Below are 57,671 nucleotides of genomic sequence, written 5' to 3' on the forward strand. Positions count from 1 at the left end.
TTACGAAAAACCCATGAGCAAAGCCCGCAGGTATCCAGAGCTGCTGCTGATTTTCGGCACTGAGCAAGCGACCCACCCACTGCCCAAACGTAGGAGAACTCCGACGAATATCGACTGCCACGTCAAACACAGCCCCGACAACGACCCGCACTAGCTTTCCTTGCGGTTGCTGAATTTGGTAATGCAATCCCCGTAGCACATTTTTTTGGGAGCGAGAATGGTTGTCCTGCACAAAGGTAGCTGTGGTTCCAGTTTTTTCGCTGAAGGTTTGGTGGTTGAAGCTTTCAAAAAAGAAGCCGCGATCGTCTCGAAAGATCCGAGGCTCAATTAGCAAGACATCTGGAATCTCAGTTGGCACAATATTCATGTCACTTCTCACACGGATTGCTCAGCTTTTATTAGCTGCTTGGGCAATATTTGCCTGGTTGCGTTCCCAGAATATCACTGTTGTGACAAGCTAGAAGTAGCAGAGGCTCCGTGCCAACTCCAGACCAAATCTATACCAATCAAGTTATTCAGTAGTTTTCCAAATCTAGCTTCAGCAATTCCAATCGCTTTAGCAAAGTTTGTGTAAACCTCTATGAATAATCTTGTGAGTGGTTCAATGGTTTGAGTGAACTTGGCTAAATTTATCTAGAATTTATAAAACAACAATTTTTGTTTTCAGTGCGTTCACGCATGTAACGCTAGAATTAAGCTGAAACTTACAGTATTAGTTTAAAACTTTTATCAAATTAGGGGTTCACTTTTAGCTAGAGCAGCCTCCTAACCTCAGTATCTAATGAGTCTAGATTGTGTTCTGTTAGTTTTTGCCTCCAGTCATTGCCTAGATTGAATTAGGTCAAGCTTCTTTGGTCTTTGGGTTTTGAATAGATGGTTGGGTGTAGGCAGTTGAAACGGGATCACCTAAGGCTTTTAGCTCCATCAGGGTAGTTGTTAGTAGCACGTGTTACCTGTTATCTACGGTTGGTCAAATATCCGGGCTATTGAAGTAAAGAGACCGAAATTTTAGTGGACAGGCTAAATACACATCAACATTTGAGTTGGCAGGTGGAGGGGTTACCGGGTGCAGCATCCTCACCAGAGTTGAAATCGCACGGGTCTCCAGACAATGCCGCTACGTCCCGCATTCAGCAACTAGAAACTGAGCTGTGGGTAGAACGCTTTTGCCGCCAACTCAGCGATCGCCTTGCAGATCACTTAGTCCACCACGCTCATGCCCAAGACCTGACCACGGCTTTACAGCCAGAAGCAGAAATTTTTCAAATTATTGTTAATGAACTCAGATCTGCCTTAGCTAACGGCATTGTCGCGATCGCTCTGCCTTACGAGACACCTGTGGCTGCATTAGCAACTCCAGCCTCTGCCCCAGAAGTAGCGTTGGCTTTCCGCATTGGTCATGTTGCGTCTCAGCAATTGCAACGATCCAACCCGTTAGTTTCTGCAATGGCGATCGCTACCAGCAAGCCTCTCAAATTCACTTTGGGGGAACTGCTCACCCTAAGCGATTTACAAAGCCTGCATCATCATACTCACCCCGCTGCTTGGCCAATTGCTGATGTGGCTGGAGCCGTTCTGGGTTGGTTGGTTGTGTTTGACGCGTTTGGTGAGGAGAGGCTAGCAAGTCTGCCAGATTGGGAGAGACAGTTAAGAGTTGACTTAATTGAGCGAGTCGGACGGCAATGCGCGATCGCAGTGCAGCAAGCTCGACAACTCAACGCCGCTTGCCCTCACTGTCAGAAGCTGGAAACCCGCAATCGCGAGTTAGAGCGTACCAACCAACTTAAAAGTGAGTTTTTAGCCAATACCAGCCACGAAATTCGAACGCCTCTGAGCTCAATCTTAGGTTTTACTCACTTGCTACGAGAGCAAGGTTATAACCCCAGCAGCTTACGCCATCGAGAATATCTCAACATTATTCTGACTAGTGGCCAGCATTTATTGGCCTTAATTAATGACATCTTAGATTTATCCAAAATCGAGGCCAATCAACTCGATTTGCAATGGGAAACGACTAAAGTTGAAGAGATTTGTCGCGGCGTCTTTAAATTAGTCAAAGAAAAAGCGAGTGACAAAGGCTTGGAGTTGCGCCTTGACCTCGATCCACATGCGACCACATTTGTGGCTGACCCGTTGCGGCTAAAGCAGATGTTATTTAACCTGCTCTCCAACGCCTTAAAATTCACAACTAAGGGCACGGTGGGTTTGCAGGTGCGGTTGGCTGGCATTTTTCTGCACTTTACCGTTTGGGATACTGGGACAGGAATTTCTCAGGAGCAGCAGCAACAACTGTTTCGGCCTTATTCACAGATTGCCAACGGTGTGGTGAGTCGAGATGAAGGAACGGGTTTGGGCTTAGCTCTAACCCAAAAGCTGGCTGAGCTGCATGGTGGTTGGGTGGAAGTGGAGTCGGAGCTACATCAGGGTGCTCGCTTCACCATTAAGCTGCCACTCACTCCACAACTCAATACTCAGCCCCAATTGGAGTCTCAATTGGAGTCTCAGTTGGAGTCTCAGTTGGCATGCCAGGAAGCTTTGTCATCGCCAGCTTCGGCAGCCAGCCCCACTGCTATTGCGGCTGAGAGTGATGCTACTTACAACCTGATCGAAGGTTCCACCCCTCCCCACTCAGGTGCGCGGTCTGGGGGTTACCCTAGTCAGCCTAGAGCGAATCGGGCCACCAGCAAGACCAGTCCGGTTGGCTCAGCCAGTCGCAGTGCTCAGCGATCGCGGCTACAGCGAACCGCCATGCAGGTTGCTAGCCCATCGGCTCAAGCTGCGATACGCCACGCCGAAGCCACCGCAACCGGGACTAAAATTGTCAATGCCAAAGCTGTCCGGACTCCGGCGCGTCCTAGAGCACTGAGTCCCTACCCTCGGCCTTATCACGTTCTCTTGGTAGAAGACCATCCTCCCAATGCCAAACTGCTGATTGCTTACTTAAGCAAGCTGGGCTATGAGGTCACCTGGGTCCAGAGTGCCGCCGAGATGTGGCAAGCCTTAACGATTTCGCTACCCGCCTTGATGCTGATGGATATCCATTTGCCTGAGGTGGATGGCCTCACCTTGACCCGCCAACTACGCTCTCGGCAGGAATACCAGCAGTTGCCAATTATTGCTCAAACCGCAATGGCGATGACAGGCGATCGCGAAGTCTGTATGGAGGCAGGCTTCACAGACTACATGACGAAACCCATCGACTTGAGCGTATTGGCGCAAATGGTGGCTAAGTACAGCGGTAGTGGTGCGGCTTCCGATCGCGTTTGGCCCCAAGAAGCTTAAGCCAGGTTAAAAACTCAGCCGAAATTCGCTACCCTAGGTGAGGTGATGATGCCAGAAATTCAGTGATTGTTATTGCTTAGGAATTGCCAGACCATGCCGCTACAAAAACTTGAGCAATTGAAGACTTTATTCGCCGAAATGGAGCGAGCCTTGATTGCTTATTCAGGCGGCATTGATAGCACTCTCGTGGCCAAAGTGGCGTGCGATGTCCTAGGCGATCGCGCCCTCGCAGTCACGGCAGAGTCTCCCTCTTTAATGCCAGAAGACTTAGAGGATGCGCGGATTCAAGCCGCTGAGATTGGCATCGCCCATGAGGTGGTTAACACCCATGAAATGGATAACCCCAACTATGCCTCTAATCCTGTCAATCGTTGCTACTTCTGCAAGAGTGAACTCCACGACACCTTAAAACCACTGGCTCTAGAGCGGGGCTACCCTTACGTCGTCGATGGCGTGAATGCCGACGATTTACAAGACTACCGTCCGGGCATCCAAGCAGCCAAAGAACGGGGAGCGCGATCGCCCCTAGCCGAAGTAGGGATTTCGAAGCTGGAAGTGCGGGAGTTGGCCAAACTCTTGGGTTTACCGTGGTGGAACAAACCCGCTCAACCCTGTCTCAGTTCTCGTTTTCCCTACGGCGAAGAAATTACGATCGCCAAACTACAGCGAGTGGGGCGATCGGAGCGTTACCTGCGCGACTTAGGACTCCAAAATCTCCGGGTACGATCTGAAGGCGATACGGCCCGCATTGAGCTACCACCAGAACAAATCAAAGAATTTGTCTTAACTAACGATCTTTCTACTCTCGTAGCCGCCTTTCAAAGTTACGGCTTCCTCTACGTCACCCTCGACTTAGAAGGGTTTCGCAGCGGTAAGCTCAATCAAGTCTTACAGCTTGCTAGCAGCAACTAGGCGATCGCCAGAAGTTTGGCCTACAGGGCATCTGAGAACTATTAAGGTTACCGTGCAGCTTCAAGTTGCAGATCTGCGAAGACTTGCTTCATGTCCAGCGCTAAAAAGCGATCGATTGATTGATACATCCAGTAGGCCGATAAGGAAGCCTCTTGTCCAATTTTTTGAAAGCCCAAAGCAGTAGCCAAGGATGAAAGATAAATCGGATGTACCACCACAACGTAGAGATCACATAAGTTAGGAAAATCCTGTCTCATCTTTGTCAGAGTGGTTTGCACATCTTTTAAAAACTGGCAGAGATAATCTCGACGCAGATATTCAGTATCAACAATCCAAAATCGCTCGAACACAGTCGTACAATTCACATCTCCCGGAGATGCCATCTGGAATGGGTCGCTCTTGGCCTTGGAAGTCAAGTAAAAGCTCTTGGCGGGTGGGATAAAGAAATTGACTTCAGACTCACTCATTACCGGGAATAAAATTGACATGCCTACAGGCTGGAGGTTATCGCAGCGTCGCAAAACTCGCATGCCCGTCGGATATTGTTGTGCCCAAGCCCGCAGGGTTTTAATGATTTTGGGTTGAGCGATCGCGGCATCCCTGACTAGCCAGCCATAGGTATGCGCCAGCAAGCTAGCCATCGCAATGGCATCCGTCCGGGGATTAAAGGCATCCGGCTGTACATCTGCAAGATTGAAGGAGCCAGATGGTTCAGTTAGCTCTGGAATGGCTCGAATGCTGACTAGGAGACCGTTGCCATCAAACTGCTTGTCAACCAGCCCTAAGGCAACGAGTTGGTTTAGCATCATGCCTGCTGCGCGATCGCTTCCTTGCGCTTTACCTGTGTAAAACAGTTGCGCCGCTTCCCGATGACTACAAGCAACTGGCTCCGCTAACGGCTGCAATTGGGTGATCGGAATCGGTGGCAGTTGAGTCATGGCTTGTTGCCGCTTGAGAACCAAGTAGGCCCATAACCGCACGAAACATTCCGCTCGCCGCCGAGTCAGGCCAATCCGCCCAGACAACAACACAATGTAGTGCTGCTGGCAGGCTGGGGCAAACCAGTGGTCTAGCTCATGGAGCTGCATGGAACACTCCCGTCGCTGCAATGCTGTAGCAACTCAAGGCGCTAAACGCTCAATCAACCATTGACCATTTCCTGCTTGGCGATAACGTAAGCGATCGTGGAGGCGACTGGGACGACCTTGCCAAAATTCGATCGCTGTCGGTATCACCCGGTAGCCCCCCCAATGAGGCGGTCGAGGAATTTCTTGGTCTTGGTATTGCTCGGTTAAGGCTTGCAAACGTTGGACTAACACTTCGCGATCGCGGATCACCTGGCTTTGATTGGAAGCCCAGGCTCCTAAACGACTGCCACGGGGACGACTCTGAAAGTAGGCATCGGCTTCTGACTCTGCCACTTTCTCCACGCGACCTTCAATGCGGACTTGGCGCTCTAGCTCGGCCCACCAAAACACCAAGACTGCCTGGGGATTTTCGCCTAGCTCTTGGCCTTTGCGGCTGTTGTAGTTGGTATAGAGCACAAAGCCTCGCGAATCAAAGCCTTTCAGCAGCACGATACGGGCCGAAGGCATTCCTGTTTTGGTTGCGGTCGCCAAGGTCATCGCGTTTGGTTCATGGAGCTGGGCCGCGATCGCTTGATCAAACCAAATTTGAAACTGCTGAAACGGATCAGGATGGGCTTCTGCTTCGGTGAGGGCTTGTAGGGCGTAGTCTTTACGCAGATCAGCGATCGAACTGTTCATGGACGGCATATCAGGTCAGAGGTCTAGGTGAGCGGAATTTATCACTATTCAGGGAGTTGTAAACAGGAGCCACGCCTTACACTTACGATTGGAGTTGCCTTCTAGGGCAGCCCCTTGTTTTAGTTAGCGTTGAGAGGGAGGACATAAGAGCTATGACGTTGCTATTAGCGGGAGATATTGGCGGCACTAAAACGATCCTGCGCTTAGTCGAAGCCCAAACTACATCACCTCAAGCCAGAGTCAATCTTAAAACACTCTACGAAGCCCGCTACTCTAGTCAGCACTTTCCTGACTTAGTGCCGATGGTGCAGCAGTTCTACAAGGAAGCCGCAGAAAAAGTAGGCTATGCTCTCACGCCCCAAGAAGCTTGCTTTGCGATCGCTGGGCCTGTGGTCAACAACACCTCCATTTTGACAAATTTAGGTTGGTCTCTCGATGGCAAGCGGCTAGAAGAAGAGCTAGCCCTCAAGCATGTACGGCTAATCAATGATTTTGTGGCGGTAGGGTATGGAGTCGTGGGCTTGGAGTCAGAAGACTTACTCACCTTGCAAGCAGGTAAACCAGATCCTAGTGCTCCCATCGGGGTAATTGGGGCAGGAACTGGCTTAGGTGAAGGATTTCTGATTCCTTGCAACAACGGCTATGAAGTGTTTGGCTCCGAAGGGGGGCACGCTGACTTTTCGCCTCGCTCCGAGCTAGAGTTTCAACTGCTAAAGTATTTACTGGATCGCAACAACATTCAACGGATTTCTGTAGAGCGCGTAGTTTCTGGTCAAGGCATTACTGCAATTTATCAGTTCTTGCGCGATCGCCAATTTACAAGCAGTGCTCAACCCATTGCAGCCGAGTCTCCGGTGGGGCAGATTGTACGGATTTGGGAGCAAGAAGCAGGCCGTAGCGAAAAAACAGTAGACCCCGCTGCTGCGATCGCCACTGCTGCCTTAGAAGAGACAGATCGGCTCTGTGAGCAAGCGATGCAAATCTTTGTGGAAGCTTATGGGGTTGAAGCAGGCAACTTAGCACTGAAACTCCTACCCTACGGGGGCCTTTATGTGGCGGGTGGCATTGCTAGCAAAATTTTGCCGTTAATGCAGACTGGTTTGTTTATCCAAGCGTTCGGCCAAAAGGGCAGAATTAGCCCATTGCTAGAGCGAGTCCCAGTGCATATTATCTTAAATCCTCAGGTTGGCTTAATTGGAGCTGCCCTCTGTGCTGCCCGACTAGAGGGTTAACTCTCTGATTGCCGATACTAGTTGCGGATCTTGGGTTGCGGATCTTGGGTTGCGGATTACTTGGTTGCGGATTTTGGGTGCCGATTTTGCTGGCCTATGGTGTGTTTACCTGCAACACAGATCCACAAGCAGTAGCACTATTAGTCAGGAAAGCGATTAGGAGGAAATAGATAGCTAATTGCAACCACACCTAAAGTCAGGGCGAGACTCACCAGAAGAATCGCTAATGAGAGGGGAGACATAGGGATTACCATTGTGCCAACAGCCTGACTTTAGCGATTTTGCTTGGCATCTTCGTGACCACAACATCACAAAGTTTTGTCATTGGATGTGGCTCACCTCAAGGAGTGGGTTATTCAAGCTAAGGGTAAGGAAAATCTAAAGGTACTACCCTTTCCCATTTGGCTCTCCACTTCAATTTCGCCACCTTGCAGCTCTACCAAGCGGCGGGAAATGGATAACCCAATTCCGGTACCACCAGAACTGCGATCGCGCGATGGGTCCGATCGCCAGAAGCGCTCAAAGACATGGGGTAGATCGGCTGGAGCAATGCCTACACCCGTATCTACTACTGCAATCCAGACTTTTCCTGCCTCACTCCAAGTTCGCACTGTAATCGATCCCTGCTCGGTATATTGCAGCGCATTCCCTAATAAATTGATCAAAATTTGTTCAACTCGTTCTGGATCGGCCAATGCCAGAGGGAGAGCAGCAGGACAGTCTAGATGTAACTTTGGCCCTTCTTCCAGCAGTTGGTCAGAAAACTTCTGAATTAATGCCGTCAACAAAGCAGGTAATTCCAACTTTTGGGCATGAATGGGCAGATATCCTGCTTCGGCTTGGGAGAGTTCTTGCAGGTCATTCACCAAGCGCCGTAACCGTCTGGTTTCCTTCGCCAAGCGTTGATAGATATCAACAGAAGGTTCAATTGTGCCATCTGCCAAGCCTTCTAAATACCCTTCAACTACAGTTAGAGGAGTGCGCAACTCATGGGTTAGATCGCTCACTAACTCCCGCCGCCGTTGTTCTACTCCTTGCAGATCGGCTGCCATGCGATTAAAACTTGCTGCCAGCCGATGCAACTCACGAATGTCGTTGGCAGGCATGCGCTCACTGAGGTTGCCAGAAGCAAATTTCTGGGTGATAGCTTCCATTTGAGTCAGGGGCTTGACAATGCGCCGCGCCACTAAATAGCTCAGCCCTCCCGCAGTAGAACCGCCGACCACGACTGACCAAAGCGCTCCGCGTCCCCAGGCATACTCAAATCCTTTAATCAGTTGGTAGCGCACATAACCTAACTTAAATCCACTTCCTTCTAACTTGGCTAAATGCAACACAAATAAGCGAGGTGAATAAAACTTGCCCACTGTGATGAGGGTACTCAGCCCTACCACCATGACGATGACGTGGGACAAAAACAATCGCCCTTGCAGCCCAATCTTACTCACAAATGCTCAATGTCCTGAATCTAATCGTTCGCGATCGCTAGTGCTATTTCACCAGTGCTATCTCTTAACCTATGACCCCAACCCTAGCTCGCTTACGTTAGCTCTAGGCTAACTTCAAACCCAGTTGTTTTGCTTAGTATCTTTTTGGATAGTATTGCACTTTTAAGTATGTACTTCCCATATCAATGCTAACTAGTTTAAAGTAGGAAGACATCCAAGAAATAGCCAATTTCATTTGGATTCCAGCAAGATTTCAGCTGAAAAATACTTCCCTGACGCAACACACTAGGAGTGTTTTCAGCGATCGCCTTTATTACGAGGTTTAAGCCATGACCCAAGGGACAGTGAGTAACCTAATTCATGATCGCAATGCCCGTGGTCGCACTAAAATCGGCTGGCTCGACAGCTATCACACCTTCTCCTTCGGCAACTTCTATGACCCCAGTCGGATGGGCTTCCGGACTTTACGGGTGATCAATGACGATCGCATCACTCCCGGCGCTGGATTTCCCGCCCATAGCCACCGGGATATGGAAATTCTTACCTACGTGCTAGAAGGAGCTTTAGAGCACAAAGATAGCTTGGGCAACGGTGCCATCATTAAACCAGGGGAAGCCCAGGTGATGAGTGCGGGCACAGGCATCACCCACAGCGAGTTCAACGCTTCCGGCACTGACCCTGCTCACTTCTTACAAATCTGGATTCTGCCAGATGAGACAGGGTTGAAACCTCGGTACGAGCAGCGTGACTTTCCTCTAGAGGAAAAGCAAGGTCAATGGCGCTTGATTGGTGCTAAAGATGGCCGTAACGGAGCCGTCACGATTCACCAAAACGTTGACCTGTACGTGTCTATCTTGGCCGCAGGCGATCGCCTCACCTATGCCCTTCAGCCAGAACGCTATGGCTGGTTACAAGTAGCGAAAGGTATGGTGACTTGGGGCGATCAACTCCTCCGAGAAGGAGATGGTGTCGCGATCGCCGCTGGAGAGCAGCTAGACCTCAGCAGCGATACAGGTGCAGAACTTTTGCTGTTTGACCTAGCCTAACTTCAAGCTTGTACTTGATCCTCAAATTTGTAGCCCACCCCGATCACCGTTTTTATGAACGTGGGATTTGCGGGGTCGGGCTCAATTTTTTTGCGGAGTCGCGCGACATGGGTATCTACCACCCGTTCATCACCAAAAAAGTTACTACCCCAAAGTTTGTCGATGAGTTGGGTGCGGTTCCAAGCTCGTCCTGGGTAACTCATAAACGTGGCTAACAGCTCAAACTCTAGGGTGGTTAGATCCAATGCTTCTGCGCGATCGCCCTCTGTCACACCCTCGCTAAACCGGGAAGCGGTGCGCTGCTCCAGATCAATCAGAAAATGCTGGGTGCGGTAAGTTTGACTTTGGCCCCCTTGTCGTAGCGTCCGCCGCAACAGCGCTCGTACCCGTGCTACCAATTCTCGTGGGCTAAAGGGCTTCACCAGGTAGTCATCGGCTCCAGTAGACAACCCGATAATGCGATCAATCTCTTCACCTTTAGCCGTCAGCATCAAGATGTAGGGATCTTTCGCCCCAGGACGTTGCCGAATCCGGGCGCAAACTTCTAAGCCATCTAGACCCGGAATCATCAGATCTAGGATGACCAAATCTGGCTTTTGCTCTGAAAACACTTGCAGCGCCGTGATGCCATCCCGACAAACTCGGCAGGAAAATCCTTCTTTTTCTAAATACAGTTGAATCAGCTGGGCAATTTCAGCCTCATCCTCAACAATTAAGATTTCCATTCGTTTTGCCGTTTTTCTACATTTTCTAAACTTTCTGCAACTGACGGTTAAGTTAGGCCGAAATCACCCACAAGCAGGATGTAGATTGTATGGATACGGTCGCGATCGCAACTTCTCCATTGGGCAACCTGGAACTGGAAGTTGCATTTACATTTTTCAATTAACAGGTGGAAGGGGTATCGCCCTATGGAAACCGCAGTGCATCAGGGTAACTTACAAGCGCTAGGACGGCAATTGCAGCAATATTTGCAATCCGAGTTAGCCCAGCCAGTGCCGATCCAGATTCAGTGTGCGCTCAAACAAGGCGTCCTCATGATTTTAGGCCAGCACTCCCCCGGTATTAACCCACCCACTCCCCAAGCCGTATTCACGCTTCTAGAGCAAGCCTTAGAATTTCTACAACCCGCCTTGTCTGAGTCCGAGTTTAAGGGCGCAGTGCGGCTGTATTTACGAGTTGCTGGGCAACAACAGCCTTACGCTAGCCATGCCTTGACCCTGGAACCCACAGCGCCCTCCAATCTAGGTGGTAATGTCGCCACACCTCCCACCAATCAACTGGACAACTCAGCGGATAGCAGCCATTACTTTGCATCTACCAATGCCCTGATCCACTCCACCGACATTTCTGATCCACCAGACTTGAGTGCAGTGGAGGATAACCCCTTCTCTTCGGCCCTCCAACCTCTGACTGAGTCTGGTGGTGAGTTAGTTCCAACTCGAAAATCTAGCAAGACAGACCAACGCACCACTTTACCTTTACTCGTTGCTGGAGCAGGGGTGGGGCTGTTTGCCCTGGCAGGAGCCATTTATGCCCTGACTCGTCCTTGTGTGATTGGTGGTTGTCCCGCGATCGCCACAGCTCAGCAGCTGAGTCAAGAGTCAGCCCAAATCCTCCAAGCGGCCAAATCTGGGCCAGAAGTTTTAAGTGCCCAACAGAAATTAGAAACCGCGACCCAATCTCTAGCGCCGATTCCTGCTTGGTCGAGCCGTCATGGGGAAGCCCAAACGCTGCTAAAGACTTATCAAGTGCAAGAGCAGACCCTCGCCCAAGTGGTATCCGCACAAGACCAGGCTGGTGCTGCTGCCCAAAGAAGTCAGAACCCGCCACATCCGTTAGCAGAGTGGAGCGAGATTCAAAAGCTGTGGCGAGGGGCGATCGCGCAATTAGAGGCAGTGCCTAAAACCAGCAGTGCTTATGCGATCGCGCAGAAGAAGCTGACTGAATACCGCGCTAACCTCGTCATGACCAACAAAAGGGTGGCGCTAGAGCAAAAAGCGAATGCCTCCTTAGCCAAGGCTAAATCAACCGCCCAGGTAGCAGAGGCTCGTCAGGGAATTGCCCAATCTTTGGCGAGTTGGCAACTGGCAGATGCAACTTGGCGCATGTCTACCAACACGCTACGGCAAGTTCCTCGCGGCACGATGGCCTATCAAGAAGCTCAAGCATTGCTCAGTGAGTATCAGCCGAAGATCCTGGCAGCTCGCGATCGCAAAACTAAGGAACAGTTGTCTGCTACGGCTTACCGCCAAGCTGTGACGTTTGCTCGCCAAGCCCAAAGTTATGAGCGGCAAAACCAATGGTCTCAAGCGGTCGCTAACTGGCGAGATGCCCTAGCCGTAGTGAAGCAAGTCCCCACAGAAACTCTGTTCTACAACCAAGCCCAGCCACTGATGAGCTCCTACGGCAACTCGTTAACCGAAGCGGAGAATAAACTGAGTTTGGCAAATATTTTGGAAGGGGCACGGGCTGATCTTCGCCGTACCTGTGCTGGCTCTCCCAACGTTTGCGACTTTTCGGTGAGTCTCGGCTTGATTAGAGTGCAGCTCAACCCTGACCACGTCAGAAAGCTTGTGCGAACCGCAATCACGGCAGAAGCCAATGGCGACATTGGTACTCAAGTCGATGTGCGAAACCACATCCAAACCTTGGAAGCGGCTCTAGAAGCCATCAGCGAAAACTCTAATATCGCGATCGAACTCTATGACGAAAACGGATCGCTGCTAGGGCGTTACGTGCCTTCTCTAGGTCAATAAAGTGGGAGCGATCGGCTCAATAGAGTAAGAGCGATCGCACTTTACTGACTTATAAATCAGGACGGTCTCCTGACGGCGATGTTTGCTGACTATAAATAAATTCTGAGGTGATACGAATTCTTCAGATAGCAGTTTGCTATAAACAAAGATTTAGCTGCTATCTGTTCAATGGTTAAAGGACTCTGTTGCTGAATCGTAACAAATCTATTAAGTCTTGGTTTTTGGAACAGCATAAACAGAATCATGGGCTGCTTGACCTAGTAACAGATAATTTTCCATTCCATTGCACTCTTCAGGCCATGTATTACTTCTAACGGAGCGAAGATTAATTCTTATATTGGCCTTCTGATCTGGGGGAGTTTGGTTGAATTTATGTAAGCTTAGTAATCCCTCATAAGAAGAGAGCTGATGAGTGATTAAAAAAGCAATTGGATAGAACTTAATCATGTTGAAGAAGCCAGGCTTTTGCAGGTTACTCCTGACTGCTGGCATGGCAAAATCTCGAAGTATTATGATTTCTTCATAAGGATATACCCAATAAAAAATATGAATGTCATCATGAATCGGTAATGATGAATCTGTTAGACATGGTCTTATAAGATTGTCTATAACCACTTCATCAGTTTTAGTTTTTGCTGCAAGAAGATGCCCTAATATAGAACGCATGATTGCATTTGGTTGGCACTCTACTTCGAAAGATTCTGGCAGAGCCAAACTACTTTCGAGAAAACTTTCGACTCTTTGAGAAAACTGGCCTAAAGCCCAGTCGTACCGATTACCCAACTTGTTGTTACAGCCTCTACATATCGTCTTGAAAGTCACCCCATTTTGAGAAATTCTTGGATGAAATGACTTATCATCAGTCATCTGATAAAGAACCTTAGAAATAACTATATTTTTAGCTGGAGGGCATGATTGAGGAGGTACGTGATCTTCCGACAGCTCTCCTTCTTGCTGACATATATTACAAATATTATCTTTTTTCTTTAGCTTTTCAATAATTGTTTTTTTTGCTTTTTTCATGACATTTGCAAATGAATTACTAGAAGGTTTATGCTTCTAAACCTAGCTAAAATTCTGAAATGGCATTTTCATTACATATAAAACGTAATAACAATGGGTACGTCATCAATCAAATAGCTAGAAGCGATTCCCCCTACCACCCTATTTCGGAAGTTTTTTGAAAAATTAGCCTGATTGAAGAGTCCGCTTGTTGGTCTTTTAGTCTTAATTGTGGAAATTTGCTACTATCCCGACCAACTCTCTAAGTTTTTGTTAGAGCTATTTACGGCACCAAAAGCAGCGATCGCTTCTACCCTATTCGTCAGCTCAATTTAATCCTTAATACAGCGTTAATTGAGCTGCTTGATTAAAGAAGAGGCGACATAAACCTCTGGTGACTAATACTGTCGTGACTAGCGTGGTAAACGCCAGCATAAACATAATTAGCATTTGGTAACTAGCAGCATCCAGAGGACTAACCCCGCTGAGTAACTGCCCGGTAATCATGCCTGGTAGAGTGACTAACCCCACTGCCATCATCGAGTTAAGGGTAGGAATCATGCCTGCTTTGATGGCATCTCGACGGTATTGAGCCACTGCTTGCTCTGGAGTTGCCCCCAAACTCAAAAAAGTTTCAATTTCTAGGCGACTGTTACTGATTGTGCTGGCTAGGCGTTCTCCCGCGATCGAGGCTCCATTCATGGCGTTGCCTAATACAATCCCCGCTAGTGGAACCAAATATTGGGGCGAGTACCAAACGTCCGGACGAATCACGAGCAAGTTGGTGTAGCTCAAAGTCAAAGCGGCAGCGACAAAAATCGACCCCCAAAGTAGTGGCAGCAGACGCGGAATCTTTTTGCTGATGCGATTACGGGCGACAACTGTTGCGATCGTCAGCATCCCTGCAATAATAGCCAGCACTACCCAAGGATTTTCGATAGTGAACACCAGCTCCAGTACATAGCCAACCATCACCAACTGAATAATGGTTCGCCCGGTCGCAATGGCTAGATTCCACTCTAAACCCACCCGCTGCCAAGCTGATAAGCCGATCGCGATCGCCATCATTCCCAGTGCCCAAGCCAGATCTAACGTATCTAGCTTTATCAACGTATCCACAAGTTCTGACCTGCCAACGTGTTTTCCTGATTTTGCCAGAGCTGAAACAATTTGAGGGCGGCCTTATTCTAAGAACTGGTAAAGCCGAGGAATGGCGGATTCCATTTTTTAACAAAATTTGATTTCATTAACCTAGCAAGACTTGTGGTGCAAACGTAGTGAATAAAGTCCCTCTGCTCGACCTGACGCGGCAATTTCAAACGATTAGCGAAGAAGTCAATGCAGCCGTGCTCCAGGTTCTGGGTTCTGGTGGCTACATTGGTGGTCCCGCCGTTTCAGGATTTGAGCAGCAGTTTGCCGCCTACACGGGTACCTCTGAATGTGTTGCCTGTAACTCTGGTACTGACGCTCTCTTCTTAGCGCTCCGAGCTTTAGAGATTGGGCCTGGAGACGAAGTAATTGCCCCTCCCTTTACCTTTTTCGCAACCGCAGAAGTGATCAGTGCGGTGGGAGCCACCCCTGTTTTTGTCGATATTGATGCGAATACGTTCAATCTCGACCTCAACCTCATCGAAGCTGCCATTACTGAAAAAACTCGCGCCATTATCCCGGTGCATTTGTTTGGTCAGCCCGTAGATATGACCCGACTGATGGCGATCGCAGAAGCGCATAACTTAGCAGTAATTGAAGACTGTGCTCAGGCTACGGGAGCAGAATGGGTTGGGAAAAAGGTTGGCAGTATCGGCCATGTGGGTTGCTTTAGCTTCTATCCCACCAAAAATTTAGGCGCAGCCGGAGACGGGGGCGCAATCACCACCAACGATCCAGCGATCGCGGCCACTATTCGGATGCTGAAAGAGCATGGCAGCCAAACGCGCTACTACCATGATGCGATCGGGATGAATAGCCGCTTAGATGCCGTACAAGCGGTGGTACTACAAATCAAGCTGCGGTTTCTAGACGAGTGGAATGCCCAACGCCGTCAAGTTGCTGAGCGCTATCAACAACTGCTTAGCCGCATTCCCCACATTATTCCGCCTCAAGAAATCAGTGGTGGTCAATCGGTGTGGAACCAGTACACAATTCGCCTCGCGAGTACCCCGGATGCTCCCAAGCACCGCACCGAGCCTGGGGCCTTACGAGATTGGGTACGGCAGGAATTGCAAAGCCGTGGCGTTGGCTCTATTGTTTACTACCCATTGCCCTTACATCTGCAATCGATTTATCAGGACTTAGGCTATCAGCCAGGTCAATTGCCTGTGTCTGAGCAAATGTCCCACGAAGTTTTGTCGCTGCCTATGTTTCCAGAGCTGTCTGTGGCAGAGCAAGACCAAGTTATTTACAGCTTGAAAGATTGCCTAACTGCTGCTGTCGAGTGTCGGAGCTGATCGGGAAAACTACAAGCGAAAGCCTTGAGTATGTTTGTGTTGCTCAGCAAGACTTACTGGCTACTTGCTCAGCAAGATCTACCGATTGATCTGCCTGTTCTGCGTCTTAGTCAAACCGTTGCTGTCAGCAATTCAATACGAAACTATAGCAATATTCACAATTTCCTAGCTCTCTTGCGGGTAGGACTAATTTGCTCATGAGTTTGCGTGGCCCAGAGTTTTGGATTTTCACTCGCTGCCAAACCCCTAGAATAGAAGCTAGCTCTGATACAAAAGTTAACTCTGGCTGCATTTATACGCTGAGTGTTTGTAGTTTCCTATACTATAGTTAATAAAAAGATAAAGATTTTAGAGGTCTGGCCTAACCGCAGCTTGGGAAGTCACCCGTAAACTCTAGTCGAAAGTCAGTAGGGACTGGGTAGGCCGAGTGACAGGTCAAGGTGCAACTTTTCACTGCGACTGTCAGGCTTTTGAGACGTTAATCCCGCACAAAGAGGCGTAAAGAGGCGTGAGTCAGCATCCACTGGTTTCTGCAGTAGAAACACAACCGCGTTCCACCGACCTTAGCTGGCGTGCTCACCGCGAAAAACCACTCTCCACTCGCAAATATGACGCTCAGGCGATCGCCCGTCATTTCCGCTATCGCCCTCTCCAAGCTATCTGGCGTGCTCTTAACATTCTTTGGTCCTTTGCCTGGTTTGTGCTCGGCTTGAAGTTAGACGAATGGCAGCACCGCACCGAAGCCAACAAGTTCAAACGAGCCACTCAACTGCGAATTTTGCTCACTCGCTTGGGGCCAACCTTTATCAAAGTGGGGCAAGCGCTCTCTACTAGACCAGACTTAGTCCGAAAAGACTTTTTAGAAGAGCTGGTGAAGCTACAAGACCAGTTACCACCTTTTCCTACGGCGATCGCCTTTGGCATTCTTGAAGAAGAATTAGGCTACGCAGTTGACGAGATTTACGCGCAGATTTCCCCAGAACCGATCGCAGCTGCCAGCTTAGGGCAAGTGTATCGGGCGCGGCTTTACAGCGGGGAAGAAGTTGCCGTCAAAGTGCAACGGCCCAATTTGCTCCCGACGCTGACATTAGATTTGTACTTGATGCGCTGGGCTGCAACTTGGCTCGGTCCTTGGCTACCCCTGAATCTAGGACACGATCTCACCTTGATTGTGGATGAGTTCGGCATCAAGCTGTTCGAAGAAATCGACTATTTGCATGAGGGATACAACGCTGAGAAGTTTGCTGATAACTTCCGCGACGACCCCACGGTAAAAGTTCCTAGTATCTACTGGAGCTACAGCAATACTCGCGTCCTGACGCTGGAATGGATTCACGGCTTCAAGCTCACTGACACCGAAAGCATTAAAGCCGCAGGATTGGATACAGATACCTTAATCCGCATCGGGGTCACTTCTGGGTTGCGCCAACTTCTAGAGTTTGGCTTCTTCCACGCCGACCCACACCCTGGTAACTTGTTTGCGATGCCCGACGGTCGCATGGCTTATATTGACTTCGGCATGATGGATCAACTGAGCGAAACCAACAAAGAAACCTTGGTGGACTCGGTGGTACATCTAATCAACAAAGACTATGTGGATTTAGCCGCAGACTTTGTCAAACTCGGTTTTCTGGCTCCTGATACCAACATCTGGCCGATTGTTCCGGCGCTAGAAAGCGTATTGGGCGATATCATGGGCGAAAGCGTCGCCGACTTTAACTTCAAAACCATTACCGACAAGTTCTCGGAACTGATGTACGACTATCCGTTCCGCGTTCCGGCTAAGTTTGCCCTAATTATTCGTTCCTTGGTGACGCAAGAAGGGCTAGCACTGAGCTTGAATACTCAGTTCAAAATTGTGGATGTGGCTTACCCCTACGTGGCTCAGCGGTTGTTGAAGGGAGAATCACCTGAGCTGCGACGCAGGCTAATTGAGGTGCTGTTCAAGAATGGTAGATTTCAGTGGCAGCGACTGGAAGATCTAATCGCGATCGCCCGTTCTGATACCAACTTTGATTTATTACCGACGGCTCAGCTTGGTCTGCAATATTTGCTGTCGCCAGAGGCCACCTTCCTGCGCCAACAGCTCATCCTTGCTCTAATCGAGGACGATCGCCTGCACACCGAGGAAGTTCAGCGGCTCTGGAACTTGATTAAAGACGAACTCAAGCCTGCTCGTCTCTTCAGTGCTGCTTGGGGAGCATTGGCTGGAGCTTCAATGCAGGGAGCGGCGGCGTTGCTGCCCACGATGCCATTTGCTAGCTGGCAGACTCCTCCGCAAAACTAAGCTGTAGCCGTAAGGCGAACCAATACCTTCATAGATTGATACAATTGAGCGTCAGCAACTGCATATTAGGAGTTCTTTGTGTTTACTTTCCCTGACCCTCCCTACTTCTTACTGGTTGCTGGCCTCCTGATCAGCATCACTTCTGGGGTCGCATTTGAGGCGACTCTGAAGCAAGCGGTACAAGATTGGGCCAAAAATCGCTCTACTCGCACCCTCGCAGCGTTGCAAGGCATGCAGCTTTTTGTGCCTTTTGTAGGAATCACCGCAGGTGCCTGTCTCTTTCTAGGTTCTGGGATGGAAATCTTTGGCTTTAGCACCAAGTTGTCCTACGCCCTCTCTTTTCCCCTATCACTCTTTACTAGTTGGCTAGTTTGGTCGCAGTTGGGCAAAATTTTGATCCAGCTAGAGCAGGGTGGCTCACAAGCGCTGGATCTAGATTCATTCAACTAACTCGGCCCACATTAGGCTGGGTCTCAAGGTACTGACGCACTACCTGCCTGAGCCTGTTTTAGTTGCTGTTCAGCATTGGCGGCCCAGGCAGTATTGTTTTGAGCGGTGTAGAGGTCTTTAGCGTACTGCAAGACCTGTTGGGCATCTTTGTACTGCCCTTGCCGCAGAAACACTAACCCAGCCCCGTAGTAAGCATTGGCATAGTTAGAGTTTGCCTCTGCCGCCTGTCTAAAAGCTGCCAAAGCTTCTGGCAACTGTCCCTGCTTCATCAAAATCGATCCCAAGTTGTAATGCGCTTCGGGATACTTGGGGCTAATTTTAATCGCTTCACGTAGAGCTGCGATCGCCTCAGACATTTTGCCCTGCTGCATATAAACCACACCGAGATGATAGGCAGGTTCTGGGGCGGTGGGGCTAAGCTGTTGTGCCCGCTTAAACGTTGCGATCGCCTGATCTAAAGCACCTTGCTGTTCTAGCACCAAGCCCAAGTTGTAATGAGCTAAACCCAGCTTCGGGTCTAGTTCTAGCGATCGCTGCAAATATTCTTTGGCTTGCTCTAAATTATTTCCTTCTAACAACGCTGCGCCTAAATTGGCATAGGCCAGGGCAAATTTCGGGTCTACCTGAGCCGCTTGATAAAAGGCATTGGCGGCGGGTTGCAGCTCACCTTTTTGGCGAAGTGCTAGACCTAAATTGTAGTGAGCTGCTGCCAGAGTGGGGTTTAGCTGGGTTGCTTTTTGGAAAGCCGCGATCGCTGGCTCTAGTTTGCCTTGCTGAACCGCTTGCAAGCCTTGCTGCATTAACCCCTCAGCAGTTTGGCTGGATTGAGCCTGAGCAACGAATCGTGATCCCATTTGCCCACCCCAACTGGTGTGAAACAATCCTAGCTGGAGCAGCACAGCCACACCCATCCAACTCAACCTAGAGACAAATCGATTGTGGTTTTTCATCCGGGCTGAACTCCTATCACACATGCTGCTTTTTGCACTGTAAACTGCCTGGGTTAGAGAATGGAACTCTGACTCGTGAACTGAGCTCATACAAGTATTTATCTGGTTGTAAACGAGCGATCGCTTTTGATGCAACAGGCAGGTATTGATCAACGGTTAGGGAAGGCGGATTTTTGACAGTTTGTTAAAGGGGAAAACAGCTTTAAATAAGCTCAATAGAGGCTAATTTTTTGTTAAACGAGCTTAGATCTTTAAGGCAAGCTAAAAATAGTTATTGAGTAATTCTCAAGTAAAAATATTGGCAATTTATTCTGTGAATTAAGTTGAATTTCAGCCTCCTTCTGCTCCTTATAAATTGACATGAAGCTATTCTTGACAACCCTGATTTTATTTGTGCCAGCATTTAGTCAAGCGGAAAAATGTGAATTAACAGCTTGAGAACTGTAAAGACACATCAAACAACTGTTACATAAAATTTTGATAACGAAGTTCCACTTTCTGATCCTAGGCGCGTTAACCTAAGCTTTAAGCAATTCAGATTTCTGTGTTGGAAGCTGAGCAGTTATCTCCATTGCCGCTTTACTTTTTTCACATAATTAAATAAGGAGAGCGACCTATGAACAACAAAGTAGAGGTGGGTTCGCGAAATGTAGCCATTGTTGGTCCTTATCTGAGTGGAAAAACCACGCTTCTCGAAAGTCTTTTATCGGTCACGGGGGCGATTAACCGTAAAGGTCGGGTGCAAGACCGTAATACCGTAGGGGACAGTGCCGCTGAAGCCCGCGATCGCCAAATGAGTGTGGAAATAAACGCCGCCAGTACTGAATATGGCGGCGTTCGTTTTACGTTTGTAGATTGTCCCGGTTCGGTTGAATTTGCTCAAGAAACTTACAATGCTTTGATTGGTGTCGATGCTGCGATCGTGGTTTGTGAAGCGGTTAGCGATCGCGTCCTCACCCTCGCTCCCTTATTTAAGTTTTTGGATGACTGGGAAATTCCCCATCTCGTCTTTATTAACAAAATGGACCGCGCCACCTCTCACTACATGGACGTGCTCCAGGCGCTGAAGTCCGTTTCTAGTCGGCCACTAGTACCGCATCAATACCCGATTGCCCAAGGCGAAGAGATTGTGGGTTTTATCGACTTGGTGAGCGAGCAAGCTTATCACTACCATCCGGGTGCGCCTGCTGACCCAGTGCCCCTCCCAGACGCACTTCGGAGTGAGGAACAAGCCGCACGGGCGGAGATGCTGGAAACTCTAGCCGACTTTGACGATCATCTTTTAGAAGAACTGCTTGAAGAAATTAACCCCTCCGAAGAAGAAATTCTGCAAGATCTAAAAATGGATCTGGGCGCAGATTTGATCGTGCCTGTCTTCATTGGCGTGGCAGAGCAAGATTGTGGCGTTAGGCCGCTATTAGAAGCCTTGCTGCGAGAGGCACCCAATGCCGAAGCCACCGCAGAACACAGAGGCACGGTGCTCAGCGCTAAGGCTCCACTAGCTCAAGTGCTCAAAACCTACTACACCCCGCAAGGTGGCAAGCTCTCTTTAGTCCGGGTTTGGCAAGGCACAATTACTGATGGCATGACCTTAAATGGGGTGCGAGTGGGTGGTCTATATCGCATGATGGGCCAGCAAACCCACACTTTAACGAAGGCTCCAGCAGGCGAAATCATTGCCATTAGCCGATTGGAAGGCGTGAAGACTGGGGACACCCTCACTACGGCTGATTCTCAACCGACTGCCGAATTGCCGAAAGCCGAACGTATAGCTCCCGTCTTTGCCCTCGCCATTACCCCTGAGAAACGCAACGATGAAGTGAAACTCAGCAGTGCCCTGACCAAATTGTTAGAAGAAGACCCCTCTCTCGCTTGGGAGCAACACGGCGACACCCACGAAGTGATTCTTTGGGGGCAAGGCGATATTCACTTGCAGGTAGCACTCGATCGCTTGCGGCGGAAATATAACTTGCCCATGAGCACCCATCTGCCCCAAGTACCCTACAAGGAAACGATCCGCAAACCCACCTCTTCTCACGGTCGCTACAAGCACCAAACTGGGGGACATGGGCAGTTTGGCGATGTTCACCTAGACATCAAGCCATTGCCACGAGGAGAAGGCTTTAACTTTAAGGAAACGATTGTCGGGGGTGTGGTGCCACGGCAGTACATTCCAGGTGTAGAAACGGGGGTGCGAGAGTTCCTGGTGCATGGGCCGCTCGGTTTCCCAGTGGTGGATGTAGCTGTGACGCTTACCAACGGTTCCTACCACAACGTCGATAGCTCGGAGCAAGCCTTTAAGCAAGCAGCGCGGATTGCCATGCAGGAGGGCATGACCCAGTGTGAACCGACGCTACTAGAGCCGATTCTGGCGATCGAGATTTCTGTGCCCACCGAATTCACATCCAAAGTGCTGAAGCTGGTGAGCGGACGGCGAGGGCAAATTCTGGGTTATGCCGCTAAAAACGGTTGGCATGGTTGGGATGAAGTGGCGGCTCACTTACCCCAAGCGGAAATGCACGATCTGATTGTAGAGTTGCGATCGCTAACGATGGGAGTTGGCTACTTCCATTGGGAAGCACATCACCTACAAGAAGTTCCAGAAAAGCTGGCTGAGAAAGTGCTAGCCTCCAACAGTACCAACAGCAACGGGAACCATCGGCACTAAGTTTCTGCCTTGCCAAAGGCTATAGACTGGCCTTCTGGTAGACGCTAAAGCTAAGCGGAGAGTGGCATATCAGACAATACAGGTTATCTGGTATGTCACTATGTTTAGCTTATTAGAAACCACTATTCGGCCACTGCAACTGAATTCCCAGGTGCTAGAGGTGGCCTATGAACTGTATTTAGAAGCACCCCAGGCAAGCCATCCTGGCATTAACCTACAAGAACTCTCCCGACGCACTGGAGCCAGTTTGATGGAGTGCCGCAATGCAATTGTTGAAGCGAATCAAGTAGGCAGATTCCCCAATTGCTCTTTGTACACAGCATGAATTGGGATCACACAGCCTATACCAATGACAGCGAATCTCCCTACGATCCGCCCCTGAACTCTGCGACTCAGCATTGTTCTTCGACGCTGAAGCCCCACTCTGCTTATCATTGGAGCTGGTTTGACTGGTTCTGCCTCTGGTATCCGCCAGGCTGGCTGATTTTATTTAATCGCCACTGGCAGCACTACCACGACGATCCTGAAGGCTGGAATGGGTTAGAGTATGCTCTATTTCTGATTCCAGGTGGCTTTTACCTCGCCTCCCTAATCCGTTGGTTGCGCTTAGGTTGCCGTGCCCCTCACGCAGAAGCAGGTAAGATCGAGCCAACTTATCAGGAAGCGTTTCAAACTGAAATCTTAGCGCCAATTGTGCAGCGCTACTTCCGCGCAGAGCTACACCAGCTAGAGCATTTGCCCTCCACGGGTCCGCTAGTCGTGGCGATGAATCACGCTGGGATGTGCTTTCCTTGGGATTTCATCGGTTTGGGCTGGCTACTCAGGCAGCAGCGGGATTGGGTGATCCAGCCATTAGCCCACACCATTTTCTTTGACCATCCTTGGTTAAATTGGTGGCTCCCTCCAGGTTGGTCGCAAATTCTGGGTGGGTTACGAGCTGAACGACAAGACTTTGAAGCAGCAGTCGCCAACACAGATTCGGAAGTGGCAGTACTCTACGCCCCGGAAGGCTGGCGAGGATTAATTAAGGGGTGGCGACACCGTTATCAATTAACCACCTTCGACCCTAGTTTCATTCAAATTAGCGATCGCCATCAAGTACCCATTTTGCCCGTGACTTGCATTGGTAATGAGTCGTTGCACCCCTGGGCCTGGAACTTCAAAACCTTAGCGCGTTGGATTAAGCTACCTTTGTTTCCCGTTTCATTGCTGATGCTGGCGTTTGTGCTCTTTCCCTCAATGGGGGTTTGGGCAATGCGATCGCGGCTCAAGTACACGCTGCAACCGCTCTATCAACCTTGGCAAGAAGTTGCTATTACAGGTGAGCACAAGCGATCGCATGCTTACCAACAGGCACAAGACTTGCGATCGCAGCTACAAGATCAACTCAACCAGTTACGCAATAACGTAAAAAGAATGCCTAACGACTGAAGTCGCGGCTACAAGAACAAAGACCGCCTTCGCGGTTTCATTCCTAAAAAGGTGACTTTAGCCTGCGCAGGCAGGCTTGGTTCCGATAGCCCTAGGCTTTAGCCTACGGGACTTTAGCGATTCGTGCAGGAGGTGTCTATTATTTCAAGCTCACCGCTTTAGGTTTGAGGGCTAAAAGCATCTCGACTTGGGCGGTGGTCTTGTCTGGTTGCGTCACGGTGATACCAAGGCCACGGATCGAGTTCATCATGGCTGTCGCTTCTGGCGTGATGGCGCTGGTCTGGGTTTTTAAGAGGCTAGTGTTCATCACGGCCATGACTTTATCCATGTCGAGATAAAAGTAGCCCGCATTTGGTTTCGCCAAAGAACCTGTCACCGTTTTGAAGGCAGCACTTTGGTCCAAAGGTTGCTTAGCTGGCGCGGTCATGCCATCGATCAGTGGACTGCCTACTGCGATAAAGAGAGAGTTCTGGTTAAGCCAACCATGCCCTAGAACGCTTTCCTGTTGCGGCAACTTCCATTCTGTAATGGTTTTGCCCTCTACATTGCGTTGCGCCACCCGCATGAAGTTCTTTTGGGCGATCGCATCTAGTTTAGTCAAGGTCGCTTCGGCAGTTGCGCGATCGCTCGTTTCTAGAACTATCACGCCGCCAAACCCAACCGAAGACAGCACGCCTTGATTAAGGGCGATCGCCCCTAGGCCAAACTCTCCATCCATCCAACCAAACACTTCTTTGTCGGCATCCAGATTAACCGTTTGTAGTTGTTGCCTAACGGTGTCAACGACCACTTGACTTTGGGGCACGTCTTTCGCCTGCTCAACCATCGTCGTCCAGGCAGTCTTCAGACCTTGCCCAGTCACTAAAGCGAGGGTTTCGGTGGGAAAGGCGGCGACTACTTTTCCGGGGACTGGCTTATACTGCATTGCAGTTGCTTGGGGTTTAGCTTTGGCCTTGGCTTTCAACCGTAGCCCTGACTCATCCACGCCCACGCCTACAACCAAAGATTCCACCTGATCTAGCTGCTGCATACTTTGCGGCGGTATCTGGGCCGCTTGAGGGCTGCTGGCAATCAGTTGTTTGACTGAAGTGCCATAGTTAGGCAAATAAATTTGGGCGATCGGATTTTCTACATCCACGCCCGTTGCCATCAGTTTCGCCGCACCGGATTTATCGGCAAAGGAAGGCGCACCTTTGAAGGTATCCACGGCCTGTTCTATCGTGGCTTTCTTGTCGGCAAGGACTAGGCGATCGCTAAGAACGGCGCTGTAAATAGTGCTCTTTGGCTGATCCTTTTGCGTCGTGGCTGAGATTTTAACGCCTTTGTAGTCGCTTTCCTGAGTTTTCACGCCAGGCTGGGACTTAGCTTGGTTAGCAAATGTCAAGGCTTGAACTTTGTCTTTAATGCCTACAACCATCAGGGTATCCGACTGCTGAGCATTGCCAGAGGAGCTGGGCATCACTGCCACCATGACACTACCTACCCAAGGCTTGAGGTCTTTGTCATAGTTGAGCTGGCTACCTTTGAGCATGGAAGATTGAAAGCTCTGCATGCCTTGACCGATGAGCTTCTGAGCCTCTGGAGTACCAAACTGTTGTAGTTGCGACCACCCTTTGGCATCACTGGAAATAAAAGTAGCCATCAGCGCTTCATCGGGCACCACTTCAGCACTGGCAGCAGGGCTAGATGAATCAGCAGTCGGCCCTCCTTTGAAGAACCAGTAAGCCGCACCTCCACCAACAACCGCAACTGCAAGGACAGGCAATAAAACTTTTTTGAAGGCAGACATGGAAACAAAGTTCTCCTAGAAGGATGGAATCTTAAGAGCTAATCTCAATCGGGGCAAAAGCTAAGACAAAGATTCAAGTTGGGTTTCAATTTGGGCTTGAGATCAGAAACACAATTCTTCGGCCTGATTCCAGTGTTCCCTGCCACAATGGATCAAAGATTGGGCCGTTCTTTAAGAAATTCTTGTGATTAACAACAGAGTTGAAGCGATTTTGCACCGCGCCTTAGTGGGTGATGATATTTCTCCCGAAGCAGGAGTGACGCTGCTGCAACAGACAGAGCCAGATGCGATCGCAGCCATCCGATCAGCAGCCGATCAATTGCGCCAGCAGCAAGCAGGCAACACTGTCACTTATGTGATTAATCGCAATATCAACTTCACCAATATTTGTGAGCAGCACTGTAGCTTCTGTGCCTTTCGTCGAGATGAGGGAGACGAGGGGGCTTACTGGCTTGACAACGCCAAAGTTCTCGAAAAAGCCACAGATGCAGTGCAACGGGGGGCCACTGAAATTTGTATGCAAGGCGGGTTGAATCTAGAAGCCAAGCTCAACGGCAGTTCCCTAGCCTACTATTGCCAAGTGGTAGAAACGATTACTCGCCAGTTTCCCCACCTGCACCTCCACGCTTTTTCACCTCAGGAAGTGCAGTTCATCGCGCGGGAAGATAATTTAAGTTACACGGAAGTGATTAGGGCTTTACAAGCAGCGGGCGTTGGCTCCATGCCAGGAACCGCCGCCGAAGTGTTAGATGATGAAGTGCGTCGCATTCTTTGTCCAGAAAAGACTGATAGTGCAACTTGGCTAGAAATTGTGGCGACTGCTCACCGCTTAGGCATGCCCACGACTAGCACCATGCTCTCCGGTCACATCGAAACGCCGGAGCAACAGATCAAACACTTGGATTTGCTGCGATCGCTCCAGCAATCTGCTCAAGACCGTGGCGATCGCGGCATCACTGAGTTTATTTTGTTGCCATTTGTCGGTCAGGAAGCCCCGAAACCATTACGTCGTCGGGTCGGACGCGATCAACCGATTCTGGCCGATGCTTTGCTGCTGATGGCAGTGGCTCGCATCTACTTAGGCCGCTGGATTCCCAACCATCAACCCAGTTGGGTCAAGCTCGGTTTGGCAGGAGCAACCGAAGCTCTGACTTGGGGCTGCAACGACATCGGCGGCACCTTGATGGAAGAACACATCACCACAATGGCAGGAGCCCAAGGCGGCACCTGTATGGAAGTTGATACGCTCCAAGCCGCAATTAGCTCTCTAGGCCGACCCTATCAACAGCGAGATACCCTGTATAACGCGATCGCCACTCCAACTCTAGTGACCTCTTGAACCACTGCCTAAACTTCACGCTTGGATGCCTGAAAGTCTGCAATCTTGGAATATAAGCTGCCTTCGTTCCGGTGCAGCGGGGTTGTTATGCGGCAAACTTACTCACCAACCCACTGTTTGCAAATTTTCTACCTCTTGAAAATGGGCATCCCGCGTTACCAGAATCAGATCATGCTGTAGTGCAAGAGCTGCAATCCAAATATCATTTTCAGGCAATGGACGGCCTTTGAGCCTCAATTTATTCTTAACTTCGCCATAGTGCCGAGCCGTTTCAGCGTCACACACCAATATTGTGCTGCTAGCAACTAATTCATCAATTCTTGCTAAATTTGCTTCAATTCGCCCTGATCTCCTGGCTCCGTAACACAACTCGCCAATGACAATGCTTGGAATGAAAACTTCGCTGGCTTGAGCAAGATTTTCTTTGACGATCGCCTCATCTGCGAAAAGCGCAATAACGATGTTGGTATCGAGCAAAAACCTACCACTCATCGACATCTATCTGTTCACAATCTTGCTCAATTGCCTCACGCATTAACTGAAGGTCATCAGAAGAAATTGAACCAGCAAAACGCAACAACTGCTGCCCAGGCGTACCTCGAACTTCCGTTTTTACCAATGATCGAACAAATTCAAGCACCTGCCATTGCAAATGCTGAGGCATGACCTTTAATTGTTCAACAACTTCGTCGATGATAGGAATATTCATATTGCCCTCCTTGCTACATCCTACACCGCTTACCTGGAGAGCGATAGAAGAGCAGTCTTTAATGCTGATAGGGGGCTCATGGGGATTGCCTTCACTGGGGACTTCAGCCACATAGCGATTTCGTTCAGCGATCGCAGATAACCTCTTCAACTCAATCAACCACACTAAAACGTTCCGGTGCAGCGGGATTGTTATACGGCTGGTTAGCACGATAAATGCTACGACACCTCGGCAAGAAGCAAATGTTTCTCAAAAAGCTCTTTGAGCAATTTATACTCAACACCTATCATTGCATGACGGCTTAACCTTTCCTGCATCGAAATCTTATCTTTCTGATCAAATATGTGCAATATATTCTTTTCAATAATTTGCTGAATAGTAGTCCAATTTTTCTCATCAATTAAGAATAGTGACGAGCTTTCAAGCTTAAAGATATATTTAAGTTTTTTACTAATTTCTGGATTTATCTCGATAGCTTGTTCATAGTCAATTACTATTTGCTCTAATGAAACTTCTTCAAAATATTGTCCTATCATATCTGACGCACAATGATCACTGCCTTTAAATAGACTTCTAAGAGCATCATGCACATTTTCTCTGGGAAAATTTTTGACCTCTTCAGAAAAGATAATCAGCTTATAGAACGAAAATGCTTGAGACATAGCGATCCCTAAATATCTTTCCCGAAATTTTTGGCTCTGACATTCTGAATATAATTAATAAAATCTTGCATAGATTTAACATCACTCATTTTTAATGCTTGTTTCAAGAATATTTGATACTGATTGCAGTCAAAATACTTAATCTTAACCAAATCTATGTATTGGGTTTGAAGTTCTCCAAGAACTTTTTCGGCGTCAGAACCAACTGTATTGATTGGGAAAAGGTAAGTGTACGCAGTAGGTATATTTCCTTTTTCCCAACGTTTTCTCAGCATATTTATTTTTTGGCGTAATTGTCGCGTGTCAACATTACTTCCTAAATTAGTGGGTGTGGTCATACACTCCCAAATACAATCATTTAAAGTCAGAGTTTCAGATTGCATGATTTTACAAATCAATATTACTTGAAATATCTACATTTTTCTTCTGAGGAATCCTTCTTGTATAAGCTGCAACTTCAATCATTTTGCCATTTTTAGTTGTCTTGATATGCGCTTTAACAATTTCAATTCGTCCTTCAAAAAGCCCCTCTAATATCTCCTGCGCTTTCTCAGAAACAACAAAGTCTGTTCCGGGTGCATTACTAGATAGATCGTCTAAAGGTATATAGTCTTCATAGGGTTTCAATCCAAATTTTTTCATCAAGTCTTCAAATAAAGATTTGATGGATCTATCAACGATAATGCCCTTTTCTGGAGGACTTAAGTACTGAAAATCAGGAATTAGCTTAAGCGCTTCTGTGAATATTGATTTGACAGAGGAAAGTGCGACGTGCAACATATGTCAATGAAAATCATTTGGCTTCGCGCTTAGAGTTCCCTGTTCTAAGCAATGTCTAACCAATTCTGAGTAGAAAGGTGCAGTAAGTTTAATACCAATTACAAATGAACGTGAGCATGATTCAATCCCTGGAAACCTTACAAAGCAGACTTTTCCAAGATTACAAGTAATCGCACTTCATAGTTGATTGGTATAAGATGATTTTTCTTAAGCGATAGATTTGTCTGCTGAGCGCTGAATCTTTCCGCTTTCACTAGAGAACTTTGCAAAGCTAAGCAATAACTAATCGAGTCCTGCTGGAAAGCTGTCCGGATATGGCAGGCCACAGGCCGATAATACTTTGCTAGAGTGTCAACGGCGTTGCGTATTCTGTCTGGCTAAGAGAGCTTGGGTCATGATCGAGAAGAAAAATAAAGTTGCTCTAGCACTCGCGCTAGGAGCAGCAGGCTTACTGATTGCAGGGGGAGCGGCGACCTACTGGTTTATTACTCAGAGAAATACTGGGTCAGGCGATGTGCCTGCGGGAGCCAATATCATCCCGCAAACAGCGCTCATGGCGGTTTCGGTCTCTACCGATCCAAATCAGTGGCAAACCCTGAGACAATTTGGCACGCCAGAAACTCAAGCCTTGGTAGACCAAAACTTAGCTCAATGGCGCGATCGCCTGCTGACTGCCAACGGCTACAACTACCAGAAAGATATTCAACCTTGGGTCGGCAAACAAGCCACCTTCGCCTTTCTACCTCCCCAATCACCGCCACCTGCTAGCTCTACGCCAAACCTCCCTGCTCCGACTCCAGGTGGACAACAATCGGTGGTGTTGGTTCTGCCCATTACCAATCCGGGGCAAGCACAGCAAGCGCTCTCGCAGCCCAAAACTGGCGTAGCGACCAAGTGGGCTCAGCGCGATTACAAAGGATTTCAGATTCGAGAAACCCAAGGAGCACCGACTCAAAATTACTCTGCCACCGTTTTGGATGGGCGCTTCTTAGTCGTGACGACTGACCCGAAAGTCACCGATCAAGCGATCGACACCTATAAAGGAGGAGCTTCTCTTCTCACCGCTCCTGGCTATAGCGCTGCCTTCAGTAAGGTCGGCAACAATCAGGCTTTCGCTAACTTATATGTCAATGTGCCAGCCGCTGCTGCTGTGGCTTCCACCAGTTCAGCCGTTCCGGTCGCACCCGAAAGCCTCACCCAACAGATTCAAGGTTTAACCGCTACTTTTAACTTGCAGCCACAGGGTGTTCTGGTTCGGAGTGTTTCTTGGCTAAAACCAGACAGTAAGAAAAAGTATACGGTTGAGAACGCGGCCAGAAGTATGACTAGCCGATTGCCCGCAGAAACCTTGGTTATGGCATCTGGTGGCAATCTCAAGCATCTCTGGGAACAGTACATTCAAGGAGCTACTACCGCTACGTCTCCTAATCTGACCAATCCCCAAGTTTTACGGGAAGGACTTCAAACTCAGACGGGGTTAGACCTAGACAAAGATTTGCTGAAGTGGATGGATGGGGAGTTTTCGCTGGCTTTAATTTCCAACCCACAGAAAGCACCGACAGATTTACCCGCTGGATTGATGTTTATGGTGCAGGCCAGCGATCGCCGAGCCGCTGAAAAAGCCTTTAAACAGCTGGATGAGGTGATGACGAAGCGATACAACTTCAAAGTTAATGAAGTCAAGGTTGGCAATCAATCCACGATTACTTGGTCACCTGCTTTAGGAGGCGCGATCGCCAGTCATGGCTGGTTGGATAGTAATGTCGCCTTTTTGAGCGTGGGGGCACCTGTCGCCAATGGCATTATCCCCAAACCTCTCACTCCTTTAGCCGCCAGTGAACTATTCCAAGCGACGGTGCCAACGGAGCTAAAACCTAACAATGGGCACTTCTTTATTGATGTCGATCGCACCCTCAGCAGCAACTTAGCTTTGATTAGACTGGCCCCCAGCAGCCAGGTTTGGGCGAAGGCAATTCAGTCGATCGGGGTGACGGGAGCAATCAACGATGAGCGAACCACTCGCTACGATGTGTTTGTACGCTTGCGTCAGGGTAACAAGCCAGGTCCATTACCTAGCGCTTCCAGCAATCCTGGTGTCACTCCTAGCCCCACCTTGCCTCCTTCTCCTACGCCATCTCCTTAGGATTCTAGGTGAACTACCGACGGAACCCAGGAGTGGATAGGATAGGATCAGCCTTATACAGCATCCAGTCTTCAGAACTGTTGGGAGAGCGCCGATGGATTTGGTTGAACTTCAAGGCAAGCTAGACAATGTCTCGTTTGCTGTTTTATTTGCCACCATGCTGATCTACTGGGTAGGAGCAGCATTTCCCAAGATTCCGCTCTTACCCGCTTTAGGCACTGCCGGAATGGCGATCGCCAACCTCTGCATGGCGGCCCTCCTCGCAGCCCGGTGGCTAGAAGCTGGTTACTTTCCCATCAGTAATCTCTACGAATCCTTATTTTTCTTGGCGTGGGGCCTCACTGCCATCCACTTGGTAGCGGAGAACATGAGCCGTAGCCGTTGGGTGGGTACTGTCACCGCTCCAGTGACAATGAGTATTGCTGCATTTGCCGCTCTAACTCTACCGGATGAAATGCAGTCTTCCGCGCCCTTGGTCCCAGCTCTCAAGTCCAACTGGTTGATGATGCATGTCAGCGTCATGATGCTTAGCTATGCGACTTTGATGGTAGGAGCACTGCTGGCGATCGCCTTTCTGATTGCCACGCGGGGTCAAAAGATCGAGCTACATGGTAGTTCTGTGGGTACGGGTGGCTTCCGTGAAGGCGCTTATCGCTTGCGTCGGGCCGGAGAATCAGTGAACTCAGAAGTGAGTCCTGAACCTGCGTTAGCTTATGCCGCTGACAGTAACGGTAGCGGTGGCACCGCAGTCCTGAACGCGGTTGGCACTGAAACAGCTAGCGATCGCCTTTCGCCTCAGCGCCTCAGCTTGGCAGAAACTTTAGACAACATCAGCTATCGGATTATTGGTCTAGGCTTCCCGCTGCTCACGATTGGCATTATCGCAGGTGCGGTGTGGGCTAATGAAGCTTGGGGTTCTTACTGGAGCTGGGACCCGAAAGAAACTTGGGCCTTGATTACCTGGCTGGTATTTGCGGCTTATCTCCACGCTCGGATCACCAAAGGCTGGCAAGGTCGCCGTCCTGCGATTTTGGCAGCTAGTGGCTTTGTAGTGGTTTGGATTTGCTACCTCGGAGTCAACTTGCTTGGTAAAGGACTCCACAGCTACGGCTGGTTCTTCTAAACCGTCAATCATTTAACAGCGGCAGTCAGTTCTTCCTGGAGCTGACTGCTTATTTTTTGCCACGATTCAGCCTACCAGTGCCATGAGTGCCTCTGCTACTTGGACCCCCCTCCATGCCAAAGTTCACCAAACCTTGCGATCGCGGCAACTTCTACCCCGACAGCAGCGGTTATTAATCGCGGTCTCCGGTGGACAAGATTCGCTGTGCTTGGCAAGATTACTCTTGGACTTACAGCCTAAGTGGCAGTGGCAGATCGCGATCGCCCATTGTGACCATCGCTGGCGGGCTGACTCAGAGGCTAACGCAGCCCATGTACAACAGTTAGCGCAAAATTGGCAGGTTGAGTTTTATCAGCAAACCGCTACGCAGGCGCTACTCAGTGAAGCTGCGGCTAGAAACTGGCGCTATCAAGTTTTAACCGAGATTGCTCAAGCTCACAATTATTCCTACCTAGTTACAGGCCATACTGCTAGCGATCGCGCTGAGACATTACTTTACAACTTGATGCGGGGTAGTGGGGCAGATGGGTTGCAAGCTCTAACTTGGCAGCGAATTTTAAGCCCAGGCATTACCTTAGTGCGGCCTCTGCTGAATCTGACACGGACTGAAACAGCTCAGTTTTGCCAAAAATTTGACTTAGCTGTTTGGGAAGACTCAACCAACCAAGATTTGAAGTATGCCCGCAATCGGATTCGGCAAGAATTATTGCCTTACTTGCAGCAGCACTTTAACCCGCAGGTAGAAAAAGCTTTGGCACAGGCAACTGAGTTACTCCAAGCCGACGTGGAATATTTGGAGAAAACCGCCACAGAGCTACGCCAGCAAGCTCAACATCCTTCCCAAGCTGGCTTAAATCGGTTGGTTCTGCGGTCAGCTCCGCTCGCGTTGCAAAGACGGGTAGTGCGGCAGCTTCTTAAATCTGTACTGATGAGCGCAATTGATTTTGAGCAAGTTGAGAAAGTAACTAGCTTAATTACAGCCCCTAACCGATCGCAAACTGACCCTTTTCCCGGAGGCGCGATCGCAATAGTAGAGGGTGAATGGATTTGGCTAAAACAGCTCTAGCACTGCGCTCATCCACTCACCCTCATGTACCGACTTTAGACTCGCTAAGGCGCTGCTAACTCCGGCGTATTCATCAAGCTGATCAGCACTTGTCGCATTTCAGCGATCGCTTGCAATTGGTAGTCGCTGGCCTCTTGTACTTGATTAAACACACCCGCGATCGCCTCTAGCTTTTGTCGCAGCCCATCCACATGGTCTTGTACGGGTTGCATCATCTCTTGGTAAAGATTGACTCTACCCGACAGTTCCGCCAAATTAGTCCGCTGGGTTTGCAGATTTTGCTCTAGCTGCTTCAGCTCGTTTTGTTTCTGGGTTTGCTCATTAGATTGATGCTCGACCATGCTCTGGGCCTGCTGGATAGCACTGCGCATTTGCTCAATTTGGCTCTCAAGCTTTTGCAGTTCTTCCGCTTGCTGCTGCTTAATGTTTTCGATCTGAATTAAGGCAGGCCCCAAGTCAATCTCACTCTCTTGTTTTACCGCTTCTGATTTGCCTTCTCGTCGCAGCAAAACTGCTTGATGTTGAGCCAGAATTTCTTCTCGCTCTTTGAGGTTACGCCGTTGCCCCACCAAGGTCTCATTCAGCATTTGATAACGGTCTTGCTCATCCGCTAGCTCGGTCTCTAGCCTGAGACGGTCATACTCGCTGGCCTTCGGAATCTGAGCTTGCACTTCTTCAATCGTCTGCTGCTGGAACCCTAACTCTTCTTCTTGGTCATTGACGAAACGCAGGATTTTTTCCCAGTCTCGCTGGAGGTCTTGCAGTACTCCTTGCAGCTCTCCCAGAGGCATGGTTTCTAGCGCTTCAACGTCAACTTTAGGACTAATCTTCACTTTGTCTGAAGTTTCCGAAAGCCGATACAGTTGCTGGTGTAGTTCTTCTTGGGTTTGTAGTTGCAGCCCTAGCGTTTGGGCGTAGTCTTGCCGCAGGTGTAGGGCGTTTTGCTGCACCTTCAACTCACCTTTTGCCTGCTCCAAGGACGTTTGGGCTTGCTGCCACTCATCCCAACGACCTTGCAGATCTTGGGCTTGACGATCGACCTCTTGTTGTAGCTGTTGAGCACTGGCCCGTTGTTGTTCTAGCCGTTGCCAATGCTCGCTCAGAACGTTTTGCTGTCCATTAATAATTTCAACTGCTAAATTCAATTGCTCACGAGCCGATTCTGTAGGAGCTACGGAGCCAGATAAGCGATTGAGTAAGTCTTGAATTCTACTAGCTTGTTCATCATCTAATACCGCAGATTGCTGAATCTCGGCTTGGCGTTCCTCCAGACGGCGCATTTCGCCATGTAGATGAGCCCAAGCTCCCTCTAGCTCTTGATTGCGGCGCTCTAGTTCTTCCCGGAGTTGGTTGGCTTCCTCTCGCGATCGCTCAACTTCTTGACGTTGCTGCTCTAGCTGCTCAAAATCTTCTTCTATTTGCTGAAGCTGCTCCCGCCGCGCTTCCATTTCCATTTCACGGCGATTCAGTTCCTGGCTTTGATAAGTCAGAGATTGCTTCCACTGCTCAATCTCCTCTTCCTGCGTCTTAAACTTTTCTTGCAGCCGAGAGAAATTTTGCAGAATGGTCACCAGTTGCCGAGATGCTTCCTGCAATCGCTGCACTTGCTTATTCGCAGTCAAATCAGCTAGCACCAAGGCTCCCGCGTTAAAGCTATTAGCCTCATCTGAGGGAATAACTTCTTCTCCAGGGACAGCAGTCCAACTCTGTTCAGAACGCTGACAAGCCAGCAGCTTTAGCTCTGCCTTACCACTTCCAATAAATCCGGTCTTTTTTTGTACTTCTGCTAGATACAGCACGCCGATCGTCCTCTTCCGTGTCGATGCCCAGTTCCTTGTGTTAGATAAGCCTTCTGCCAGCAGATTGGTTCATTCTGCTAAACCCAGTCTAAGAAGAGAACATCGGTTGAGCAATATTCTTCGTCACTGGGCTTCCTGCTTAGAACGCTACTGAATCCACCTACATAAATACGAGAGGGTCATGATGAGTTCACTGCTCCTACCATCTCTAGTTAATTGGTTACTAGCTGCTGCTTACGACCAGCAATCTAAATTACAAGTGGGATTGCCCTCCTAAGCACTTTTGTCGTCGAAAACTCAACCATCTTAGCGTCATCGTATCCCTAAGACTGCTTCACCCATCACCTTGGGTTGAGCAAAGTCAATCTGTATTGACTTTAAAGGATTCCTACAGCAGATGGCTCTGCTAAAGGTAGAGTGACACAATCAACGGCTGAAAGTACAGGTCTAGCGCACCATACTAACCCTTACAACCCGCGATCCAGTGAGAATTGCAGTAAAAAGGCTATTTAGATCTAAATAATCAAAGTTTTGTCGGAGAAGCAAAAAATGTAATAGTTATAGCCTCAAGCCTTAGAGCCAGCCAAGTAAGGAAGATGCCAATAGCCCTGTCAAAGTCTTAAACTAAACTGAATATATACTTCAGTGACCCTGTACTATTTCCACAATCTAGCATCATTTCTAGCAGAGATGTCGAAGCACCAATTCTTCAAAAAATTTTTCACTGACTAGTCCACGCTGACAGGTTAGTGGCATCTGCCCTGAGAAGGTCTGATGCTGAGTTAGGTTTTAGGATTAAGCTACAAAAAATTACTTTTGTTCCGTTGATCAACCAAATTTTTAATGTTACGAACAAGGGAAAACAGTAAGCACTTAGTCCTTCTGTTAGGCACTCATAGGGCAAAAACTCGTAGGAGGTTTGTAAAATTTTTAACGCAGGTTTGATTTCCTACTGATCGTCATTGTTTTTTGTAGGAATATCTGCGGTGGGCAAGAAACTTAAAACGATTTAGTTTGAGTCAGGTTTCCCCTTGACACGTGTCGAAGCTGTTCTTAGGAGAGCATCATAGCTGCATCATGCAAGGCAAGTTAAACGAGATAGACATCCGCAGCATTCTACAACTGATTGAACTGGGTCAACGAACCGGGGAGCTTTGTGTTGAAGCTTATGGTGCTTTGCCAAGCCTGATGAGCAGTGAGCGTCTAGGGCGATCGCTATCTAGCCAGTCTTGGTTTGTCTTTTTCCTCAACGGCCAAATTGTCTATGCTGCAGAAGGGGATGGCAATTTAGCACGCCTGCGTGACTATCTTCGTCGCTACAAAGTAGAAGCGGCACTCGACACTGTCACTGTCCCTTCGATTGCTGCCATTAATGCCCCTGAGTACGGCTACTTGTGGGCCTTGTTAGAGAACCACCTCCTAACCCCAGCCCAAGGCCGCAGCATCATCCGCAACATGGTGCATGAAACGCTTTTTGACTTACTGAGCTTGCATCAAGGTTTGTTTATTTTTGAAATTGGCTCCGCCCTATCCCCCCAGCTCACCACCTTGGAGATTAACCCGCTGGTAGCCAAAATCATGAAGCAAGTCCAAGAGTGGAAACAATTTCACCCCCACATCCAATCACCTGATCAGTGCCCGATTATTGCTGATGCCAATCAGCTACGGAAAGCGTTGCCCGAAAAGGCCTTCAATAGCCTAGATCGTTGGGCTGATGGCAAAACCTCAGTCCGCCAAATGGCTCGTTATCTCAATCGAGACATCCTTACAGTTGCTAGAGCAATTTATCCGTATGTGCAGCAAGGACTTGTACAACTGCTGTACCCTACCGCCAAAGAAACGGCTGCTCACAAGCGGACATTTACGTTTCAAACTGCCCGGACTCCCAGAGTCCTTTGTATCGACGATGGCACCAGCATCCGCAAAGCAGTGGAGTACATCTTAAGTCAACATGGTTATGAAGCCACATCAATTGGGAATCCTCTAAAGGCACTCAGTTTAGTATTTCAACTCAAGCCAGATTTGATTCTTTGTGATATTGCTATGCCTGAGTTGGATGGTTACGAAATTTGTGCCATGCTACGCAAATCAACGGCTTTCCGGCAAACTCCTATTGTGATGTTGACGGGTAAAGATGGATTTATTGATCGGGTAAAAGCTCGTATGGTCGGGGCAACTGACTACCTCACTAAACCGTTTGGTGAAAATGAGCTGCTCATGCTAGTGGAAAAATACGCTGGCTCAGGTGACCCCAACCATCCCAAACCGGATAGGTTACTGGCTGACGCCCTAGAGGACGAGCTAGAAATTGACATTGCTGGTCCAGCTTCTGCTTCCTCAGCGCCTTTTGGTTAAGCATTGAGGGTATTTTAGTGATTAATGAGTGATTAATCTAAAGATCAAGGATTAAGGTGACTAATACAAACCTAAGGATTAAGTTTAAGGGTGTACAAGGTCGATCTTTCCCGTTAACCTTTGCAGTTAGCAGGTAGGGTAGTTATGAGTACAGTTCTAGTTGTGGAAGATAGTGTCACGCAACGGGAGATGATCACAGACCTTCTCAAAGGGAGTGGCCTAACTGTTACTGTAGCTAGCGATGGGGTTGAGGCATTAGAGCGCATCCAATCACAGTGCCCTGATTTGGTGGTCTTGGATATTGTGATGCCGCGCATGAACGGGTATGAGGTTTGCCGTCGATTGAAAGCAGATCCTAAGACCCAAAATGTCCCAGTCGTCATGTGCTCTTCTAAAGGTGAGGAGTTTGACCGCTACTGGGGCATGAAACAAGGTGCGGATGCTTATATTGCCAAACCTTTTCAACCCACAGAGTTAGTAGGAACAGTCAAACAGCTGCTACGAGGATAGGTAGACGTGAATGGTTGGGAATCCAGATTTTTTAACAGGTAGAGGTCAAGACCAAGCTCCAGAATTTCAGGAATTAGAAAGTCCTGAAGGTGAGTTGCACTTAAGATTCTACGTATCTTCTGGCAATGAGTTTGCTTTACCTGCCACAGGAATTCGGGAAGTGATTTCGCCTTCACCGGATCGGATTACCCCCATTCCCAACGTTTCTCCCTTACTTTTGGGTACGCTGAATGTACGTGGGCGTGTCATTTGGGTGGCTGATTTAGGCCAGTTTCTGGGCGATGCTAATTCTCTCAATACGGATAGACCAGAGATTCCTGTCATTGCAGTAGAAGATCAAGACACCATGTTAGGGTTAGCGGTTGATCGAATTGTGGGGATGGATTGGCTAGACATTGATGAGGTGCAAATGCCAGCAAACGTTCCGGATAGCATGGCTCCGTTTCTACGGGGCGAATGGATGACGGACAGTCAAGATGACAAGCTGCTCCGATTACTCGATCAAATCGCAATTCTTCGATCAGCGCGGTGGGCAGCATGAATCATCTAGGTTTAGGTTTGAGCAAGATGACTGAGGCACCCAGCGCAAAATAATCCATACAAGTAGGGTGAGCTTCGAGCAAATGGGATACGTGCAATGGCAGGAGGAGGCAAATGGCATCCAGCACTGAGTACGCGCAAGAATATCAACAAGCGCAGAAGGCATATTATCAGGGAAGCTATGATGAGGCGGCTGCGATCGTCGATCGCTTGACTCAAGACTTTCCTGATGACCCCAGTGTCCATCTTCTGAGGGGACATATCTACTGCTACGGACTCCAGCAGTATGATGTGGCACGCGAGCAATATCAACGTGTGCTGGGCTTAACCTCTGATCCAGAATTTCTCGATTATGCAAATAGCGGATTGGCTTACACTAACGAACTTGCTGTTGATGAGGGAGTTTCTTCAGCCGCCAATTTGGATGATGGGTCTGCTAATTTTCAAGAGCTGGAGGATTCTTCAAATAGCTCTGACTATGGGGCCGCAGAAAGTTGGCAGTCCTATGAAGAACCCGCTTTTGACTTTAACAACGCTGAGTTAGAAAGCTTCGACGATTTTGACTCTGGCTTGGGTTTGGCAGAAACCCCGATGGCTTTTGATCAGCCGTTTGATGAACCTGTTGATACGCCTGCGACGGAAGCACCCTTTGGTGATCCCTTCTCTAGTGGCACCTCCTACTCCAATGCTGCACCTTTAGAAAATGCTGCCGATCCGTTTGTCTTTGATGAATATCTTGATACTCAAGATTCAGGAATTCAGCAACCATCCGCATCAGCCAGCTCTGACTTTTCGCCCTTTGGAGCTGACGCCGATCTGGGTCAAGGCGAATTTGATGCCTCTCTAGACCAGTTTGACGATGTCTTTCAGCCTCTAGACTTTCCAGAAGACGATGTGAGTGCGGATGCTTCGTTGTATGCGGTGAGCGATCAAGATAGGCCGTATAGCGATCCGTCACCTTCCCCAGGCTTTTCGGTGGGTGGTGACGCTTCTTCAAGTAGTCCCTTTAGTGCGAATTCTCCCTTAAGAGAAGACGAAACGCTCTTCATGGCTGATGAGGAAGCGGACGATTTTAACGCTGATAGTTTTGGCTATGCGGATCCAGATTCAGCAGACTACGGTGCCAGTAACTACGAGCAAGATGAGCAAACCTTTGTCTCATCTTCTAGTTGGAATGGGTTTGACGCTCAGGACAACTTGAACGTCAGTACCTTTGATGATGGTTTTTCGGGCACAGAGCCTGCGACCGAAGGCCCCTCTTCTAGCGAAGGCATTGGCCGCCAGAGTAGCATTGACTTTCTTGATGAGTTCGATGAGTTTGATGACCTAGGAAATCTCCCCGATTTTGATATCTCTGAAAGTTCTGCTGGCTTTACGAGTCCTTCTGTCGGTTCAGCCGCATTTGGCGGTTTGGGTGGGACTTCGGGGTTAAACAGCCGCCGAGGTCAAGAGAATGCTTCGCCAGAAGCTGCTGCGGGGTTGGGCTTTACTTCCAGTATGGGAGATGTCGATTTCAGCGATAGTGGCGATCGCTCCATTATTCGGGATGACGAAGTATTCGGGATTGCTGGCAACTCTGAACAAGTTCCCATCTTTACCCAAAACGACAGCCTGAATGTTGAGCCCACTGTCACGGCTGAGCAGGGTATGTTGTCGTTCCTAGACAATGCCTCCCTGAAAACCAAGCACTTGATCACAGCAGGTGCGGTCGGAGTGATCTCAGCTTTAGCCGTTGCAGCTGTTAGTTGGGCAACCGCTCGGGGTGCCGTAGAGGAAAAGCGGCCCGAAGTCGTTGCTAGCTTGAGACAAACTGGGCTAATTATGGCTCTCGTAGCGGGTGTCAGTAGCGGCGGTGTGGCTTACTTCATGGGGCGCAAAACTGCTAAACAAATTCAGCGAGCGACTGATAATTTGCAAGCTCAATTTCAGTCTGTGTCGCAAGGAAACCTGGATGCTAGAGCGTCCGTTTACTCAGAAGATGAATTTGGCCAGTTAGCCGCTGGGTTTAACCAAATGGCACGAGTCATCCTCACAACAACCAGTGAGGCGCAGCGGAAGGCAGAGGAACAAGAGCAGGCCAAGGAAGACCTACAACGTCAAGTGATTCGCCTCTTAGACGACGTAGAAGGCGCAGCCAGAGGTGACCTCACAGTTCAAGCTGAAGTAACCGCTGACGTACTGGGGGCGGTTGCAGATTCGTTTAACTTAACGATTCAAAACCTGCGCGAAATTGTGCAACAGGTGAAGTTGGCAGCCCGACAGGTGAACAAAGGCGCTTCTGACAGTGAAATGTTCGCTCGCGGCTTATCATCTGACGCTTTACGGCAAGCAGAAGAGTTAGCTGTGACGCTCAATTCTGTCCAGGTCATGACTGACTCGATTCAGCGGGTGGCTGAAAGTGCTCGCCAAGCTGAAGAAGTGGCTCGGTCGGCATCGGCAACGGCCCTCAAAGGGGGTGAGGCAGTAGAAAGCACGGTTTCCGGTATTCTCAAAATCCGCGAAACGGTGGCGGAAACGACTCGAAAGGTAAAGCGGCTGGCCGAATCGTCACAAGAAATTTCAAAAATTGTGGCGTTGATTTCTCAGATTGCTTCTCGTACCAACCTGCTAGCACTTAACGCTAGTATTGAGGCAGCGAGAGCGGGTGAGGCTGGACGTGGGTTCGCGATCGTTGCTGATGAAGTCCGACAGTTAGCTGACCGGGCCGCAAAAGCTTCTAAGGAAATTGAGCAGATCGTGCTACAAATCCAGAGCGAAACAGGCTCCGTGATGACGGCCATGGAAGAAGGGACTCAACAGGTGATTGAGGGGACTCGCTTAGCAGAACAAGCGAAGCGATCGCTGGAAGACATTATTCAAGTGTCTAACCGCATTGATGCCTTGGTTCGTTCCATTACTGCCGATACAGTAGAGCAGACCGAAACCTCAAGAGCCGTAGCTCAGGTCATGCAATCGGTCGAACTGACAGCTCAAGAAACTTCCCAAGAAGCCCAACGAGTTTCGGGATCTCTACAAAACCTAGTAGGTGTAGCCCGTGACCTCTTGACTTCCGTAGAACGATTCCGCGTAGAAACAGGAGATCGGCAGTAGGGAAAACTGTTTTAGTGTTTTGTCGTTACTAGAATTAACTCGAAGTTAATTTGTTTTGATGTCGATTTTGAAAGGATCGGGTACATTAAAACAATCTTAGGCAGAAGCATATCTAAGCTCAGGAAGCAAGCTAGCCACTTGTCAATGCCTTGGCTCTGAAGCCGTCCTCTGCCTTCTAGTTCTATCACCTGCAACCCAAACGCCATCGTTTTGGGTGCTCTTTGGCTTTAGGCTACGCTTGGATACAAAGCATTTAAAAGAAATAACGTTTTCCAAAGGAACGGGGCACTGCTATGCAGTCAGAACAACAGCAGCGAATCATGGGTTACTTCATTGAGGAGGCCAAAGACCACCTCAACACCATTGAGCAAGGTTTGCTGAATCTGCAGAGCACCATCGAAGACTCTGAAATGGTGAATGAAGTCTTCCGAGCGGCTCACTCTGTCAAGGGCGGAGCGGCAATGCTAGGAATTAATAGCATTCAGCAGGTTTCGCACCGTCTAGAGGACTGCTTCAAACTCTTAAAAGAGTGCCCCATCAAAGTTGATCAAAAATTAGAGTCATTATTCCTCAGGGTGTTCGATACTCTGCACGAACTCCTAGAGCAACTCCAAGGGCCATTTGGTCTGACTGAGGATACTGCTAACGGCATTATGTCAGGCATTGAGCCGATTTTTACCGAGCTTACCAATCACTTGGAAGGACTCATCACTCAAGCAGGCGGTGTGATTCCGGTCGAAGAAGGGTCTAGCTTTATACCTGTTGTGGTTGAGGCTACCCCAATCCCGGTTTCAGCCGCTCCTCTGCATCAAGAAGAAAGCGCTCTGCTATTGCTTTTCCAAAGTGATGTGCCGACTCGCTTACGCGAGATGTTGCAGTTGTTTAAGCAGTCCGAAAATTCAGAGAATCGCCAACAACTGCAAGACCTTTGCCGTGGTTTGGGGCAACTGGGTGAACCGTTCGATTTGCCGAGTTGGTGCGATTTGCTTGAGGTGACACGACAGGCGATCGCTTGTCCGGATAATGCTTATCGCACTCTAGCTCCGATTGTCATCAAAGAAATCAAAAAAGCGCAAGAATTGGTTCTATCTAACCAAGCAGCAGCCATTGTAGCGAGTGATGCTCTGAGCGTTTTAGTGCCAATTTCGTCTGCCGCAGCTGAGACAGAGCCCACCTTTGATGACCTGCTGGCTGCGGATATCTTTGAATTTGCTAACGAACCGGAAGAGTCTCTGACGGGAGCCTTCGACCTATTTGAAGCCGCAGAAGATCCCTCTGAAGTTGACATTTTCGCTGTGGATCTGGCTGAGGACAGTCAATCAGCAGATAGTCAGTCAGCTGGGCTGGACGATTGGTTTAGTGGTGCCCCTCTAGAATTAGACGCAACGACCAGTGACGCAGCTCTCGGTCTAGACCTATCCGCTAATCTCAGTGGAGATGCGGCAACGCCTGAGCAGTCTACAGGCGATCGCAACGGTCCAGAAGTAGGGATGGCAGAGCTAAACAGCCTAGCCGACCTCTTTGAAGGTGAAGTTCTGGATTTGGGCGTCACTTGGCAAGAAGAAGAAATTATTAGAGAGGCAGCTGAGTCGATAGAAAGCTCCGCAAACAATGCAGTCAACTCAGATGATTTCGATTTCTCGGATGACTTCTCAGATTTACTCTTTGAGGAGCCAGATGGGAGCGGTTCCTCTGCCAAAGCCAAGGCAGCAGATGATCTAGCCAGCTTGTTTGGCAGTGATGACTTACTCAACGATGAATCTCTCGACTTGCCAGAATTCGAGGAAATCGCTGATACGTCACTGGATGCAGCCGCGATCGCCCCGGAAGCGCAACCGGATGAAGACTTCCTAGGGGAATTGGCAGACGGCTTTGAGTTAGATGTTCTCGTAGTCGAGTCATCTGTGGACAGCTCTACTTTGGAATTCTCTGAATTTGAGACTTCAGAATTTGAGACTTCAGTAGCTAATGCCCCTGCGGAGGAGCTAGAGAGCTTTACGGATTTATTTGTTGATGTAGATGAGACTGAGCTATTTGTTCTAGAAACCTCTACGGAAGAGGCCACTACAGTTAACTCAGGCGATTTAAGCTCAGATGAGCTAGACTCAGACGCTCTAGGCTCAGATGATTTCACTGATTTTCTCAGTGAGTCTACTGCACAAATCTCTTTTGAGGCGCTAGAGAGCGAGCCAGATCTCTTTGCTTCTGAGCCTATGTTGGAGGCTGATGCGGAATTAGAACTCGCTCTAGACAGCCCAGAATCCATCGGGCTATTCGGTGAAGAAGTTGCTCCGGAATTGGTAGCAGATAATCTGGCGGTAGATGAGACAGACCTTGACAATCTCTTTGAAACCCCTGAAGACTCTGCATTCTTAGCGGACACCACCTCCACAGCAATCAGCGACCCCACAGCAATCGACGATGAAGATGATCTATCCAATGACCTTTGGTCAGAGGGAAATACCGACTCCTCAGAGCCAGTTGTTTCGTGGTTAGACACTCCTCTAGATGAGACAGAAGAGGAACCGTTTGATTTGTCCTTAGATCTAGGGGAACTCAGTGCTGAGACAGAAACCGCTGATTTTCTGGGTGATTTCTCTGAAGAAGTAGCAGCCACAGAGGCCGCAGAAACAGATTTAAATGACCTGTTTGCTCCTAGTGAAGACCAAGAATTAATCCTTGATACTAGTGCCACCAATTCCTTAGCAGTAGACCCAACTCCTGAACAGCCTCCAGCGGCGATCGCTGATCCTTGGGAGGAGCAAGGGCTAGCAGACAGTACCTCCGATTCTGAGCCTGCTTGGAATTTAGATCCCCTAGATGAAGATCTTTTAGCAACTCCGGAAGCCATTAGCGATGGTGGAGAAAATCCTTTTGATGCAGTTGGTGAAGAGTTAGAAAGCTTGGACTTTGATCTAGAGGTATCCCAAGATCTTGATGACGCCTTCATTTTTGCCGCAGAAGCTGACGAAGAGTTACTGCTAGAAGAACCAATAGAAGAACCAACGGGCGAAGCAGAAGTGTCTGATTGGACGCTGGCTGACCTGGGAGATTCTAGCGATGAATTGAGTCTAGACTTGCTCGAAGATTCCAGTGCCGAAGATTCCAGTACAGATGCGATGTCAGATCTTTGGGATACAGATGCTTTTGAGCAACAGAGCTTAGATGCTGCTGTTGCTGAAACTGATCTCAGTAGCGAGTTTGACTCGGCGTTATTGCCAGAAGAACCTGGTGAAGAACTCAGTGACGCTGATGAATTTGCCGACTTCTTGCTTGAAACGGAGCTGGTTGAAACAGAACTGGTTGAAACAGAACTGAGCGATCGCGTTGATGATCTTAGCGTTGATGACAGCGCTGGTGATCTTGGCTTTGAACTCAGTCGTGATGAAACGACCGACCTTTGGGGAGACGACTCCGCAGCCACAGATGAGTCAGCCTTGGATGACTTATCTCTAGGTACATCGGTTGCGGCTACTGAGAGCACCGACAACCTAATTTTTGAGGAAACCATTGAAGAATCGGTTGCAGAGCCCGTTACAGAGGCTTTAGATTTAGCCGATATGTTCGCTGAGTCTGCTGAACTTAGCGAGTTAATGGCTGGTGCAGAAGAATTCGATTTTGATCTGGCCAGCGATGAAGCTAGCGATCTAGAGGTTGAAGCGTCTACATCCGAAGCTGATCTAACATCGCTGAGCGCAGAGGATACGGGGGATTGGGGTGGTTCTGCTGATGACCCACTAGCAAACTTTTCTATAGAAGCTGATTTTGCTGATGCCACAGCAGACCCGGATCAGGTGAGTTCCGACACGGATGATTTTGACTTTGACTTCATGACTAGCGATGGAGCTGATGATCGTGAGGTCGGAGAGTCTACAACAGAATTGGATGGGCTCTTCGACGCCACAGCTTCAGACACCGATCTCTTTGATCAAGAATTGTCGTTAGAAGTGGCAGAGCCAAATTCTGATTTGGGCGATCTAGCAGACTTTATGGGTGAGCCTCTAGAAGCTAGAGATGCTAGCTCAGACCTGAGCGAACTTGAAGGTTTATCACTCAGTGATTTGTCGATCGATCAGCCAGAAACTCCTGAAGACCTTAGCTTTGAGCTTGCAGCAAATACATCGGACGAGCTAGACTTTGGCGCTGACTTGACTTCGTCGGCGGACTTAGGAGACTTGTTGGATGACTCGCCATCTGAGCCAGATGCGATCGCTTTCGACTTAGACAACTTTGATGATTTGTCACTCGATCAACCATCGGCTGAGTCACCAGAGACTAGTGAAGACTTTATCTTTGAGCCAGCAGAAACCTCCAACGAACTGGACTTTGGTGCTGAGTTAGACTTCGACCTAGACGCAACTAGCAGCAATACTGAAGCTGATGCTCTGGCTGATATTACCGCCACCGAATCCTTAGACACTGCTGATTTTGCCTTCGACTTAGACAGTTCAGATGCCAGCTTCAATGAAGATGAACTAGAATTTGACAGCTTATTGGCATCTGATCTCGATCTAAGCGAATCTTTGACACCCGTGGAGCCATCCATAGAAACTGAGAGCGAGTTGGACTTTGGGACCGAACTGGCAGCAGAGCCGTCTATAGAGGCGGAGAATGAGCTGGATTTCGGGGACGAACTAGCGTTAGAAGGTTTATTTGATGCAGAACCATCATTAGATAACCTCAGCGAAGCCGATCTGTTTGGGTTATCTGATGAGCCATCTGAAGCGTTAGATAACCTTAGTGAAGCCGCTATTGACGAAGATACAAATAATGAAAACTGGCTTGGTGACTTTGATGCTGGTGTAGCTGACATAGCAACTTCTACAGACGCAGACTCTGCCACTAGCGACGAGTTAGGTGACTTCTTCGCCACAGAGTCGAGTGATTCCACAGCTGACGAACCAGTTGATCTTTTTGCTGATTCCCTAAATACCGAAGCGGTAGCCGAAGATGACTTTGGCTTCGACACGCTCGATTTCTCTGATTTATCTTCTAACGAAACAGATGAATTGAGTGACGCGTCAGCCGAGTTGGATGCACTATCTGCTCTGGTAGAGGATGACTTAACAACTCCTACAGAATCAACCCTAGAACAGCCAACAGAATCCAGCTTTGACTTCGATGAAGTAGACCTTGATCTCTTCGATGTGGCACCAGACACAGCCGCTGCCAGCGTTGCAGATACGGGAGATTTTGATTTCAGCTTAGAAAGCTCTGAAGCAGTAGATGAAAACGATTTTGATTTATTCGCGCTTGACTCAGCCGATGACTTCTCTAGCAGCTTAGATCTTAGTCAACAGACCAATTCAGATGTGACAGATACTAGTGACACTGATTTGGATGACTTCTTAGCCGCAGCGATGGAAGATAGCTCACAGGATAGCTTTGATTTCGCTACAGAGTCAGCTGGGTCTTTAGACAACTTTGATGATTTAGAGGCATTACTCAACGAAGATGACTCTGCCACGTCATCCTCCGCATCTGTTGCTTCAGAAGATGCAGACTTCTCTGGGCTAGAAGCTTTACTAGATGAGGAACCTTCAGGTTGGAATACTGGGTCGGGAGGCGCTGCTGCTTTTGATGGAGTTGCGGGCAATGCTGACTCTGCTAGTGGCCTAGATGGTGAGTTTGATGACCTAGAAAAGCTGCTAGAGGATGCTGATAACACCCTAGGTGGACCCCCGACTGTGAAGACTAGTCGAGGAGCGGCTCCTCAGTCTAGCCGTCGGCCTGGTCGTCGCGGAGCTGCGGGTTTTGCTGAGCAGACCATGCGAGTCCCCGTAAAACACCTGGATAACCTGAGTAACCTGGTTGGGGAACTGGTGGTTAACCGGAATAGCTTGGAGCAAGACCAAGAACGGTTACGGCAGTTCCTAGATAATTTGCTTTATCAAGTGCAGCAACTCAGCGATGTGGGGCAGCGAATGCGTGACTTATACGAGCGATCGCTATTGGAAAGCTCACTCTTAGCGAGTCGCCAAAGTCATCAGTCTCCCCTACATAACACTAATGCTAATGGTGGGGCTCAGAACAGCCATTCTACAGGAGCTAGCTTCGATGCCTTGGAGATGGACCGCTTTACGGGGTTCCATACTTTATCCCAAGAGATGATCGAGTTAATTGTCCGAGTGCGGGAGTCTGCGTCTGACATTGAGTTCATCGTGGATGAAACCGATCAGGTGACTCGGATGTTCCGGCAAGTCACGACGCAACTGCAAGAAGGTCTGACTCGTTCCCGAATGGTGCCTTTCGCCCAGATTGCCGATCGCTTGCCACGAGCGGTACGCGATATTGCTCTCAAGTGCGGGAAGCAGGCAGAATTGCATGTCGAAGGTCGCGAAACCTTGATTGACAAGATGATTCTGGAACAGCTTTATGATCCCATGACTCACTTGGTCAACAACGCGATCGCCCACGGCATTGAGACTCCAGAAGTGCGACAAGCAGCCGGGAAGCCACCTACTGGTCGCATCACGATTCGGGCCTTCCATCAAGGGAACCAAACGGTAATCTCCGTCTCTGATGATGGAGCGGGAATTGAGCCAGAGCGCGTTAAAACAAAAGCGATTGAAAAACGCTTGATTACATCAGCCGAGGCCAGAACGCTCTCTCGGTTGGACATTTATGACCTGCTGTTCCATCCTGGATTCACCACTCAGGATCAAGTCACTGACTATGCAGGCCGTGGCGTTGGCATGGATGTAGTTCGCACTAGCTTAGGCGAAATTCGCGGTGCGATCACCACTGATTCTGCGGTGGCCAAGGGAACGACGTTTACCATTCGCTTACCGCTCACGTTGAGCATTTCTAAGGCCCTCTGCTGTATCAGTAATCGGGCGCGCATTGCCTTCCCGATGGATGGGGTAGAGGACATGCTAGATGTGCCAAAGGAGCGAATTCAAGCCAATCCAGACGGTCAACCTTGCATTCTGTGGCGAGATTTGCTATTGCCCTTCCGACCGTTATCCGAAATCCTCAAATACAACCGTTATCTGGGCCGTGGTAGCGTCTACGGGGGTAATCAGGAAGATGATATTGTCTCCATCGTCGTGCTGCGGAGCGCTGGCAACTTTATTGCTTTGCAGGTAGACCAAGTACTAGGCGAGCAAGAAATTGTAATTAAGCAACTAGAAGGCCCAGTACCCAAACCCATTGGGGTAGCGGGTGCCACAGTTCTAGGAGACGGTCGGATTATGCCGATCGCGGATGTGTTAGAGCTGATCGACCTATCTATGGGTCGGATTCGCCGAGAAGCTAGCACCACTCTGTGGGATCAAAGTGCTGAACCCCCTGTAGCTGAACCCGTTGCTAAAACTGACCCGACGGTTCTGATTGTGGATGACTCGATTACGGTACGTGAGCTGTTGTCCATGACGTTCAACAAGATCGGCTACCGAGTTGAACAAGCGCGTGACGGTCAGGAAGCTTGGGAAAAACTACGCTCTGGCTTGCCCTGCGATATGGTGTTCTGTGACATTGAGATGCCTAGGATGGATGGACTAGAGCTGCTATCGCGGATTCAGAAGGACTCTACGCTCAACCATATCCCGATCGCGATGCTGACCTCACGGGGTGCCGATCGCCATAGACAGATGGCTGTCCAACTCGGTGCAAAGGGTTACTTCACCAAGCCGTATCTAGAAGAAGCTTTGCTAGATGCAGCTCAACGCATGCTCAAAGGCGAAGTCTTGATTGCTGGTAGTGGTAGCCACGCCTAAGTTCTAGCTCACCTACTAAAACCTGGTGAGCGATCGCGCCATTTTAAGAAAGGAGGGGATCACGCTTTTGACGGGTTCCCTCCTTTTCAGTCTCACAGAGAATATCTTTTTGCCCCTATTTTCTTTTACTTACACCTATGTCCTATTCCGACGAATCCTTTGTTTACCCTTCCAGCCCTCAAGGTACTCAAGTTGATAGCTATCACGGCGTTGAAGTCCCCGATCCTTATCGCTGGTTAGAAGACCCAGATTCGGACGAAACTCAGGCATGGGTGGCAGCGCAAAATCAGGTTACCTTTCAGTTCCTCAAGCAGATTGCGATTCGAGAGCGCCTACAACAACGCTTAACCCAACTCTGGGACTACGAAAAATATGGCATTCCGTTTCGGGGGGGCGATGCCCAAAAATATGGTGTTCCAGAGCGCTATTTTTACTTCAAGAATGATGGTCTGCAAAATCAGAGCGTCCTCTACACATTGACCTCACTTGAGGCCGAACCAAGAGTTTTACTAGACCCTAATAAGCTCTCTGAGGATGGTACAGTTGCCCTCTCTGGGCTGGTTATTAGTGAAGACGCTAGACTCATGGCCTATGGTCTCTCTACCTCTGGGTCAGATTGGCAGACGTGGCAAGTTCGAGAGATTGAAACGGGTCAAGACTTGAGCGATCGCCTAGAGTGGATTAAATTCTCTGGAGCTGCTTGGATCCATGACAGCCAAGGGTTTTTCTACAGTCGCTACGACGAACCCAACGCAGCAAGCAAGCTAGAAGAAATCAACTATTTTCAGAAGCTTTACTACCATCGTTTAGGCACCCCTCAAGCTGAAGATGTACTGATTTATCAGCGCTCTGATCAACCGGAGTGGGGCTTTAATGGCGGTGTTACCGAAGATGGTCGTTATTTAATCATCTCGGTGTGGCGTGGTACCGATCCGAAGAATCTAGTCTTCTACAAGGATTTGGCTGACCCTAATGCTGCTGTGGTTGAACTAATCTCTGAGTTTGAGGCTAGCTATAGCTTTGTGGATAATGAGGGGTCAACGTTTTGGTTCCAGACTGATTTAGAGGCCCCCCGTGGTCGTGTAATTGCGATCGATATTAATGCTCCAGAGCGAAACAATTGGCGGGAACTGATTCCCCAAGCGGCTGAAACCTTAGAAGGTGTGGGCCTACTCAACCATCAGTTTGTGGCTTCCTACCTCAAAGACGCTCGCAGCCAAGTCAAAATCTTTGATTTAAATGGTAGTTTCGTGCGGGAAGTTGTTTTGCCCGGAATTGGTTCGGCAGGTGGCTTTGGCGGGCGACGAGAGGATACAGAAACGTTTTATAGCTTCACGAGTTTCACCACTCCGCCGACCATCTATCGCTACGACATGGTAAGTGGTGAGAGCAGCCTTTTTCGGCAGCCAACTGTCGCCTTTAACCCTGACGAATACGAAACCAAACAGGTTTTTTACGCCAGTAAAGATGGGACTCAGGTGCCCATGTTTATTACTTACAAAAAAGGCTTGCAGCTAAACGGCAATAACCCCACTTACCTCTATGGCTATGGTGGCTTTAATGTTTCGCTGACGCCTAGCTTCTCGGTCAGCAACTTGGTGTGGATGGAACTCGGCGGTGTGTATGCCATGCCAAATCTACGGGGAGGCGGTGAGTATGGGGAGGAGTGGCACCAAGCGGGGACAAAGCTCAACAAACAAAATGTATTTGACGATTTTATTGCCGCAGCCGAGTGGTTGATTGCTAACCAATACACCTCTGCGAGCAAGTTAGCGATCGGGGGCGGCAGTAATGGTGGTTTGCTGGTGGGGGCTTGCATGACCCAGCGTCCAGATTTATTTACCGCAGCGTTACCCGCAGTCGGCGTGATGGATATGCTGCGGTTTCACAAGTTCACCATTGGCTGGGCTTGGACTTCGGATTATGGGTCTCCTGAAGAGCCAGAGGAGTTTAAGGCGCTCTCTGCCTACTCACCCTTACACAACCTCAAGCCAAAAACTGCTTATCCTGCCACTCTGATTACTACGGCGGACCATGACGATCGCGTGGTGCCTGCCCATAGCTTTAAGTTTGCCGCAGCCCTGCAAGCCGCTCATACAGGCGTAGCTCCCGTATTAATTCGGATTGAAACTAAAGCAGGCCACGGAGCAGGCAAACCGACTGCCAAAGTGATCGAGGAAGTCAGCGATCGCTGGGCCTTCTTAGTGCAAACCCTCCACATCTCGACTCCTGCTGAAGCTTAAAATCTCATCTTAAGGAAGAGTGACAAGCTCTCTCTAACGTGCGATCGCGGTTCTTCCCATTTACAGAACTCACTCAATAGACACTCTCGTTAACATGTTTACAAAAGTTAAATATTTTAATGAGAGTGCCTTTATCATGCCTAATTTACTCGCAGCGACTCAAGATTATTGGCGTAAGTTAAATGAGCTAGAAGCTGCTTACCAACGGGGAGAGGTATCGCTGCCAGAAGTCGATGCCAGAGTTGCAGAGCTAATGAGTGAGCTAGGGCAAGAGCGTCGAGCTGCGATCGACTTCACGGTTGCTAGTATTGGCCATTTATGGAATCAGCAGAGGGAGACTGTTGTTGGTGTGAGTTTGTTAGGGATGCTCACCTATGCTTGGGCAGTCATGAGCTAAGTGAGGCAAAATGCTACAGCAAAAAATCCCGTTTACCGGAACTTTTAGGGTCGAATTACGTCATCGTTTGGTAACGTCATAGCGAATCGCTACTTTGCTGGGCTGTCATTAACCGTTATGCTCCGAAACGGTTTTGCCTGTTATAGTTGGTGCGATCGCTCACCCAAGCGCGAGACAATTATGAAACGAGTTCTAGCTGCCCTTGCCTGCATTCCTCTCACTCTAACGGGTTCAATTGTTGGACTAACACCTGCTAGCGCTGCCCCTACAGCCGCCGCTCAACAGGCGCAACAGCAACAACGGGCCAAGGCTGCCAGCTATCGTCGCTATATGCAACTAGGGTACGCTGCGAATAAACAGCGAGACTACCAAACTGCCCAGTCGAGTTTTCAAGCAGCGCTAAAAATTCGTCCTGGCGATCCTTATGCCACAAAGGCACTACGTAATGTCAGAGGGTTTGTACGACGCAACGAGTTGATTAGAGCGGCTAACGTAGCGCGGCAAAAACGAGCGGATGCTTTGGGGCAAACGTTACAACAAGCAACCGCAGGGCAAGATTGGCAATGTGCAGTGGCGGTGATCGATAATTTAACTCCCTTGCTCCCAGCCAATTCTTTGAAACGAGCTGAGCTGCTAACTTATCGGAGTCGGCTCCAAGGACTGATTGGGGCAGAAGCAGATATTACCCGCTGGTCTAGTGTTTGTAGTCAGGCTAGTCTTACTGCTCAAAATCGATAATGTTTTTAGCAGCGATCGCCTCTTATCAGGCGGAGAAAACACAGGAAGCGATCGCGCAATTTAGCAAAATTTTGGTTCAGGCAAATTAGCGATACAAACTCCCGTCTGGCATTGTAGCCCCTGCTAGAATTGCTTCTCCTGAGTTGGTAGCGGCAATGTCGGCTCCCCGGAGGCTAGCTTCTGCTAGGTTGGTTTGCCATAGGTTTGCTTGGGTTAGTTTTGCCCCCCACAAGTAAGCACGGTAGAAACTAGCGGCGGTTAAGTTAGCCTCGCAGAGCGTTGCCGCATTCAAGTTTGCGCCTGTTAAATCCGCTTCAGTTAAATCGGCAGCAGTCAAGTCAGCCTTACTCAGAGTTGCTTCACTCAAATTGGCTCTGCGTAAATCGGCTTCGCTCAAATTTGCAGCGTGTAGATTGACTCGAATTAAGCTTGCTACTCGCAGTTGAGTGGCACTCAAATTTGCAGCGGTGAGGGTCGCGCCATTGAGATTGGCTCCCCCTAGTTTGGCCGCACTAAGATTAACTCCATCTAAGTCAATCCCATTTAGATCAACGCCGTTCAAAAAGGCGGCACTAAGCTTAACACCGTTGAGTAAAGCACCACTGAGAGAAGCACCACTCAGTCTTGCCCCGGTCAAGTTGGCCCAGTTGAGATTCGCCTTAGTGAGGTTGGCAGAGCGCAGATTGATATTGTGCAGATCAGCGCCACAGAAGTTAACTTCTTGCAGGTTAGCAGCTCGTAAGTTGACTGCCGTGAGAATGGCTCCACTCACTTTAGCGCCAGTTAAATCAGCTTTAACCAGAAATGCCCCCTTGAGATTGGCTTTAGTTAAGTCTGCATGGGCTAATCGGGCGTACCCCAGTTTGGCAAAACTCAGATCAGCAGAGTAAAAAAATGCTCCATTTAAGTTGGCACCTGTGAATGAAGCCCGACTCAAGTTAGCAGACGCAAACGAAGCACCCGTAAAGTTAGCGCCTGCTAGATCTGCTCGTTCTAGATTGACCCCGATCAGATTAATGCCACTAAAGTCTCTTTCCCCTGCTGCATACCGTTTCAGTAACTCGTCCGCATTCATATACTATGGCCTCGCGATCGCTCTAGGCAGGTAATTAGGTTTAGGTTGCCCAGGCTAGGATGCAAGTTCAGAAGATATGTGCTATTTGATACAAAGCGTTATACAGTTTCAGAGGCTCAGAGTCCTAGAAGACCTGTATTTTTTATCTTCATGACGTCAGTGCAACCAGTCGCAGAAGTTACTCGATCGCGTAAGTCACACTAATCTGACTGATCACTCTAACTTCTGTAGGTGCTGCTGGATCATAGGGAGGCGCACCCGTTCTGGCAGGAGTAAGCAGGTTCGCCGGACTCCCTACTTTGGAGCCACACTGAGAGAAAGCCGAAGGTGAACCCGCTACTGGGAGTTCTGTAATCTGCAACACAGAGCCTAGACGGACCTGCACGGTTGTTGCCAAAGCTTGCAGCCGTTGTTGAGCATCATTCAAAGCAGCTCGTCGTGAGGCATTTTCTAACGGTCTACAGTTTCTAACGGCATACTCAGCTCCGACACTTTGGACATCGAAGCGATTGGTTTTCTGAGCCGCAGTATTTGCGGTCAGGACTACTTGTTGGACGCGAGGACGAGTGGGTTTCTCTAGCAACACAATCACGTCAGCGCTTTCACTAGAGGTTACTTGAACCGTAATCGCTTCTGCGGGAACTCCAATGGCTTCTAGGGCTGTGACGACAGGTTGCAGAGCTGAAGGTTGCAGCGATTGATTACCGATGTTCAGCTGGCTAGGTATGTCAGCAGCAGACTCAAACGGATTACGACTGATCATCTGAATTTCCAGACGAGCACTATCCGCTGGAGCGGCCACTTGGCCTTGGCCCAAAACTGTAATGTTGCGTGGAGTATCCCCTAAAGGACTGGCAGGATAGGCAAGCTGGGCCACGGAGGCGGAGCCTGCAAGTGGAGAACCTAAAGCTTTTACCTCAATTGCGTTCACCTGGGGGGTGGGTAAGAGGAACGCTGATGAAAAAAGCGCTGCGATCGCGATCCCTTTCATGGGGGCAAGACTCCTACTTCAAGCGTTTCACTTCTGGCGTCTGCTAGGTTTAACAGATTACTGCTGTGTTGCCAGCACACGACCCCCACTGTTATAACCTTTCCAGCCCCAGAAACGCCCAATTTGCCGCTGCTGTCACGAGAGGATCGCTCATGAAGAGGCCAGCAGGGCAACCTGATGAATGTTTATACCTCCTACAGCTCTACTGAGTTGTGTACGGTTTAGTTGTGCACAGTGCCATCGGGCATAATGGCTCCACTCAAATTGGCATTCTTCAGGTCAGTGTCAATCAATGTTGCCCGTCTTAGGTTGGCATCCATCAACATAGCTTCTACCAAACTGACCTCTGTTAGATTCGTCCAAGTCAGGTTGGCTCGATACAAGTTGGTGTTGCTTAAGTCGGCCCCCCGGAGGCTAGCCCAGCTCAAATTAGCGTTTCTGAGATTTGCCTGCTTCAACTGAGCAACTCTGAAGTTGGCTCCACTCAAATTGGCTTTGCTCAAATTCGCTTCATTGAGCTTGGCTCCGTCTAAAACGGCACCTGCCAAAATACTATGAGTTAGATTCGCTCGGTCTAAGCAAGCGCGACTGAGGTTGGTATGAGTCAAGTTGGCATTACTTAAGTTGGAGCCGTTGAGAGATGCTTCTACGAGTTTGGCTTTGCTCAAATTCGCTTCATGCAAATCTGCTTCAATCAAGCTAGCCCCACCCATATTGGCCTCACTCAAATTGGTGTCTTGCAAGATAGCACCTCGAAAATTCGCCTCACCGGATTGGACTCCTTTCAAGCTAGCTTCGCGAAAATTGACCCGAATTAGGTTGGCTCCAATGAGAGTCGCATTCGTCAAGTTGGCTTGACTTAAATTCGCTCCTCCTAAGTTGGCACCACTTAAATTGGCTTCTGATAAATTTGCTCCTGTGAAGTCTGCACCACAAAGGTTGACCTCGCTCAAAGATGCTCGCACCAAACTGACATCTTGAAAATTTCTTTCCCCTGCTGCATACCGTTTCAGCAGTTCAGCAGCATCCATAGGATTTCCTCTCGCAATTCTGTAAGTAAGCTAGTTAGCTGAGCATGTTCATCTATCAGCCTCTGAATCCACTCTGAACCCAAGTGGCTTAGCTGGGATGCAGGGTTTCATTCTATTCAGACTGAAGCGCAGCTGGCGATCGCTGCTTACTGATATAGCAGCTATTTACACTAGGTTGCCTCTTTAATCAGTAGAGTCTGACAAACTTTTATTCGTCTTAATAGTAACAAAACTATCTAGTCCTACCTTTTGATTTGTAGTTATACACTTGGTTCTAGTTAGGCAGGGGTCACATTTTGCAATGGCAAGAGCTAGCTTGAAATGAGATGAGTCTACTCTAAATTCGCGCAATTAGCATAACTCCTGCACTAATTTTTTTTCAAGCGGAATGTTGATCTAAAGGTTTTTAGAAGATTAGTGAGGCGATCGCATCTTGCCGTCCTACCTAAGACGCAACTTGGCAAACAGTTATTTGATCTACATTCCGACAGAGTTATTTGTTGATAAATTTACATAGTGTAACAAATAGTTGAAAAGCTGTTAGTTCCCTTGAATAAGCTGAACTACGGCTCAAACATTACTCAGCTCAATAACTTGTGAAGTGAGGTAACTGCAATGACTGAACAGTTCAAGAAAGGTGATTCAGTAGAGTGGAATACAGCTCAGGGTAAAACCCAAGGCGAAGTCAAGAAAAAACTAACTTCCCCGACTGAAGTTAAAGGGCATTCTGTCGCAGCATCCCAAGAGAATCCTGAGTATTTGGTTGAAAGTGAGAAAACTGGCAAACAAGCGGCCCATAAACCCGCAGCCCTCAAAAAAGTGGAGGACTAGATCATGACTGCCGATGCCAAATCAGTGGTTGGGGAGTTTAAGCAAACGGTCAACATGACGGCCCATGAACTCAGCTCTTGGCTAGAGACTGAAGAATCGCAAGCCGTGGGGCAGAAGGAGTCAGGACACGAATCTATTGGTCATCAATCTGGCAAACACATTATTGAGCTACTTAGCAAATCTAAAGCAGAGTACACTGAGGACGATTTATCCCAGATGAAACGGGTTATCAGTTATGTACACCGTCACCTAGCTCAGCACCCATCTGGTAATACTGAGCATACTCGCTGGCGTTATTCCCTCATGAACTGGGGCCACGATCCGCTCAAGTAAAGGCGATCGCTTAGATTGAGCTGGCTAAACTATTCAAAACTATTCATAAGTTCTGCCATTGGGCATGATGGCTCCACTTAAGTCTGCGTTACGCAAGTTGGCCTGGTTGAGTTTGGCGTCGATTAAAATGGCTTCTTGTAAATTTCCTTCACTCAAGTTGGCCCAACTTAAATTGGCTCGGTAAAGATTGGCTCGGCTAAGGTTAGCACCCCGCAAGGTCGTCCAACTCAAATTTGCGCCTCTCAGATTCGCACCTGACAAGTTGGCTTTGGTCAAAGTGGCACCGCTCAAGCGAGCACGGCTGAGGTATGCTCCTTGAAAGTTAGCCGCTTCTAAAATGGCTCCGTTCAGGATGGCATTGGTGAGGTTGGCCAACTCCAAAGTGGCTCCATGCAAGATAGCGTTCGTCAGATTCGCCGCCTCTAAAATGGCACCATTCAGCATAGCCTCGGTCAAATTAGCTCGGTTCAAAGCTACCTCGGCCAGTTTGGCTCGACTTAAGTCAGCTCCGCGCAGGTTTGCTTCACTTAAGCTAGCTTCACTGAAATTAGCTGCTACACAAATCGCGTTAGTGAGATTGGCCCCTCGTAGATTGGCAGTTTGCAACTTAGCTTCTCGCAAATCTACACCTGTGAGGTCAGCGCCTGTGAGATTTGCTTCTTGCAAGTTCGCTTGTAAATTGGCATTGCGAAGATTGGCTTCTCTTAGGTTTGCGCCCACTAAGGAAGC

At 48.9% G+C, this 57,671-nt stretch carries 45 protein-coding genes (2 of these 45 cut by a window edge); 26 read left to right on the forward strand and 19 right to left on the reverse strand.

Translation table 11 applies throughout. The annotated features are described in order from the left end of the window. On the reverse strand, positions 1-367 hold the 5' portion of the coding sequence (gene rfbC, locus KME12_04815; GenBank protein ID MBW4487092.1) for a dTDP-4-dehydrorhamnose 3,5-epimerase. Its footprint begins 182 nt before the window's first position; 367 of the gene's 549 nt are visible here — the first part of the coding sequence; its start codon is at positions 365-367; the stop codon falls past the left edge of the window. 644 nt (positions 368-1,011) lie between these two features. Between rfbC and KME12_04820 the strand changes: the two genes are divergently transcribed. After that, positions 1,012-3,282 (forward strand): response regulator, encoded by a 2,271-nt coding sequence (locus tag KME12_04820; protein ID MBW4487093.1) that lies wholly within the window; start codon positions 1,012-1,014, stop codon positions 3,280-3,282. Positions 3,283-3,375: 93 nt separating this feature from the next. Next, positions 3,376-4,194, forward strand: coding sequence for an ATP-dependent sacrificial sulfur transferase LarE (gene larE, locus KME12_04825; GenBank protein MBW4487094.1), 819 nt, complete (start codon positions 3,376-3,378; stop codon positions 4,192-4,194). Positions 4,195-4,241: 47 nt separating this feature from the next. Here larE and KME12_04830 read toward each other — a convergent pair whose 3' ends face one another. Together KME12_04830 and pdxH are read right to left on the reverse strand one after the other, a co-directional pair. Beyond that, entirely contained in the window at positions 4,242-5,282 is a 1,041-nt protein-coding gene (locus tag KME12_04830; GenBank protein MBW4487095.1) for a hypothetical protein, read from the reverse strand. 33 nt (positions 5,283-5,315) lie between these two features. After that, on the reverse strand, positions 5,316-5,960 hold the full coding sequence (gene pdxH / locus KME12_04835; protein MBW4487096.1) for a pyridoxamine 5'-phosphate oxidase: 645 nt from the start codon (positions 5,958-5,960) through the stop codon (positions 5,316-5,318). 152 nt (positions 5,961-6,112) lie between these two features. Here pdxH and KME12_04840 point away from each other — a divergent pair, with 152 nt between their 5' ends. Then, positions 6,113-7,192: a glucokinase gene (locus tag KME12_04840; protein MBW4487097.1), complete on the forward strand. Its 1,080-nt coding sequence runs from the start codon at positions 6,113-6,115 to the stop codon at positions 7,190-7,192. Positions 7,193-7,548: 356 nt separating this feature from the next. On the opposite strand, the gene KME12_04845 is transcribed toward KME12_04840, so the two are convergent. Further along, the gene (locus KME12_04845; protein MBW4487098.1) at positions 7,549-8,640 is read right to left on the reverse strand and encodes a HAMP domain-containing histidine kinase; all 1,092 of its coding nucleotides are present in this window, start codon (positions 8,638-8,640) and stop codon (positions 7,549-7,551) included. A 329-nt stretch (positions 8,641-8,969) separates the two neighbouring features. Here KME12_04845 and KME12_04850 point away from each other — a divergent pair, with 329 nt between their 5' ends. Next, positions 8,970-9,686, forward strand: a complete 717-nt coding sequence (locus tag KME12_04850; protein ID MBW4487099.1) for a pirin family protein — start codon at positions 8,970-8,972, stop codon at positions 9,684-9,686. Between the two features lie 2 nt (positions 9,687-9,688). Here the strand turns inward: KME12_04850 and KME12_04855 are convergent, their stop codons facing one another. Continuing rightward, the gene (locus tag KME12_04855; GenBank protein ID MBW4487100.1) at positions 9,689-10,411 is read right to left on the reverse strand and encodes a response regulator transcription factor; all 723 of its coding nucleotides are present in this window, start codon (positions 10,409-10,411) and stop codon (positions 9,689-9,691) included. A 186-nt stretch (positions 10,412-10,597) separates the two neighbouring features. On the opposite strand from KME12_04855, the gene KME12_04860 reads away from it, so the two are divergent. Next, complete coding sequence (locus KME12_04860) at positions 10,598-12,445, forward strand: hypothetical protein (protein MBW4487101.1); 1,848 nt, start codon at positions 10,598-10,600, stop codon at positions 12,443-12,445. 207 nt (positions 12,446-12,652) lie between these two features. Here the strand turns inward: KME12_04860 and KME12_04865 are convergent, their stop codons facing one another. Further along, positions 12,653-13,468 (reverse strand): hypothetical protein, encoded by an 816-nt coding sequence (locus tag KME12_04865; GenBank protein MBW4487102.1) that lies wholly within the window; start codon positions 13,466-13,468, stop codon positions 12,653-12,655. A gap of 174 nt (positions 13,469-13,642) precedes the next feature. On the opposite strand from KME12_04865, the gene KME12_04870 reads away from it, so the two are divergent. Continuing rightward, positions 13,643-13,783: a hypothetical protein gene (locus KME12_04870; protein ID MBW4487103.1), complete on the forward strand. Its 141-nt coding sequence runs from the start codon at positions 13,643-13,645 to the stop codon at positions 13,781-13,783. Between the two features lie 3 nt (positions 13,784-13,786). Here the strand turns inward: KME12_04870 and fetB are convergent, their stop codons facing one another. After that, the gene (gene fetB / locus KME12_04875; protein ID MBW4487104.1) at positions 13,787-14,566 is read right to left on the reverse strand and encodes an iron export ABC transporter permease subunit FetB; all 780 of its coding nucleotides are present in this window, start codon (positions 14,564-14,566) and stop codon (positions 13,787-13,789) included. A gap of 158 nt (positions 14,567-14,724) precedes the next feature. On the opposite strand from fetB, the gene KME12_04880 reads away from it, so the two are divergent. From KME12_04880 to KME12_04890, 3 genes are all read left to right on the forward strand, one after another. Next, complete coding sequence (locus KME12_04880) at positions 14,725-15,894, forward strand: DegT/DnrJ/EryC1/StrS family aminotransferase (protein MBW4487105.1); 1,170 nt, start codon at positions 14,725-14,727, stop codon at positions 15,892-15,894. Between the two features lie 508 nt (positions 15,895-16,402). Continuing rightward, positions 16,403-18,181: an AarF/ABC1/UbiB kinase family protein gene (locus KME12_04885; GenBank protein ID MBW4487106.1), complete on the forward strand. Its 1,779-nt coding sequence runs from the start codon at positions 16,403-16,405 to the stop codon at positions 18,179-18,181. A 78-nt stretch (positions 18,182-18,259) separates the two neighbouring features. Next, a complete protein-coding gene (locus KME12_04890) occupies positions 18,260-18,631 on the forward strand; it encodes a hypothetical protein (protein ID MBW4487107.1) in 372 nt (123 codons plus the stop codon). 23 nt (positions 18,632-18,654) lie between these two features. On the opposite strand, the gene KME12_04895 is transcribed toward KME12_04890, so the two are convergent. Beyond that, positions 18,655-19,581: a tetratricopeptide repeat protein gene (locus tag KME12_04895; protein ID MBW4487108.1), complete on the reverse strand. Its 927-nt coding sequence runs from the start codon at positions 19,579-19,581 to the stop codon at positions 18,655-18,657. Positions 19,582-20,197: 616 nt separating this feature from the next. Here KME12_04895 and KME12_04900 point away from each other — a divergent pair. The 3 genes from KME12_04900 (at position 20,198) to KME12_04910 (ending at position 23,680) form a co-directional block, all read left to right on the forward strand. Further along, entirely contained in the window at positions 20,198-22,249 is a 2,052-nt protein-coding gene (locus tag KME12_04900) for an elongation factor G (protein MBW4487109.1), read from the forward strand. Positions 22,250-22,349: 100 nt separating this feature from the next. Continuing rightward, complete coding sequence (locus KME12_04905) at positions 22,350-22,574, forward strand: hypothetical protein (GenBank protein ID MBW4487110.1); 225 nt, start codon at positions 22,350-22,352, stop codon at positions 22,572-22,574. Continuing rightward, entirely contained in the window at positions 22,571-23,680 is a 1,110-nt protein-coding gene (locus tag KME12_04910) for a 1-acyl-sn-glycerol-3-phosphate acyltransferase (protein MBW4487111.1), read from the forward strand. The genes KME12_04905 and KME12_04910 overlap by 4 nt, the downstream gene beginning before the upstream one ends. A 139-nt stretch (positions 23,681-23,819) precedes the next feature. Here the strand turns inward: KME12_04910 and KME12_04915 are convergent, their stop codons facing one another. After that, entirely contained in the window at positions 23,820-25,469 is a 1,650-nt protein-coding gene (locus KME12_04915) for a DUF3352 domain-containing protein (GenBank protein MBW4487112.1), read from the reverse strand. Between the two features lie 184 nt (positions 25,470-25,653). Between KME12_04915 and cofH the strand changes: the two genes are divergently transcribed. Continuing rightward, positions 25,654-26,808, forward strand: a complete 1,155-nt coding sequence (gene cofH / locus KME12_04920; GenBank protein MBW4487113.1) for a 7,8-didemethyl-8-hydroxy-5-deazariboflavin synthase subunit CofH — start codon at positions 25,654-25,656, stop codon at positions 26,806-26,808. A gap of 102 nt (positions 26,809-26,910) precedes the next feature. Here cofH and KME12_04925 read toward each other — a convergent pair whose 3' ends face one another. The 5 genes from KME12_04925 to KME12_04945 all read right to left on the reverse strand — a co-directional run bounded on the left by KME12_04925 (position 26,911) and on the right by KME12_04945 (position 28,959). Continuing rightward, complete coding sequence (locus KME12_04925; GenBank protein ID MBW4487114.1) at positions 26,911-27,300, reverse strand: type II toxin-antitoxin system VapC family toxin; 390 nt, start codon at positions 27,298-27,300, stop codon at positions 26,911-26,913. Beyond that, positions 27,290-27,517 carry a hypothetical protein gene (locus tag KME12_04930; GenBank protein MBW4487115.1) on the reverse strand — a complete coding sequence of 76 codons (228 nt, stop codon included), beginning with the start codon at positions 27,515-27,517 and terminating at the stop codon, positions 27,290-27,292. The genes KME12_04925 and KME12_04930 overlap by 11 nt, the downstream gene beginning before the upstream one ends. A 218-nt stretch (positions 27,518-27,735) precedes the next feature. After that, positions 27,736-28,179, reverse strand: coding sequence for a hypothetical protein (locus KME12_04935; GenBank protein MBW4487116.1), 444 nt, complete (start codon positions 28,177-28,179; stop codon positions 27,736-27,738). A gap of 8 nt (positions 28,180-28,187) precedes the next feature. Then, positions 28,188-28,562 carry a hypothetical protein gene (locus KME12_04940; protein ID MBW4487117.1) on the reverse strand — a complete coding sequence of 125 codons (375 nt, stop codon included), beginning with the start codon at positions 28,560-28,562 and terminating at the stop codon, positions 28,188-28,190. A 4-nt stretch (positions 28,563-28,566) separates the two neighbouring features. After that, complete coding sequence (locus KME12_04945; protein ID MBW4487118.1) at positions 28,567-28,959, reverse strand: hypothetical protein; 393 nt, start codon at positions 28,957-28,959, stop codon at positions 28,567-28,569. Positions 28,960-29,353: 394 nt separating this feature from the next. Here KME12_04945 and KME12_04950 point away from each other — a divergent pair, with 394 nt between their 5' ends. The 3 genes from KME12_04950 (at position 29,354) to tilS (ending at position 33,291) form a co-directional block, all read left to right on the forward strand. After that, complete coding sequence (locus KME12_04950; GenBank protein ID MBW4487119.1) at positions 29,354-31,102, forward strand: DUF3352 domain-containing protein; 1,749 nt, start codon at positions 29,354-29,356, stop codon at positions 31,100-31,102. A 94-nt stretch (positions 31,103-31,196) separates the two neighbouring features. After that, positions 31,197-32,225 carry a c-type cytochrome biogenesis protein CcsB gene (gene ccsB / locus KME12_04955; protein MBW4487120.1) on the forward strand — a complete coding sequence of 343 codons (1,029 nt, stop codon included), beginning with the start codon at positions 31,197-31,199 and terminating at the stop codon, positions 32,223-32,225. A gap of 82 nt (positions 32,226-32,307) precedes the next feature. Then, positions 32,308-33,291 carry a tRNA lysidine(34) synthetase TilS gene (gene tilS / locus KME12_04960; protein ID MBW4487121.1) on the forward strand — a complete coding sequence of 328 codons (984 nt, stop codon included), beginning with the start codon at positions 32,308-32,310 and terminating at the stop codon, positions 33,289-33,291. Between the two features lie 44 nt (positions 33,292-33,335). On the opposite strand, the gene hmpF is transcribed toward tilS, so the two are convergent. Continuing rightward, the gene (hmpF, locus tag KME12_04965) at positions 33,336-35,090 is read right to left on the reverse strand and encodes a pilus motility taxis protein HmpF (GenBank protein MBW4487122.1); all 1,755 of its coding nucleotides are present in this window, start codon (positions 35,088-35,090) and stop codon (positions 33,336-33,338) included. A 1,077-nt stretch (positions 35,091-36,167) separates the two neighbouring features. Between hmpF and KME12_04970 the strand changes: the two genes are divergently transcribed. The 8 genes from KME12_04970 to KME12_05005 all read left to right on the forward strand — a co-directional run bounded on the left by KME12_04970 (position 36,168) and on the right by KME12_05005 (position 52,681). After that, positions 36,168-37,445 carry a response regulator gene (locus KME12_04970; GenBank protein ID MBW4487123.1) on the forward strand — a complete coding sequence of 426 codons (1,278 nt, stop codon included), beginning with the start codon at positions 36,168-36,170 and terminating at the stop codon, positions 37,443-37,445. A gap of 144 nt (positions 37,446-37,589) precedes the next feature. After that, the gene (locus tag KME12_04975; GenBank protein ID MBW4487124.1) at positions 37,590-37,955 is read left to right on the forward strand and encodes a response regulator; all 366 of its coding nucleotides are present in this window, start codon (positions 37,590-37,592) and stop codon (positions 37,953-37,955) included. A 10-nt stretch (positions 37,956-37,965) separates the two neighbouring features. Further along, the gene (locus KME12_04980) at positions 37,966-38,496 is read left to right on the forward strand and encodes a chemotaxis protein CheW (protein ID MBW4487125.1); all 531 of its coding nucleotides are present in this window, start codon (positions 37,966-37,968) and stop codon (positions 38,494-38,496) included. 113 nt (positions 38,497-38,609) lie between these two features. Then, positions 38,610-41,585 carry a HAMP domain-containing protein gene (locus KME12_04985; GenBank protein MBW4487126.1) on the forward strand — a complete coding sequence of 992 codons (2,976 nt, stop codon included), beginning with the start codon at positions 38,610-38,612 and terminating at the stop codon, positions 41,583-41,585. A gap of 293 nt (positions 41,586-41,878) precedes the next feature. After that, complete coding sequence (locus KME12_04990) at positions 41,879-49,303, forward strand: response regulator (GenBank protein MBW4487127.1); 7,425 nt, start codon at positions 41,879-41,881, stop codon at positions 49,301-49,303. A gap of 137 nt (positions 49,304-49,440) precedes the next feature. Continuing rightward, positions 49,441-51,546, forward strand: coding sequence for a prolyl oligopeptidase family serine peptidase (locus KME12_04995; protein MBW4487128.1), 2,106 nt, complete (start codon positions 49,441-49,443; stop codon positions 51,544-51,546). Between the two features lie 133 nt (positions 51,547-51,679). After that, the gene (locus KME12_05000; GenBank protein ID MBW4487129.1) at positions 51,680-51,943 is read left to right on the forward strand and encodes a hypothetical protein; all 264 of its coding nucleotides are present in this window, start codon (positions 51,680-51,682) and stop codon (positions 51,941-51,943) included. A gap of 117 nt (positions 51,944-52,060) precedes the next feature. Then, positions 52,061-52,681, forward strand: a complete 621-nt coding sequence (locus KME12_05005; protein ID MBW4487130.1) for a hypothetical protein — start codon at positions 52,061-52,063, stop codon at positions 52,679-52,681. Between the two features lie 85 nt (positions 52,682-52,766). Here KME12_05005 and KME12_05010 read toward each other — a convergent pair whose 3' ends face one another. The 3 genes from KME12_05010 to KME12_05020 form a co-directional block, all read right to left on the reverse strand. Then, entirely contained in the window at positions 52,767-53,756 is a 990-nt protein-coding gene (locus KME12_05010; protein ID MBW4487131.1) for a pentapeptide repeat-containing protein, read from the reverse strand. Positions 53,757-53,934: 178 nt separating this feature from the next. Then, positions 53,935-54,747, reverse strand: coding sequence for an SIMPL domain-containing protein (locus tag KME12_05015; protein ID MBW4487132.1), 813 nt, complete (start codon positions 54,745-54,747; stop codon positions 53,935-53,937). Between the two features lie 221 nt (positions 54,748-54,968). Further along, entirely contained in the window at positions 54,969-55,778 is an 810-nt protein-coding gene (locus KME12_05020) for a pentapeptide repeat-containing protein (GenBank protein ID MBW4487133.1), read from the reverse strand. Between the two features lie 615 nt (positions 55,779-56,393). Here KME12_05020 and KME12_05025 point away from each other — a divergent pair. Next, on the forward strand, positions 56,394-56,609 hold the full coding sequence (locus tag KME12_05025; protein MBW4487134.1) for a DUF2945 domain-containing protein: 216 nt from the start codon (positions 56,394-56,396) through the stop codon (positions 56,607-56,609). Positions 56,610-56,612: 3 nt separating this feature from the next. Beyond that, entirely contained in the window at positions 56,613-56,942 is a 330-nt protein-coding gene (locus KME12_05030) for a DUF3140 domain-containing protein (GenBank protein ID MBW4487135.1), read from the forward strand. Positions 56,943-56,981: 39 nt separating this feature from the next. Here the strand turns inward: KME12_05030 and KME12_05035 are convergent, their stop codons facing one another. Beyond that, a protein-coding gene (locus tag KME12_05035; GenBank protein ID MBW4487136.1) for a pentapeptide repeat-containing protein crosses the window boundary here: on the reverse strand, positions 56,982-57,671 show its 3' portion. The gene runs 138 nt beyond the window's last position; the window shows 690 of its 828 coding nt (coding positions 139-828); the start codon falls outside the window, past its right edge; the stop codon is at positions 56,982-56,984.

The sequence above is a fragment of the Trichocoleus desertorum ATA4-8-CV12 genome, assembly GCA_019358975.1.
Classification (GTDB): Bacteria; Cyanobacteriota; Cyanobacteriia; order FACHB-46; family FACHB-46; genus Trichocoleus; species Trichocoleus desertorum_A.

What these genes read in the sequence shown, in the direction of transcription:
- larE (MBW4487094.1), top strand. Translation starts at nt 3,376, where the DNA reads ATGCCGCTACAAAAACTTGAGCAATTGAAGACTTTATTCGCCGAAATG.
- KME12_04830 (MBW4487095.1), bottom strand. Translation starts at nt 5,282, where the DNA reads ATGCAGCTCCATGAGCTAGACCACTGGTTTGCCCCAGCCTGCCAGCAG.
- pdxH (MBW4487096.1), bottom strand. Translation starts at nt 5,960, where the DNA reads ATGAACAGTTCGATCGCTGATCTGCGTAAAGACTACGCCCTACAAGCC.
- KME12_04840 (MBW4487097.1), top strand. Translation starts at nt 6,113, where the DNA reads ATGACGTTGCTATTAGCGGGAGATATTGGCGGCACTAAAACGATCCTG.
- KME12_04850 (MBW4487099.1), top strand. Translation starts at nt 8,970, where the DNA reads ATGACCCAAGGGACAGTGAGTAACCTAATTCATGATCGCAATGCCCGT.
- KME12_04855 (MBW4487100.1), bottom strand. Translation starts at nt 10,411, where the DNA reads ATGGAAATCTTAATTGTTGAGGATGAGGCTGAAATTGCCCAGCTGATT.
- KME12_04860 (MBW4487101.1), top strand. Translation starts at nt 10,598, where the DNA reads ATGGAAACCGCAGTGCATCAGGGTAACTTACAAGCGCTAGGACGGCAA.
- KME12_04865 (MBW4487102.1), bottom strand. Translation starts at nt 13,468, where the DNA reads ATGAAAAAAGCAAAAAAAACAATTATTGAAAAGCTAAAGAAAAAAGAT.
- KME12_04895 (MBW4487108.1), bottom strand. Translation starts at nt 19,581, where the DNA reads ATGAAAAACCACAATCGATTTGTCTCTAGGTTGAGTTGGATGGGTGTG.
- KME12_04900 (MBW4487109.1), top strand. Translation starts at nt 20,198, where the DNA reads ATGAACAACAAAGTAGAGGTGGGTTCGCGAAATGTAGCCATTGTTGGT.
- KME12_04905 (MBW4487110.1), top strand. Translation starts at nt 22,350, where the DNA reads ATGTTTAGCTTATTAGAAACCACTATTCGGCCACTGCAACTGAATTCC.
- KME12_04910 (MBW4487111.1), top strand. Translation starts at nt 22,571, where the DNA reads ATGAATTGGGATCACACAGCCTATACCAATGACAGCGAATCTCCCTAC.
- KME12_04915 (MBW4487112.1), bottom strand. Translation starts at nt 25,469, where the DNA reads ATGTCTGCCTTCAAAAAAGTTTTATTGCCTGTCCTTGCAGTTGCGGTT.
- KME12_04925 (MBW4487114.1), bottom strand. Translation starts at nt 27,300, where the DNA reads ATGAGTGGTAGGTTTTTGCTCGATACCAACATCGTTATTGCGCTTTTC.
- KME12_04930 (MBW4487115.1), bottom strand. Translation starts at nt 27,517, where the DNA reads ATGAATATTCCTATCATCGACGAAGTTGTTGAACAATTAAAGGTCATG.
- KME12_04935 (MBW4487116.1), bottom strand. Translation starts at nt 28,179, where the DNA reads ATGTCTCAAGCATTTTCGTTCTATAAGCTGATTATCTTTTCTGAAGAG.
- KME12_04940 (MBW4487117.1), bottom strand. Translation starts at nt 28,562, where the DNA reads ATGCAATCTGAAACTCTGACTTTAAATGATTGTATTTGGGAGTGTATG.
- KME12_04945 (MBW4487118.1), bottom strand. Translation starts at nt 28,959, where the DNA reads ATGTTGCACGTCGCACTTTCCTCTGTCAAATCAATATTCACAGAAGCG.
- KME12_04950 (MBW4487119.1), top strand. Translation starts at nt 29,354, where the DNA reads ATGATCGAGAAGAAAAATAAAGTTGCTCTAGCACTCGCGCTAGGAGCA.
- ccsB (MBW4487120.1), top strand. Translation starts at nt 31,197, where the DNA reads ATGGATTTGGTTGAACTTCAAGGCAAGCTAGACAATGTCTCGTTTGCT.
- tilS (MBW4487121.1), top strand. Translation starts at nt 32,308, where the DNA reads ATGAGTGCCTCTGCTACTTGGACCCCCCTCCATGCCAAAGTTCACCAA.
- KME12_04970 (MBW4487123.1), top strand. Translation starts at nt 36,168, where the DNA reads ATGCAAGGCAAGTTAAACGAGATAGACATCCGCAGCATTCTACAACTG.
- KME12_04975 (MBW4487124.1), top strand. Translation starts at nt 37,590, where the DNA reads ATGAGTACAGTTCTAGTTGTGGAAGATAGTGTCACGCAACGGGAGATG.
- KME12_04980 (MBW4487125.1), top strand. Translation starts at nt 37,966, where the DNA reads ATGGTTGGGAATCCAGATTTTTTAACAGGTAGAGGTCAAGACCAAGCT.
- KME12_04985 (MBW4487126.1), top strand. Translation starts at nt 38,610, where the DNA reads ATGGCATCCAGCACTGAGTACGCGCAAGAATATCAACAAGCGCAGAAG.
- KME12_04990 (MBW4487127.1), top strand. Translation starts at nt 41,879, where the DNA reads ATGCAGTCAGAACAACAGCAGCGAATCATGGGTTACTTCATTGAGGAG.
- KME12_04995 (MBW4487128.1), top strand. Translation starts at nt 49,441, where the DNA reads ATGTCCTATTCCGACGAATCCTTTGTTTACCCTTCCAGCCCTCAAGGT.
- KME12_05005 (MBW4487130.1), top strand. Translation starts at nt 52,061, where the DNA reads ATGCTCCGAAACGGTTTTGCCTGTTATAGTTGGTGCGATCGCTCACCC.
- KME12_05010 (MBW4487131.1), bottom strand. Translation starts at nt 53,756, where the DNA reads ATGAATGCGGACGAGTTACTGAAACGGTATGCAGCAGGGGAAAGAGAC.
- KME12_05015 (MBW4487132.1), bottom strand. Translation starts at nt 54,747, where the DNA reads ATGAAAGGGATCGCGATCGCAGCGCTTTTTTCATCAGCGTTCCTCTTA.
- KME12_05020 (MBW4487133.1), bottom strand. Translation starts at nt 55,778, where the DNA reads ATGGATGCTGCTGAACTGCTGAAACGGTATGCAGCAGGGGAAAGAAAT.
- KME12_05025 (MBW4487134.1), top strand. Translation starts at nt 56,394, where the DNA reads ATGACTGAACAGTTCAAGAAAGGTGATTCAGTAGAGTGGAATACAGCT.
- KME12_05030 (MBW4487135.1), top strand. Translation starts at nt 56,613, where the DNA reads ATGACTGCCGATGCCAAATCAGTGGTTGGGGAGTTTAAGCAAACGGTC.